The sequence below is a fragment of the Acinetobacter sp. SwsAc6 genome, assembly GCF_013391565.1.
Taxonomy (GTDB): Bacteria; Pseudomonadota; Gammaproteobacteria; order Pseudomonadales; family Moraxellaceae; genus Acinetobacter; species Acinetobacter cumulans.
Genome location: NZ_JACAXE010000006.1, coordinates 107,434 through 165,104, shown reverse-complemented (window position 1 = coordinate 165,104; position 57,671 = coordinate 107,434). Strand labels below are relative to the sequence as shown.

General features: G+C 39.8%; 48 protein-coding genes and 2 tRNA genes (1 of these 50 running past the window's edge). 24 read left to right on the top strand and 26 right to left on the bottom strand.

Annotation, left to right across the window (positions count from 1 at the left end):
- The 5 genes from HYG93_RS06565 to gltP all read left to right on the top strand — a co-directional run.
- Positions 1-249, top strand: the final stretch of a protein-coding gene (locus HYG93_RS06565) for a TolC family protein (RefSeq protein WP_256733393.1). 1,170 nt of this gene lie to the left of the window's left edge; only the last 249 of its 1,419 coding nucleotides appear in the window; its start codon lies off the left edge, out of view; its stop codon occupies positions 247-249.
- 18 nt (positions 250-267) lie between these two features.
- The gene (locus HYG93_RS06560; RefSeq protein ID WP_120364518.1) at positions 268-1,458 is read left to right on the top strand and encodes an HlyD family secretion protein; all 1,191 of its coding nucleotides are present in this window, start codon (positions 268-270) and stop codon (positions 1,456-1,458) included.
- 2 nt (positions 1,459-1,460) lie between these two features.
- Entirely contained in the window at positions 1,461-2,591 is a 1,131-nt protein-coding gene (locus HYG93_RS06555) for an ABC transporter permease (protein ID WP_178962086.1), read from the top strand.
- Positions 2,588-3,688, top strand: a complete 1,101-nt coding sequence (locus HYG93_RS06550; protein WP_178962085.1) for an ABC transporter permease — start codon at positions 2,588-2,590, stop codon at positions 3,686-3,688. The genes HYG93_RS06555 and HYG93_RS06550 overlap by 4 nt, the downstream gene beginning before the upstream one ends.
- 244 nt (positions 3,689-3,932) lie before the next feature.
- Positions 3,933-5,228 carry a glutamate/aspartate:proton symporter GltP gene (gltP, locus tag HYG93_RS06545; protein ID WP_120367256.1) on the top strand — a complete coding sequence of 432 codons (1,296 nt, stop codon included), beginning with the start codon at positions 3,933-3,935 and terminating at the stop codon, positions 5,226-5,228.
- A 246-nt stretch (positions 5,229-5,474) separates the two neighbouring features.
- Here the strand turns inward: gltP and HYG93_RS06540 are convergent, their stop codons facing one another.
- The 5 genes from HYG93_RS06540 to HYG93_RS06520 all read right to left on the bottom strand — a co-directional run bounded on the left by HYG93_RS06540 (position 5,475) and on the right by HYG93_RS06520 (position 12,422).
- Complete coding sequence (locus HYG93_RS06540; RefSeq protein ID WP_120367257.1) at positions 5,475-5,909, bottom strand: DUF3887 domain-containing protein; 435 nt, start codon at positions 5,907-5,909, stop codon at positions 5,475-5,477.
- 110 nt (positions 5,910-6,019) lie between these two features.
- Positions 6,020-8,998, bottom strand: a complete 2,979-nt coding sequence (gyrA, locus tag HYG93_RS06535) for a DNA gyrase subunit A (RefSeq protein ID WP_106985683.1) — start codon at positions 8,996-8,998, stop codon at positions 6,020-6,022.
- 565 nt (positions 8,999-9,563) lie between these two features.
- Positions 9,564-10,496, bottom strand: a complete 933-nt coding sequence (locus HYG93_RS06530) for an FAD-binding protein (RefSeq protein WP_178962084.1) — start codon at positions 10,494-10,496, stop codon at positions 9,564-9,566.
- 17 nt (positions 10,497-10,513) lie between these two features.
- Positions 10,514-11,266, bottom strand: a complete 753-nt coding sequence (locus HYG93_RS06525; RefSeq protein WP_106985685.1) for an electron transfer flavoprotein subunit beta/FixA family protein — start codon at positions 11,264-11,266, stop codon at positions 10,514-10,516.
- Positions 11,267-11,816: 550 nt separating this feature from the next.
- Positions 11,817-12,422 carry a LysE family translocator gene (locus HYG93_RS06520; RefSeq protein ID WP_120364511.1) on the bottom strand — a complete coding sequence of 202 codons (606 nt, stop codon included), beginning with the start codon at positions 12,420-12,422 and terminating at the stop codon, positions 11,817-11,819.
- 112 nt (positions 12,423-12,534) lie between these two features.
- Here HYG93_RS06520 and HYG93_RS06515 point away from each other — a divergent pair, with 112 nt between their 5' ends.
- Complete coding sequence (locus HYG93_RS06515) at positions 12,535-13,029, top strand: Lrp/AsnC family transcriptional regulator (RefSeq protein ID WP_106985687.1); 495 nt, start codon at positions 12,535-12,537, stop codon at positions 13,027-13,029.
- A 110-nt stretch (positions 13,030-13,139) separates the two neighbouring features.
- Here HYG93_RS06515 and HYG93_RS06510 read toward each other — a convergent pair whose 3' ends face one another.
- Positions 13,140-13,520 carry a hypothetical protein gene (locus HYG93_RS06510; protein WP_120364510.1) on the bottom strand — a complete coding sequence of 127 codons (381 nt, stop codon included), beginning with the start codon at positions 13,518-13,520 and terminating at the stop codon, positions 13,140-13,142.
- A gap of 480 nt (positions 13,521-14,000) precedes the next feature.
- Here HYG93_RS06510 and HYG93_RS06505 point away from each other — a divergent pair, with 480 nt between their 5' ends.
- On the top strand, positions 14,001-15,677 hold the full coding sequence (locus HYG93_RS06505; RefSeq protein ID WP_117007476.1) for an amidase: 1,677 nt from the start codon (positions 14,001-14,003) through the stop codon (positions 15,675-15,677).
- Positions 15,678-15,750: 73 nt separating this feature from the next.
- On the opposite strand, the gene xerA is transcribed toward HYG93_RS06505, so the two are convergent.
- From xerA to HYG93_RS06475, 6 genes are all read right to left on the bottom strand, one after another.
- Positions 15,751-16,677 carry a site-specific tyrosine recombinase/integron integrase gene (gene xerA / locus HYG93_RS06500; protein ID WP_117007475.1) on the bottom strand — a complete coding sequence of 309 codons (927 nt, stop codon included), beginning with the start codon at positions 16,675-16,677 and terminating at the stop codon, positions 15,751-15,753.
- A gap of 3 nt (positions 16,678-16,680) precedes the next feature.
- Complete coding sequence (locus HYG93_RS06495; RefSeq protein WP_178962083.1) at positions 16,681-17,301, bottom strand: alpha/beta fold hydrolase; 621 nt, start codon at positions 17,299-17,301, stop codon at positions 16,681-16,683.
- 117 nt (positions 17,302-17,418) lie between these two features.
- Entirely contained in the window at positions 17,419-18,264 is an 846-nt protein-coding gene (dapF, locus tag HYG93_RS06490) for a diaminopimelate epimerase (protein ID WP_121531160.1), read from the bottom strand.
- Between the two features lie 13 nt (positions 18,265-18,277).
- A complete protein-coding gene (gene lysA / locus HYG93_RS06485) occupies positions 18,278-19,522 on the bottom strand; it encodes a diaminopimelate decarboxylase (protein WP_120364505.1) in 1,245 nt (414 codons plus the stop codon).
- Between the two features lie 65 nt (positions 19,523-19,587).
- Positions 19,588-19,773, bottom strand: a complete 186-nt coding sequence (locus tag HYG93_RS06480; protein WP_117007538.1) for a lipoprotein — start codon at positions 19,771-19,773, stop codon at positions 19,588-19,590.
- Positions 19,774-20,133: 360 nt separating this feature from the next.
- Positions 20,134-21,537 carry an amino acid permease gene (locus HYG93_RS06475; protein ID WP_117006518.1) on the bottom strand — a complete coding sequence of 468 codons (1,404 nt, stop codon included), beginning with the start codon at positions 21,535-21,537 and terminating at the stop codon, positions 20,134-20,136.
- A 316-nt stretch (positions 21,538-21,853) separates the two neighbouring features.
- On the opposite strand from HYG93_RS06475, the gene HYG93_RS06470 reads away from it, so the two are divergent.
- On the top strand, positions 21,854-23,209 hold the full coding sequence (locus HYG93_RS06470) for a sodium:alanine symporter family protein (protein WP_106986439.1): 1,356 nt from the start codon (positions 21,854-21,856) through the stop codon (positions 23,207-23,209).
- Positions 23,210-23,297: 88 nt separating this feature from the next.
- On the opposite strand, the gene HYG93_RS06465 is transcribed toward HYG93_RS06470, so the two are convergent.
- Complete coding sequence (locus HYG93_RS06465) at positions 23,298-23,732, bottom strand: hypothetical protein (RefSeq protein ID WP_106986414.1); 435 nt, start codon at positions 23,730-23,732, stop codon at positions 23,298-23,300.
- A gap of 185 nt (positions 23,733-23,917) precedes the next feature.
- On the opposite strand from HYG93_RS06465, the gene radA reads away from it, so the two are divergent.
- The 3 genes from radA to HYG93_RS06450 all read left to right on the top strand — a co-directional run bounded on the left by radA (position 23,918) and on the right by HYG93_RS06450 (position 27,075).
- Positions 23,918-25,309, top strand: a complete 1,392-nt coding sequence (gene radA / locus HYG93_RS06460) for a DNA repair protein RadA (RefSeq protein WP_106986415.1) — start codon at positions 23,918-23,920, stop codon at positions 25,307-25,309.
- A gap of 122 nt (positions 25,310-25,431) precedes the next feature.
- Positions 25,432-26,436: a Tim44 domain-containing protein gene (locus tag HYG93_RS06455; RefSeq protein WP_178962082.1), complete on the top strand. Its 1,005-nt coding sequence runs from the start codon at positions 25,432-25,434 to the stop codon at positions 26,434-26,436.
- A 108-nt stretch (positions 26,437-26,544) separates the two neighbouring features.
- Complete coding sequence (locus tag HYG93_RS06450) at positions 26,545-27,075, top strand: tetratricopeptide repeat protein (RefSeq protein ID WP_106986417.1); 531 nt, start codon at positions 26,545-26,547, stop codon at positions 27,073-27,075.
- A gap of 46 nt (positions 27,076-27,121) precedes the next feature.
- Here the strand turns inward: HYG93_RS06450 and HYG93_RS06445 are convergent, their stop codons facing one another.
- Positions 27,122-27,628: a peptidase C39 gene (locus HYG93_RS06445; protein ID WP_106986418.1), complete on the bottom strand. Its 507-nt coding sequence runs from the start codon at positions 27,626-27,628 to the stop codon at positions 27,122-27,124.
- A 64-nt stretch (positions 27,629-27,692) separates the two neighbouring features.
- Positions 27,693-28,727 (bottom strand): DUF4917 family protein, encoded by a 1,035-nt coding sequence (locus HYG93_RS06440; RefSeq protein ID WP_227865869.1) that lies wholly within the window; start codon positions 28,725-28,727, stop codon positions 27,693-27,695.
- A 223-nt stretch (positions 28,728-28,950) separates the two neighbouring features.
- Here HYG93_RS06440 and ahcY point away from each other — a divergent pair, with 223 nt between their 5' ends.
- From ahcY to HYG93_RS19335, 8 genes are all read left to right on the top strand, one after another.
- Positions 28,951-30,333, top strand: a complete 1,383-nt coding sequence (gene ahcY / locus HYG93_RS06435; protein ID WP_106986419.1) for an adenosylhomocysteinase — start codon at positions 28,951-28,953, stop codon at positions 30,331-30,333.
- A 192-nt stretch (positions 30,334-30,525) separates the two neighbouring features.
- Positions 30,526-31,362: a methylenetetrahydrofolate reductase [NAD(P)H] gene (metF, locus tag HYG93_RS06430; protein WP_121531150.1), complete on the top strand. Its 837-nt coding sequence runs from the start codon at positions 30,526-30,528 to the stop codon at positions 31,360-31,362.
- Positions 31,363-31,468: 106 nt separating this feature from the next.
- Complete coding sequence (locus HYG93_RS06425) at positions 31,469-32,194, top strand: 16S rRNA (uracil(1498)-N(3))-methyltransferase (RefSeq protein WP_120364499.1); 726 nt, start codon at positions 31,469-31,471, stop codon at positions 32,192-32,194.
- Between the two features lie 158 nt (positions 32,195-32,352).
- Entirely contained in the window at positions 32,353-35,217 is a 2,865-nt protein-coding gene (locus HYG93_RS06420) for a bifunctional diguanylate cyclase/phosphodiesterase (RefSeq protein WP_178962081.1), read from the top strand.
- A gap of 143 nt (positions 35,218-35,360) precedes the next feature.
- Positions 35,361-37,640, top strand: coding sequence for an NADP-dependent malic enzyme (locus HYG93_RS06415; protein WP_106986423.1), 2,280 nt, complete (start codon positions 35,361-35,363; stop codon positions 37,638-37,640).
- Between the two features lie 81 nt (positions 37,641-37,721).
- Entirely contained in the window at positions 37,722-38,957 is a 1,236-nt protein-coding gene (locus HYG93_RS06410) for a multifunctional CCA addition/repair protein (RefSeq protein WP_117006512.1), read from the top strand.
- A 175-nt stretch (positions 38,958-39,132) separates the two neighbouring features.
- A complete protein-coding gene (locus HYG93_RS19340) occupies positions 39,133-39,396 on the top strand; it encodes a hypothetical protein (RefSeq protein ID WP_252149947.1) in 264 nt (87 codons plus the stop codon).
- 23 nt (positions 39,397-39,419) lie between these two features.
- Positions 39,420-39,572 (top strand): hypothetical protein, encoded by a 153-nt coding sequence (locus tag HYG93_RS19335; protein WP_252149946.1) that lies wholly within the window; start codon positions 39,420-39,422, stop codon positions 39,570-39,572.
- Between the two features lie 38 nt (positions 39,573-39,610).
- Here HYG93_RS19335 and epmA read toward each other — a convergent pair whose 3' ends face one another.
- The 5 genes from epmA to HYG93_RS06380 all read right to left on the bottom strand — a co-directional run bounded on the left by epmA (position 39,611) and on the right by HYG93_RS06380 (position 43,390).
- Positions 39,611-40,588 carry an EF-P lysine aminoacylase EpmA gene (gene epmA, locus HYG93_RS06400; protein ID WP_178962080.1) on the bottom strand — a complete coding sequence of 326 codons (978 nt, stop codon included), beginning with the start codon at positions 40,586-40,588 and terminating at the stop codon, positions 39,611-39,613.
- A complete protein-coding gene (locus HYG93_RS06395; RefSeq protein ID WP_106986427.1) occupies positions 40,585-41,652 on the bottom strand; it encodes a 4-phosphoerythronate dehydrogenase in 1,068 nt (355 codons plus the stop codon). Before HYG93_RS06395 ends, epmA begins: the two co-directional genes overlap by 4 nt.
- 185 nt (positions 41,653-41,837) lie before the next feature.
- A complete protein-coding gene (locus HYG93_RS06390) occupies positions 41,838-42,590 on the bottom strand; it encodes a class II aldolase/adducin family protein (protein WP_106986428.1) in 753 nt (250 codons plus the stop codon).
- Positions 42,591-42,889: 299 nt separating this feature from the next.
- Positions 42,890-42,980, bottom strand: a tRNA-Ser gene (locus HYG93_RS06385).
- 319 nt (positions 42,981-43,299) lie between these two features.
- A tRNA-Ser gene (locus HYG93_RS06380) sits at positions 43,300-43,390 on the bottom strand.
- A gap of 271 nt (positions 43,391-43,661) precedes the next feature.
- On the opposite strand from HYG93_RS06380, the gene greB reads away from it, so the two are divergent.
- Complete coding sequence (greB, locus tag HYG93_RS06375) at positions 43,662-44,141, top strand: transcription elongation factor GreB (RefSeq protein WP_117006510.1); 480 nt, start codon at positions 43,662-43,664, stop codon at positions 44,139-44,141.
- A 68-nt stretch (positions 44,142-44,209) separates the two neighbouring features.
- On the opposite strand, the gene HYG93_RS06370 is transcribed toward greB, so the two are convergent.
- Positions 44,210-45,127, bottom strand: a complete 918-nt coding sequence (locus HYG93_RS06370) for a LysR family transcriptional regulator (protein WP_106986430.1) — start codon at positions 45,125-45,127, stop codon at positions 44,210-44,212.
- Between the two features lie 1,166 nt (positions 45,128-46,293).
- Here HYG93_RS06370 and HYG93_RS06365 point away from each other — a divergent pair.
- Positions 46,294-47,406 (top strand): transglycosylase SLT domain-containing protein, encoded by a 1,113-nt coding sequence (locus tag HYG93_RS06365; RefSeq protein ID WP_106986431.1) that lies wholly within the window; start codon positions 46,294-46,296, stop codon positions 47,404-47,406.
- 97 nt (positions 47,407-47,503) lie between these two features.
- Here HYG93_RS06365 and HYG93_RS06360 read toward each other — a convergent pair whose 3' ends face one another.
- Entirely contained in the window at positions 47,504-47,887 is a 384-nt protein-coding gene (locus HYG93_RS06360; protein WP_106986432.1) for an SCP2 sterol-binding domain-containing protein, read from the bottom strand.
- Positions 47,888-48,110: 223 nt separating this feature from the next.
- A complete protein-coding gene (ttcA, locus tag HYG93_RS06355) occupies positions 48,111-49,040 on the bottom strand; it encodes a tRNA 2-thiocytidine(32) synthetase TtcA (protein WP_106986433.1) in 930 nt (309 codons plus the stop codon).
- A 501-nt stretch (positions 49,041-49,541) separates the two neighbouring features.
- Here ttcA and HYG93_RS06350 point away from each other — a divergent pair.
- Complete coding sequence (locus tag HYG93_RS06350; protein ID WP_106986434.1) at positions 49,542-50,417, top strand: lytic transglycosylase domain-containing protein; 876 nt, start codon at positions 49,542-49,544, stop codon at positions 50,415-50,417.
- Positions 50,418-50,551: 134 nt separating this feature from the next.
- Positions 50,552-51,457, top strand: a complete 906-nt coding sequence (htpX, locus tag HYG93_RS06345) for a protease HtpX (protein WP_106986435.1) — start codon at positions 50,552-50,554, stop codon at positions 51,455-51,457.
- Positions 51,458-51,539: 82 nt separating this feature from the next.
- Here the strand turns inward: htpX and HYG93_RS06340 are convergent, their stop codons facing one another.
- Both HYG93_RS06340 and mgtE read right to left on the bottom strand, forming a co-directional pair.
- On the bottom strand, positions 51,540-52,136 hold the full coding sequence (locus HYG93_RS06340; protein WP_106986436.1) for a DUF4112 domain-containing protein: 597 nt from the start codon (positions 52,134-52,136) through the stop codon (positions 51,540-51,542).
- Positions 52,137-52,197: 61 nt separating this feature from the next.
- Positions 52,198-53,538, bottom strand: a complete 1,341-nt coding sequence (gene mgtE / locus HYG93_RS06335) for a magnesium transporter (protein WP_256733392.1) — start codon at positions 53,536-53,538, stop codon at positions 52,198-52,200.
- Positions 53,539-54,085: 547 nt separating this feature from the next.
- On the opposite strand from mgtE, the gene HYG93_RS06330 reads away from it, so the two are divergent.
- On the top strand, positions 54,086-57,187 hold the full coding sequence (locus tag HYG93_RS06330) for a multidrug efflux RND transporter permease subunit (protein WP_178962076.1): 3,102 nt from the start codon (positions 54,086-54,088) through the stop codon (positions 57,185-57,187).
- A 90-nt stretch (positions 57,188-57,277) separates the two neighbouring features.
- Here the strand turns inward: HYG93_RS06330 and HYG93_RS19220 are convergent.
- Positions 57,278-57,671 (bottom strand): hypothetical protein (locus HYG93_RS19220; RefSeq protein ID WP_218646783.1); only part of this gene is annotated, 394 nt, incomplete at its 5' end.

Here is a 57,671-nt window from a genome sequence, read left to right as displayed (position 1 = left end):
GCGCTGCTACAACAAAATATAAAGGCAGCTCAAGAGAACCTACGCATACAGCAATTATCATTCAAAGAAGATATGGGTACTGCGACCCAAGTGATTGATGCACAAAATACACTGAACGGCTTAAAAGCCGAAACAGCATTGAATGCTTTTAAATATGTCATGTCATTGGCAACATTATTACAAAGCCACGGCTCGATACAGCAGTTTCAAAGCTTTATCAATCAACCCAATACACACTACATTCGTTAAATTCACATGGGGAATCGTATGAATCAGGATCCAAATTCAAAAGAGACCACAGAAGAGCTCCCAAGCCCTGAAACGAATGCTAAAAGTGATGTAACAGCAAACAGCACGCTCGATCATTCAGATTCAACTCAAAATCGTCATTCCGTAGCTCAATCTGCACCCACGTCAGCTGAAAATCAGAAACAAGAGCAGACAGAACCTACAAATATGCAAAAAAAACCCGTTTCGAGCATCGTGAAGCTGATTGCAATTGTGCTACTGATTTGTGTATTAGGACTGATTGCTTTTGGACTCTGGAAAAGTTATCAACCCAAAGAGGTAGAACTACAAGGTCGAGTTGAGGCAGAAACCATTCATATCGCGACTAAAGTGCCGAGCCGAATTGAAGAAATTTATGTGCATGAAGGGCAAAAAGTACATAAAAACCAAGAATTGGTACGACTATATAGCCCAGAAGTTGATGCTAAAAAACAACAAGCACTTGCCAGCTTACAATCTGCTTTAGCTTTACAGTCCACCACAGATCGCGGCTCACAAGACGAGAATATTGCCAGCTTATACGCCAATTGGCAGTCGTTAAAAGCTCAACAAGAATTAGCACAAACCACCTATACCCGCGGTGCTCACTTGTTTCAAGAGGGTGTTATCTCTCGTCAACGTCGTGATGAAATGCAGGCAGCCGCGCGCTCTTCTGCACAAATGACTGAGGCCGCTTATCAGCAATATGCCCGTGCACAACGTGGCAGTACGCCCCAACAGAAATCTACTGCCGACGCACAAGTCGACATTGCCAATGCTGCAGTTGCTGAAGCCAATGCGCTTGAAGCTGAAACTAAATTGCTCTCACCAGTAAATGGAACCATTTCCAAAACCTATGCCAAACCGTCTGAGTTAGTGGCAATCGGTGTGCCTGTGGCCAGTATTATTTTAGATGATGACATTTCAATTAGTTTAAATGTTCGTGAAGATCAATACCGTTCGGTCTATCAGGCTCAAACCATGCAAGGCTATGTTCCTGCCTTAGATAAAACAGCAAACTTTAAAGTAAAAAATATTGATGCCGAAGGTGAATTCGCCACCATCAAAACGACGCGTCAAACAGGCGGTTATGATATTCGAAGCTTTAAAGTGCATTTAGTGCCTGAGCAGGCAATGCCCGAGTTAAAAGTGGGGATGAGTGTCTTATTTAAAGTTAAAGAGGCACCATAAGTATGTGGGCAGGGATCAGCCGTGAATGTCGCTACTTATTAAAACACAAATGGGATTTGTGTTTGGTCAGCCTTGCCCCCCTGTTTGTCATTGTTCTATTTAGCTGTATGTTTGCCCAAGGTAAACCGTCTCATTTACCCATTGCAATATTAGACCAAGACCACGGTGCCTTAAGTCAAAACATTGAACGCTATTTGGCACTCAATGAAACACTACACATTCAAACAGTCAGTGAAAACCAAGCTGAAATAGAACGTCTACTGAACCAAAATAATATTTGGGGCTATGTGTTGATCCCTTCGGGTGCAGAACAGCGCTTTGTACAAGCCAAAGATGCTGAAATTAGCATTATGTATAACCAAAGCTATTTTAGCGTAGGCAATACTATTTCTTCTGCCATGCTGGTAAGTACCTTACAAGCACTCGCTAACTTTGCAGGACAAAATTATTTAGAACAAAAAATTCCTTATTTGGAAGCTCCTACACCAAATGTCAAAATATCTGCACTTTACAATCCAGGCTTAAATTATGAGTTCTATTTAGAACCTTATATGATTCCGGCAATATTGCATTTGTTGCTCTGTTGCTGTGTGGCCTTTGCTGTTGGGCAAGAGTTTAAGTTTAATCGCGCTCAAGATTGGTTAAAACCGCAAGGTTTGTTTTACGCCCTCCTCTCTAAGAATTTAACCTATGTCGCAATTTTTAGTGTGTGGACTTGGCTCTGGATGTTTTGGCTGATTGATGTACGAGGTTGGTTTATTGCTGGCCATTTGTGGTTGATTCTGCTGGCTCAAATTGTATTTTATAGTGCCTATGCCTTTTTAAGCAGTGCCTTGGTCTTAGCCACAGGTAATTTAAGTAAAACCTTCGGCGTGATTGCCGTTTATGGTGGCTCATCCTTAAGCTTTGCGGGCGTGACTTTACCTTTAAATAATGCCCCTCTATTTACCAAGTTTTGGGCACATATTATTCCCTACACCCCTTATGCCAAATTACAAACTGAACAATGGGTGATTGGTAGCCCTTTAAGCTCCTCAGTACAGCCCTTATTGGTATTGTTGGTCTATGCGCTCGTATATGGTGCGCTGGCCTATCTATTTTTAAAGAAACAAGCACGAGGGCTTAAACCATGAATAGCCTGCTGTATTATTTCTGCAAAACCTTTAAAGATATTTTTGCCAATTCATCTATTTTAACTACACTGATTTTATCAGTTGTGCTCTATAGCTTTTTTTATCCAACGGCTTATCAGGCACAGCAAGCTCAATCCATTCCCATTGTAATTGTAGATGAAGAGCAAAGTGCCATGACGTCAGCGATTATTGGTCAAGTTGCTCAAAGTCCAAATGTTGAAATTAAAGCCGTGACTGCAAATTTTTTAGATGCCGAGAACATGGTTCGGCATCAGCAGGCTGATGGTATTTTATTATTACCAGAAAACCTCAGCCAAAGTATACGACGTGGCGAAGAAGGTGGGATTGGACTGTATTTAAGTGCGGTTAATTTTTTAAAAACCAAACAAATTGGCCTTGGTTTAGCCAGTTCAATTGAAAACTCATTGAAGGAATACACAGAAAAATTTGGCAATATTTCGCATTTCTCCCCCGCTCTTTCTGTTCATCAAGTGCCTTTGTTTAATACCTTATCTGGTTACGGTAGTTATATTTTTCCAGCAGTTGCACCTTTAATTATTCATCAAACGATATTACTGGGGTTGTGCATGCTCATTGCAGGTTATCGTGAACAAGGCTGGACTGCTCAACCTAAAGAACTCGTTGCCATTTTCCTTGCAATACTATGCATTGGCTGTTTGGGATGTTTTTATTTATTTGGTTTTACCTTCTGGCTTTACGACTACCCACGCGGGGGAAACTTTTGGGGTATGTTACTAGCCGTGCCGATCTATATAGGATGCATTATTTCTTTAAGCTTACTCTTAGCTTCATTTTTAGATATGCCTGAACGCGCTGGACACCTTATAGTATTTACATCTATTCCGCTCTTTCTATTAACAGGTACAGCTTGGCCATTGGCCGCGATGCCTGAATGGATGCAATCTTTCTCAATGCTCCTACCATCTACCCAAGGGATACAAATGTTCATCCAACTCAACCAAATGGGTGTAGAAACTAGTCTTGTCGTACCTAAATTAATCTATTTAGCATGTTTTATGGCCATTTGCTTCACCATTGCTTATTTCAGACTCACCGCTAGAGCTAAATTGCATTGATTCTTCGTTTTCATCTACTTTATAAATAAAATATAACTTAAAAATCGATTTCATAACTAAAACTGTCCCAAATATAACCAAATAGAATAGCAATGATTAAATTTTGTTGGCCGATTCACCACAATCGATTCACAATAAAGTTCTCCCAATCCGCTTTTTCTCGCCATGAATACTCTGTTTTTTAATACGGGTATGAGGACCTTTTGCGGATTTTATTTCTAGATAACTTTTTTCAGAGCTGAGTATGAAAAAAATTAAGATGAGCCTTGCGTGGCAAATCGTTATTGCGCTGATTTTAGGTATACTTGTAGGCTCATTCCTTCACTATTCTCCTGAATATCGTGATGCCCTAGTGAGTAATGTTTTAACTCCATTGGGCTCAATTTTCATTAACCTCATCAAAATGATTGTGATTCCACTTGTGGTATCAATGTTAATTTTGGGTATTGCAAATACGAGTCAAGGGGCAAGCCTTGGTAAGCTTGGTTTCAGAACGATTTTGTATTTTGAAATTATTACCACAGTTGCAATTTTAGTGGGTTTAGTTGCTGCAAACATTTTCCAACCAGGTGCAGGCATTGACATGTCTAGCCTCACCCAAGTGGATATTTCTAAATACCAAGAAACGACCCATGCAGTTAGTGAGCAATCACATGGTATCGTGCAAACTGTATTATCGCTGATTCCACCAAACTTCTTCGCAGCTCTCACTAGCGGTCAAATGCTACCGATTATTTTCTTCTCGGTGATGTTTGGTATTGGTTTAGGTGCTTTAGATCAAGAAACAAAACAACCTTTACTTAATGTATTGAATGCCGTTTCTGAAACCATGTTCAAAGTAACGCACATGATTATGAAGTTTGCACCGCTGGGTGTATTCGGTCTGATCGCTGCAACTGTTGCGAACTTTGGTTTTAGTTCTTTATTGCCTTTAGTAAAATTAGCATTATTGGTTTATGGTGCAATTTTATTCTTTGCTTTTGTTGTTTTAGGATTGGTTGCCAAAATTTGTGGTTTCAGCATCTGGACCATTATTAAAATCTTGAAAGACGAGCTCATTCTTGCATATTCAACAGCAAGTTCTGAAACTGTATTACCTCGTATCATGGAAAAAATGGAAGCTTACGGTGCGCCAAAACCGATTACTAGCTTCGTGATTCCAATTGGTTATTCATTTAACCTAGATGGTTCAACACTTTATCAAAGTATTGCCGCAATTTTTATTGCGCAGCTCTACGGTATCGATCTTTCAATTGGCCAACAAATCATTCTAGTACTTACACTCATGATCACTTCTAAAGGTATTGCAGGTGTTCCTGGCGTATCTTTCGTGGTACTTCTTGCAACATTGGGTAGTGTAGGTATTCCTTTGGAAGGCTTAGCATTTATTGCAGGTATTGACCGTATTTTAGATATGGCACGCACTGCATTAAACGTAATTGGTAACGCACTTGCGGTACTGGTTATTAGTAAATGGGAAGGCCAATTTGACACTGAAAAACAAAAAAATTATCACGAGACGATGAGTCAACGCGGATAATACTTTTTTCAAGTCAAATCAAAATGGACGTTTCGGCGTCCATTTTTTATGGCTTCAATTCCAAGGTTAATGTTGCTTTGGCCAATACACTACGGGTTAAACTCATTAAATAGATATATGACGCATTACAAACTATTTAGCCCATACAATTAACCTTCGACTTACTTTAGGTTGCCACAAAAGCCCGTATATAAAAAAGAACGCTTATGCGCCCTTTTTAATCAGATCTAATTAAATATACTCAGATTATTTAGTTGATTCACCAAATACTGACAGATTCAAATTACGAATTTTGCTACTTCCAGCGGGTTTATCAAAACTCACATCGTACTGTACGAGGTTTTTATTACTGTAACCATATTCATAGGTCACCGTGTATAAAGATGGCTTGTCTGTTGATGTTTCAATGTGCTTAGAAACAATATTTTTACGTGTGTAGTCTTGCTTTGGAATTGTACGCGTAAACTTACGTAGCTCTTTTTCATTTTGCATAAACTTGGCTTTCAGTTCAGGCTCGAAGTAAGGATATAGTTTTTCAAGGTTGCCTTCGCGCAATTGATCATATACCGCTTGCGCAACTTGAGCTTGTTCCGCACTTGGATCAGCGATGGGGGTTTTTCCAATTTGACCACAACCCGACATTACAACTGCACAACCGAGTAAAACTATTTTTGCCTTCATATCCACGCTTTTCCACATTTCAGGTCTGTAGTATATACATCATTATGACCATATTATTTAAGTTTAGAAATAAAAAAGGACGCCGTAGCGCCCTCTTTTAAGATCATGACTTAGTCTTCTTCAGGCTCATTTAAATCGTCTGATTCAGTTTCAGTTTGATCCATAATAGTTGAGTCATCTACCAATTGTTCTGCATCAATCGCTGAAACTTCTTCTAAAATTTCATCTTCTTCTACAGCTTCAATAGCTTCAACACCCACCAATGTTTCGTTGTCACCCAAACGGATTAAGCGAACACCTTGTGCGTTACGACCTGTTTGTGCAACTTCAGAGGCACGTGTACGAACCAATGTGCCACCATCAGAAATCAACATCAATTCTTTCGATGCATCAATCGCAACAGCACCCACTAACTCACCATTACGGTCAGAAGTTTTAATGGCAATAACACCCTTACCACCACGTTTCTTGGTTGGGAAGTCATCTACAGGAGTACGTTTACCATAACCATTTGCAGAGGCACAAAGCACTTCGCCAGTTTCTGGTACAACCACAAGCGATACAATACGGCTCAAGAAGTTAGCATCTGAATCTTCATCATCAGAATCTACATCTGCTTCTTCTGCTTCTTCAGATTGTGCAGCGCCAATTGTTACACGCATACCGCGTACACCTTTGGCTGAACGGCCCATGGCACGAACATCAGTTTCAGCAAAACGAATCGCCTTACCTTCATTCGAGAACAACATAATTTGCTGTTCGCCATCCGTAATCGCTACACCAATTAAGGTATCGCCTTCGACCAACTCAAGCGCACGTAAACCATTTGAACGTACATTTGAGAACTGGTCTAATTCAACACGTTTAATCGTACCAAATTCAGTTGCCATAAATACGTAGAAGTTTTTACGCAAGTTTTCAGCAAGTTCTGCAAATTCAGCAACAATTTCATCGTCCAAATCAGTTGTAGAAAGCTCTACACCTAATTCTTTCAATTGAACACGCAATGCATCCGTTAGGTCATCACCATCTGCAATCTCTGCAAAAGCAGCTTCTAGTGCATCATAGTGATTCGCAATAATTTCATTTTGCTGCAATTGTGCTTTATTTGCTTTCACAAACGTGCGGAAATCAGCTAAACGCTCTTTGAATTTCTTCGGCGCATCAATCACAGGAAGAATCGCTGTAATTGTCTCATTGTCATCCAGTGGCAATAAATTCACCATTGGACGGCCTTTGGCACCGCGAGATGCTTGAGGCACTTCAAACACACGTAAACGGTAAACCTTACCTACGTTCGTGAAGCAAAGCACTGTTGCATGGCTTGATGTCACAATCAGATGCTGAATGTAGTCATCTTCTTTCATTGAAGTTGCAGACTTACCACGACCACCACGACGCTGTGCAGCATAATCAGATAATGGCTGTGTTTTTGCATAACCTGATTGAGAAACAGTCAGTACCATTTGCTCTTCAGGAATTAAATCTTCACGAGAGAAGTCAATACGTGACTCTACAATCTCAGTACGACGCGCATCGCCATACTGTTGCAAAATCAGCGCAAGCTCTTCTTTAATCACATTCATCAATAAGTTGAAATCATTTAAAATTGCAGTGTATTCAGCAATTTGAGAAAGAATTTCAGAATATTCAGCTTGTAATTTATCTTGCTCTAGACCAGTTAAACGATGTAAACGAAGCTCTAGAATCGCACCCACTTGCGTTGGAGATAAGCGATAAATATCGCCAGTCAACCCAAATGGACGGCTTGGATCTTCACCTTCAATTTCGTCTGGACGTACAGATACTGCACCTGCTTTTTCAAGCAATGCAACAACACCGCCACCTGCCCATTCACCCGCTTGCAAGCGCTCACGTGCTTCTGCAGGGTTCGCAGAGGTTTTAATGGTTTCAATAATTGCGTCAATGTTAGCAAGCGCAACAGTTAAACCTTCTAAGATATGACCACGTTCACGCGCTTTGCGTAGTTCGTACATGGTACGACGTGTAACCACTTCTTGGCGGTGACGAATAAAGGCTGCAATAATATCTTTTAGATTCATCAACTTTGGCTGGCCATTGTCTAGGCAAACCATGTTGATGCTAAATGAGTTCTCAAGCTGTGTGTTTTGGAATAGGTTATTCACCACAACTTCAGCGTTTTCACCACGCTTTAAGTCAATGGCGATACGCATACCGTCTTTGTCTGACTCATCACGAAGCTCAGAAATACCTTCCAGTTTTTTCTCTTTAACCAACTCAGCAATACGTTCAATCGTTTTCGCTTTGTTGACCTGATAAGGAATTTCTGTAAATACGATGGTATTACGACTCGTTTTTGCATCTTCTTCAATGTGGTATTTACCACGAATATGTAAACGGCCTTTACCTGTACGATAAGCATCAACAATACCTGATTTACCGTAGATGATGCCACCCGTAGGGAAATCTGGACCAGAGATATGCTCCATCAAACCTTCAATTGAGATTTGTGGGTCGTTGGCATAAGCCAAACATGCATTAATCACTTCCGTCATATTGTGTGGCGCCATATTGGTCGCCATACCTACTGCAATACCCGCTACACCATTAATGAGTAGATTAGGTACACGAGTAGGCATTACTTGAGGAATACGTTCAGAACCGTCGTAGTTATCTTCCCATTCAACGGTATCTTTTTCTAAGTCAGCCAAAAGCTCATGCGTTAATTTACGCATACGAACTTCGGTATAACGCATTGCAGCGGCACTGTCACCATCGACAGAACCAAAGTTACCTTGGCCATCGACCAATTGGTAGCGCAGACTAAAGTCTTGTGCCATACGAACAATTGTTTCGTATACAGCATAATCACCATGCGGGTGATATTTACCGATCACGTCACCAACAACACGGGCAGACTTTTTGTATGCTTTGTTGTAATCATTGCCCAATTCGTGCATTGCGAACAGCACACGACGATGAACTGGTTTTAGACCATCACGTACATCAGGCAATGCACGAGATACAATCACGCTCATCGCATAATCGAGATATGAACTTTTCAGCTCATCCTCAATGGCAATCGGTCTAATTTCCGATACGCTCATGCATACTCCTTGTTATACAAGCAGAATTCTGCCCGCATTTATATATCGTAAAATCAGCTAAAAATTGGTTCAAAAAAACCGAACCAATATTAAAAATTCAGTCGGCCATTATAGCACAAATAGCATCGTTTTTGCGTCAAAGATTACGATCTATAACTATGATTTTTTGTGTGTATTTTCAGCATTTTCACAAATATTTAACAGCTGTATTTTAATCACTTCATCCATCTATAATTATTCTGTAATCGCCTCTTCAACGGCTTATTCTTTTTAAATCTTCTACATGCATTTAGCGTGAACTAGATCACCTTAAGGCTAGCATACGCCGAAGTAACATCATTAAGCTATGCGCTCTATTTGGACGCTATACCAGATTACTTTTACTAGGCATGACAAAGTTTATTTTGGGGTAATTAAATACCCTCAGCATGCGTATTTTCTCATCTACGTAGCTTTTAAAAACACTTCCATATCTACACCATAAAAACTTACACAAAATCTAAATCCAATAAAAAACGCCCTTATGCATGATGCATAAGAGCGTTTTTTGAACTAAGTTCAGAAATTAGATTTTAGATACTAATTCTGGAACTACAGTGTTCAAATCACCTACTAACCAGTAGTCAGCTACTGCGTTAATTGGCGCTTCTTCATCTTTGTTGATCGCAACAATCACTTTAGATTCTTTCATACCTGCCAAGTGCTGAATCGCACCAGAGATACCTACAGCGATATACAATTCAGGCGCAACGATTTTACCTGTTTGACCTACTTGCATGTCGTTTGGTACGAAACCAGCGTCAACCGCAGCACGTGAAGCACCTTGAGCAGCGCCTAGCTTGTCAGCTAATGGGTCAAGTACAGCGTGATAGTTTTCACCTGAACCAACACCGCGACCACCAGATACAACAATGCGAGCAGCTGTTAATTCTGGACGTTCTGATTTCACGATTTCTTCAGAAACGAACTTAGAGATACCAGCGTCGCCAGTTGAAGCAGCAGCTTCAACAGCAGCAGAACCACCTTCAGCAGCAACAGCATCAAATGCAGTACCACGAACAGTTGCAACTACAACTGATTCACCAGATTCTACAGTTGCAATCGCGTTGCCTGCATAGATAGGACGTTTGAAAGTTTTAGGACCTTCAACAGCAATGATGTCAGTGATCATGCTTACGTCAAGAAGCGCAGCCGCACGTGGAAGTACGTTTTTGCCCGTTGTCGTAGAAGCAGCAAGGATGTGAGAATAACCCGCACCGATTGAAGCAACTAATTTAGCAACGTTTTCAGCCAATTGATTAGCATAAGCCGCGTCATCAGCAAGTAATACTTTGCTTACACCCGCAACTTTAGTTGCTTGGTCTGCAACTGCTTGCGCGCCAGAACCAGCTACCAATACAGTGATATCACCACCGATTTTTTGCGCCGCAGCAACAACGTTTAAAGTTGCACCGTTAAGTGCTTTGTTGTCGTGCTCAGCGATAACTAAAATACTCATGATTTTATCCTTCTGTATTAGATCACTTTCGCTTCGTTTTTCAATTTTTCTACAAGCTCATCTACAGATTTCACTTGTACGCCAGCTTTACGTTCAGCAGGAGCTTCAACTTTAACAGTTTTAAGCTTAGTTGCTGGAGAAACGCCATAATCAGCTGGTGACTTAGTATCAAGCGGTTTTTTACGCGCTTTCATGATGTTTGGAAGAGCCGCATAACGTGGTTCATTCAAACGTAAGTCAGTTGTGATGATTGCTGGAAGAGAAAGCTCAACAGTTTGTAAACCACCGTCGATTTCACGAGTCACTTGTACTTTGTCGCCTTCAACTTTAACTTCTGAAGCAAAAGTACCTTGACCTGCGCCAAGTAAAGCACCCAACATTTGACCAACTTGGTTAGAGTCGTCATCAATTGCTTGTTTACCAAGAAGAATCAATTGAGGTTGTTCAGCGTCTACTACGCCTTTAAGGATTTTTGCAACTTCAAGCGCACCTAGTTGGCTATCATCAGCTTCAACTAGAATACCGCGGTCAGCACCAAGAGCCATAGAAGAACGAATTTGTTCTTGAGCTTCTTTAGGACCAATAGAAACAACAACGATTTCTGAAACAGTTCCTTTTTCTTTTAAACGAACCGCTTCTTCCACTGCGATTTCACAGAATGGGTTGATAGACATTTTAACGTTAGTAAGGTCAACCCCACTATTGTCCGGTTTAACGCGAACTTTAACGTTGGCATCAACCACACGTTTTACAGCAACAAGAGCCTTCATGTAATCCTCGGCTGTTTTAGCAAATGTAAATGTTATGAAAAGTTATAATAACTCTTCACTTAAAATTTTTTAGGTGCCCTATCTTGCAATGTGTATGGCATTTCGGTCAAGTCACAATTATCGAAAGACCTGTAAAAATGCGTAAATTTCCTTGAACTAATGGTTCACATTTTTATATCGCACTTGAATTGGACTGTTTTTCATAAAGTTTTTGTTATTTTTTTAACCATTGATTTATATTATGTTTTTACCTGATTTACATCATCAAAAGTTTTGATCGATCTGTTTTTAGATGTTTATCCACTCAATATGGCTCGCTTAAATGCGCAGATTGCTTGTAATCGGGATTATGTCATTTAAGACAGAATAGTTTTTCATCTTATTTTTTATACAATTTAACAATAAATCAGATGTCCTATTTTTTAGCTTCCATTCTTGTGGCTGTGACTCAAAACCCAAAATACACCATGATTCAAATCATAAAAAAAAGCCCGTTTAGATAAAACGAGCTTCTTTAAAGTACTTAACTGGTTCTAGTGCTTATGTATTTTTAATTTGAAATTAGCCAAATTGCTGCCAATCCCAATAGACCGCCAGATGTACCATCAATCCATTTTTGTTTGCGTTCATCAATATGGGTTTTTGCGCTAATTTTTGCAAAAACCAAACTCAAGGCGCAGTACACGATAAAGATCAACCCAATAAATACCAATGAAAGTAATAGGCCTTGAGCAACTGTATTGCCTGCTTTATCTATAAACTGAGGCAGAATTGCAAAATAAATCAACATGCCTTTGGGATTAAGCAATGCCGTAAAAAAGCCCTTCTTAATCGGTGAACTAGTGCTTTTATTTTCAATATGGATCGCATTTTTACTAAAGACCGACTTTAACAAGGTCACAGCCAGATAAATTAAGTAAGCAATCCCCAGCCAACGAATAGTTTCAAACAAAATTGGGAACGATACAATAATAGCTGCTAAGCCTAATGCGACCAAAATGGAATGCACCAAATAGCCCGAGCAAATCCCTAGAGTTGCCATCATGCCTGCTTTTGCATCCTTACCCATCACTTGAGACAGAACAAATAGCATATCTGGCCCTGGTGTAAAAATTAGCGGTGTAACCGTTAAAGCAAAGAGTACTAATACAGACATTTTCCTTTTCCTATCGCTGTACTGATGGAAAAAATAGTATCTTCGAATTGCGCTAAAATATGATTTCAAATATTCTAATAAATTACTTATTTTTAGAATTATATTCTATTTTATGAAAATTTCTTCCAAGTCTATTCTAGTAAAGCTGGATCGTATTGATAAAAATATCATTCACTCGCTTCAAAGTAATGGTCGCATGCAAAACAATGAATTGGCCAAAGCCATTGGGCTTTCACCTTCATCTTGCTTAAGACGTGTAAAGTTATTAGAAGAAGCTGGCGTAATTCAAAGCTATACCACAGTGGTAGACCCACAGCGGATTGGTTTTCAATTGTTATTATTTTCTCGAATTTGGTTGGTTGGCCAAGATGCCGAAACAATCGATTTATTTATCGAAGCAATGAAAGAGCTACCCCAAGTCATGGAGTGCTATATTATTTTAGGTGAGTGCGATGCCATGCTAAAAGTCGTGGTGCCAGACTTAGAAAGTTACCGTAAGTTTCAATCAACGCATTTGACCAAAAAAAATGGCATTACCAGCGTAAAAACGGATGTTCCAAGTCAAATCGTGAAACAGAGCTACCAATTACCTTTAGAAGATTTATAAGTCTTAAAAGATTTATCCGTCTGCCCATGTCTTATTTACGTGAGTCATCATTCAACATAAAAGAGATCAACAATCAGGATGAATTGATGATCTCTCTTTCGCTTGTCTCATTACTCTTTATCTGCAGACTGATTGTCTAAAAAGTCTCGATGAATATGGCTTAAATTAATAAGCTCGTGGTCTTTTAAATTAAAAATCTGCCAAACAGCAATTGCATCTTCTTTTAGGTCTACAGCAACAGTCGGTTTGGTATAAATTTGCCATTGTAGATCTGAAATCCAAACATAATATTGTTGGCTTGCCTCATGATAAGCCAAAACTTTACCTTCAGCATTAATGCCTTGTACCTTCGCACCTTCGGGCAATGCCGCTTCTATTTTAGGCAAGCTAATTTCAACAAAATGTTTAATTTGTCGTAAACCATAGCCGATAAAGATATCTTTCTGCGCTGGGCTAAGCTGGTTATATTTTTCTTGAAGATTGGAAATCATTGTTTCTGCCTAGTTTTTAAATCAAATTCTTTATATTGCATGGGTGCTTAAGAAATGCATTTTCTATATGATTTTCATTGAGTTCGCCATACGATTGCGACGATGTTTTATCCATCTCTATTCATCTAGCAGTTATACGCTATTTTTATACTTGAAAAAGTGACTATTTATTATTCTACATTAGTACAAAAGATCAATTTAAGTCATTTTAAAGTAGAAAACAAACATAACAAATTGAATTTAAATACATAAATAATTATATACAGCGCTTAAAAATTTAATATAGAAACGAAAAATTCAAAAATTGCTGTGAATCTTCTATTTTTATGTCACTTTTAAAGCATTAAATTCTCGATAAATGCTGATACTTTTTATTCTAAAATTTTAAATCAAACACTAAAAACAAGAATAATCAAAACCATACATGGCACAAGCATTGCATTAGAAAGTCTACAAACATACATTTCTGGGGTAGGCTTCATGTTGGGTTTTAAAAAAACAATTTTACTAATCTCTCTTTCAGGTTTTCTAACCGCATGTAATGACTCAAAAGATAGCAATTCAGCTTCTGAAACAATCCAGCCAGTACCCTTTAATCCTGTTGAAGCCAGTATTGCTGATGTGCATCAATCGATTCAAACCAAAGGTGCAACGTGCGTTCAAATCGTGCAAAGCTATTTGGATCGTATTCAGGCCTATGACAAACAAGGACCAACATTAAACAGCATCATTTCTGTTAATCCTACAGCACTGAAAGATGCCAAAGACTTAGATGATTACTATGCCAGTACAGGTAAACTGAAAGGTGCTTTACACTGTGTGACAGTATTGCCTAAAGACAACATTGATGCCATCAACATGGCCAATACAGCTGGTTCTAAAGCACTGATTGATAATTTCCCACAAGACGATGCATACATTATTAAAAATATTAAAGATCATGGTGGCATTATTTTAGGTAAAGCCAATTTAGATGAGTTTGCCTTTGGGTTTGGTGGTAGCTCTAGCCATAAAAATGGTGGACAGACCAAAAATGCTTACGATCTGAGCAAAGGCCCAGGGGGTTCATCCGCAGGTACAGGTGCTGCCATTAATGCAAGCTTAGCCCTGATTGGTATTGGAACAGATACAGGTGGCTCAATTCGTATTCCATCATCATTACAAGGCCTTGTTGGTTTGCGTCCTTCACTACGTCTAGTTAGTCAAGATGGCATCATTCCTCTTGCACCAACACAAGATACGGCTGGCCCGATGTGTCGTAAAGCCGTCGACTGTGCCATTTTAATGGATAGCATGACGGGTTTTGATCATTCAGCATCTTCAAATCAACGCAATGATTTTGACCGTTTAGCACCATTATTAAGCACTGAAAGCGAATATAAAACCTTGTTTTCAGTACCAACAAGCTACGTGCCTACAGCAGATAATAACTTACAAGGAAAACGTATTGGCTTAGTCCGTGCACTATATGCTCAGCCGAATAATGCGGGCGTATTCACTGAGGACGGCCAATTAATTAATCAAGCAATGGATCAAGCAGTTGCCAAATTAACCGCAGCGGGTGCCATTGTTGAGGAAGTAACAATAGATGATTTATCTACGATTCTTAGCACTTATTCAAGTTTGTCTTCTTATGAGTTTAAAATTTCACTTACTGACTATTTAAAAACCACACGAAGTATTTTTCAGTCTTATACCGATTTGCAAAACAGTGGCTTAATGATTTCAAGTTTTAATAACTATGACCGTGACAGTACGGCGCAATCATTTATTGAGGGTTATCACCTGAACACCGTCGTACGTGCACCACATGTCCGTGGTAGTTTAAATAAAGCCTTAGATCATACCGATGCAACGGGACAACTTACAGGGACCAGCTATGATGCGCTTGCTTATCCAACCATGCATGCTTTGGCGCCAAATTTAGGCCGTAGCCCATCGGCGGGGACCAATAATCGCCTGAGCCCATTTAGTGGCTTCCCTGCACTTTCAATGCCTGCAGCACAAGTGGTTGCGAGTACCAGCCAATATCCAATGAACGTCAATATTGAATTTATTGCACGTGAATTTGATGAGCCTACACTATTTAAAATAGCAACAGCATTTGAACAAATTAACCCAGTACGCCAAACACCCGTACATACGCCTGCTTTATAAATATTGGGCGGACTCATCTGCCTTATAACAAGCACAAAATAAAAAGAAGGCCATGCCTTCTTTTTATTTTGTCTTACTTTTTCAATTGTGCTCTGGGGTGCGCCTGATCATAAACTTGTGCCAAATGATCAAAATCCACATGGGTATAAATTTGAGTTGTGGTTAAATTACTATGCCCCAACATTTCTTGTACGGCGCGTAAATCTCGACTATTCGACAGCATATGACTGGCAAAACAATGTCTTAACAAATGCGGATGGAGATCAATATTCACCCCTGCACGTTGCGCTTGTAGCTTCACGCGATTTTCAATTTGACGCGCACCAAGTGGGTTTCCCTTTTGGGTAATAAAAACATTTGCTTCTGGGACAAAGTCCCCATGCCACAGCGGATAAATTTGTAGCCACTGCATAACGGCATCTTTGGCTTTCACTCCAAAAGGAACTACACGCGTTTTATTGCCCTTACCTGTAATGCGCAGTAACTGTCGATTAAAATCAACATCCTTAATTCTTAAAGACTGTACTTCTGCTAAGCGTAATCCACTGGAATATAAAAGCTCTAAAATCGCTTTATCTCTGAGCCACATCTGCTGTTGTGCTTCTGAAGCTGGTGCAGGCTGATCTAAAATTTGATTGACCGTTTCTATATCGACTAAACCGGGCAATGGACGAGACTGTCGTTTGAGCTGAAAATCATCTGCTGGGTTAAAGGCCATATATTGCCCCTGCTCAGCCCACTTCATAAACTGGCGTACAGCCGATAATATGCGTTGTAAACTACTCGAACTCAGTTGTTGATGTTCAACTTTAGAACCTAAAAACTCACGTAAATCTGCACTTTCAATATCATTTAAGTTGAGGTTTCGCGTCGCACAAAATGCCAAAAAATCACTGACATCGCGTTCATAAGCGTGCAAAGTATGTTCCGATTGATTTTGGATTTTTCGTTCCTTTAACCACATAGATAGCAATACTTGTGGCTCAAATCCTTCTAACATTCTTCAGCACTCCCACTGAGCTAAATAATGAGCAATAAACGTCGCGGTTTGATCTGGATATTTTTCTGCAAACAGATGATCACCACCTTCTACAATGTGAAGTTCCGCTTTGGCAAAGGCGGACTGTAAATAAGTGCCCACCGCGATAGGGCTCACGGGGTCCTGATCTCCCCACAGCAATAAGACAGGCTGTAAAATGGTCTGTAATTGCGGGCTGTAATCAATACTTGCTGTACAGAACCAATCTGGATAGTTTAAATATTGTTGTTGATAAGCACTACGCCAATCTTGCGCCTGAAAAGGCGCTAAGTTCACTCCACCAGAGGTTGCCAGTAAAACTAAGCCTTTCACCAAGTGCGGTTTTTGCAATGCTGCTTGCACTGCAAAAATACCCCCCATTGACTGCGCAATAACAATGCATTCCTGCTCAATTTGTTCTAATACGTATTGAGTCAAACTTGCAAAATCATAGACATCTGCATGCGAAGGTTGCATGCCGAATGAAGGGTATGCAATCACTTTTTGAGATGTAAAATTACCAAATGTGCGCTTAGCCAGCCGTTGCTGGACAGGTTGCCAAAAAGCTGTGCTACCCGATGCGCCTGGTAAAAAGATCAGTTGCATAGTTTTTAATTGATGAAAAATATCTGATTAGAAACAGCATAGCTGATTTTTACCCATAAAAAAGCACCTTCATTTGAAAGTGCTTTTTTCGTTTTCCATATTTAGCCTGGTTTTGGCTTAAGCTTGGAAATATCGCAAATCTAAACGGCCTTCGTAAACGGTCGCAGTCGGACCTGTCATCCAAACTACATCGCCTTCTTTCCATTCAATTTGTAGCTTACCGCCAGCCAATTCAATTTCGACTTTGCTTGAAAGTAAACCACGGCGCATACCCGATACAGCAGCTGCACATGCACCTGTACCACAAGCTAAAGTTTCACCTACACCACGTTCAAACACACGCAAACGCGCATGCTTTTCATCAATGATTTGCATAAAACCAGCATTTACACGTTGTGGGAAACGCTCATGAGATTCAACTTGTGGACCAATACGTGGCACATCAGCTGTAATCACATCAGGAACTATGGTCACCGCATGCGGATTACCCATATTCACCACATCAATTGTCAACTTTTCATCGTTGGCTAATGCAATGTCATACAAGTTTTCAGGCTCGTCTGCCAAAAATGGAATTTCTTGTGGCAAGAATTTTGGATAGCCCATGTTCACACGAACCCAACCATTTTCGCCTAATTCAGGTTCAACAATACCCGCCTTAGTTTGCACTTTAATTTTGGTTTTTGTGGTCAATTGGCGCTCGTGTACAAAACGTGCAAAACAACGTACCCCATTACCGCATTGCTCTACTTCAGAACCATCTGCGTTAAAGATACGGTATTTAAAATCTGCATTTGGTACATCTGGTGGTTCTACAATCAACAATTGATCAAAACCAATACCAAAGTGACGATCCGCTAAACGCTGAATCGTTAGTGCATCTAGATAAACACGTTGGCTAATTAAATCTAAAACCAGAAAGTCATTGCCCAAGCCATGCATTTTGGTAAATTCTACTAACATCTCGAATCACTCCTTAAGGCAAAAGACGTTCACGTTCCCATAACGATTCTATTGTTTCGCGTTCACGAACTAAGTGTGATTGCGCACCATCGACCATCACTTCAGCTGCACGACCACGGCTATTGTAGTTCGAACTCATCACAAAACCGTATGCGCCTGCGCCCAATACTGCGAGCACATCATTTTCTTGAATGGCTAATTCGCGCTCTTTACCTAAGAAATCGCCAGTTTCACAAATTGCACCCACCACATCCCAAGTTTTTGTTTCAGCTTGAGGATTTGGTGTAACTGCTTGAATGTCCATCCATGCTTCATAAAGCGCAGGACGGATTAAGTCATTCATTGCAGCGTCAATAATGGCAAAATTGCGGTGATTGGTTGGTTTAAGCAAATCAACTTTGGTTAATAATGTACCTGCATTGGCAGAAATACTACGACCCGGTTCCATATAGACTTTCATACCAAGCTTTTCTAAAGCAGGTTTCATGGCATTGGCATATTCTTCTACAGAAGGTGGCGTTTCATCTTTATACGTCACGCCCAAGCCACCGCCAATATCGATATGCTGAAGATGAATACCTAAAGTTTTTAAATGATCAATCATGATCATGATGCGGTCTAAAGCATCAACAAATGGCTGCGTTTCAGTTAACTGCGAGCCAATATGACAATCAATACCCACAACATCTAAATTCGGTAATGAAGCAGCATATTGATAAGTTTCATATACGCTGTCTGATGGAATGCCAAATTTATTTTCTTTTAAGCCCGTCGAGATATATGGATGTGTTTTAGCATCAACATCTGGATTCACGCGTAATGAAATCGGCGCTTTTTTGCCAAGTTTCGCTGCGACATTTTGAATACGATCCAACTCTGCATAAGATTCAACATTAAAACATGCAATGCCAACTTCAAGTGCTTTTTGAATATCTGCTTCAGTTTTACCTAAACCAGAAAATACAATTTTAGATGCATCGCCACCCGCTTTGAGTACACGAGCCAATTCGCCACCGGTCACAATATCAAAACCTGCACCAAGCTTGGCCAATACATTCAAAACCGCAATGTTGGAGTTAGACTTCACCGCAAAACAAATTTGATGGTCGATAAAGCTAAATGCACGATCCATATCTAAATAATGCTTTTCAAAAGCCGCTTTAGAATAGACATATAGTGGTGTGCCGTATTGCACTGCGAGCGCTTGTAATGAACATTGCTCAGCATGCAAAACCCCATTGATGCGGGTGAAACTCATGAAAGTATCCTTGCTTAAATCAAATCAGATGTAGTTTTTGAAGCTCTGGCTTCGGTCTCTGCAGACTACTGAGCTGGTGCCTGTTGCTCATGCACGTCCTCAGCTTTTTTTTCTGTATTCTGATCTGAATACAGTAAATATTTTGCACGTTTGTCAGCGTTCGCATCGCCTGGCAAATGTAATGCGCCCGACTGGCCACAAGCAGTCAAAAGTAAACTGCCCAAGAAAAGCATCACCACCTTGCAACTCATAACACGGTTCATACGCGTACCTAAAAATATTTTTTCCGAGTATAACGTGATCAACACACGGATAAAAGAAAAGCCCACGATTTCTCAATAAGCTGATCCTGACTCTGATTCAAAATTAGGCAACTTTGATTTGCTTTGGCACAAGTTCTTCTTTAATTTTACTGTGCATTGTAAGCAATAGCACTGCAATTAAAATAGAGCTTAACGCGTAGCGTCTTTAAATCTTAAAAATAATCATCAGACTCGCATCACAATTCGATCTTTTATTCTTCAGTCTTTTTCAGGTTCGATACGTATGACTTTGTCAATTATAGTCATAAAAAAACTGCCCAATGTGGACAGTTTTTTTAACACAGATACTTATTTTTGCTTTTTCTTATAAAAACCAAAATAACCAATGACCAAAATGACAAACCAGATTGGGCTCACCATCAAGGCTTTCATGGTGTCTGCTTCCATTGACAATACATAAATCATGCCGATAAAGAAGGCGATAACCAACCAACACGTATACAAACCACCAGGCAATTTAAATGTTGATTTGGCATGAAGCTCTGGACGTGTTTTGTAGTACACAATATAGCTCCAGATAATCATCAGCCACACACAAATAAACAAGACTGTTGAAAGTGTAGTTGCCAATGTAAAGGCTTCAACCGTATTCGGAACAAAGTACTGAAGTGCAGCACCCAATAACAAACAAACTGCAGAGAAATACAATGCATTTGCAGGTACAGCGCGTTTATTCAATTTACCAAAAGCTTTTGGCCCTTGCTCTTCACGAGACAAACCAAACAACATACGCGAAGTTGAAAATACGCCACTGTTCATCGATGACATCACCGATGACAAGACCACCAAGTTCATAATAATGGCAGCTGCAGCAATACCCGCTTGGCTAAATAAATTTACGAAAGGCGAAATGCTTGGATCAATCTTGTTCCAAGGTGTTACAGACATCACGATCACCAAAGCCAATACATAGAAAATAATAATACGGATTGGAATCGAGTTAACCGCTTTAGGTAAATTATGCTCAGGATCTTTGGTTTCAGCAGCAGTCGTACCCACCAATTCAACCCCCACAAATGCAAAAATAGCAATTTGGAAGCCTGCTAAGAACCCTGTGACCCCTGTTGGGAATAATCCACCATGTGACCATAAGTGCGTAAATGAAGCAATTTCACCAGCTGTTGAAGTAAATCCGGTAAAAATCATCCACAAACCGACGCCAATCAGCACCACAATGGCTAAAATTTTGATGAGTGCAAACCAAAACTCTAACTCACCAAATAGCTTAACGGTGACTAAGTTTAGTCCCATAATAAACACAATGGCGGCAATACTAATGAGCACCCCTTCTTCAGGCGAAAATGGGTTACCTCCATTAAAAAACTGCAAATAGTAAATAATTGCAGAAAGATCGGCGATACCTATCGTAATCCAACACAGCCAGTAGGTCCAACCGACAAAATAACCCGCCCACGGGCCAATCAAATCCGTTGCAAAGTCAATAAATGACTTGTACTGCAAGTTAGATAACAAAAGTTCACCTAATGCTCGCATGACCAAAAAGACCATGAAACCAATGATCATATAGATCACCAGTATAGATGGACCTGCCAAACTAATTGTTTTACCAGAGCCCATGAATAAGCCCGTACCAATCGCGCCACCAATTGCAATTAATTGGAGATGTCGGTTAGACAGACTACGTTGCAGATCGCCATTTTCAGCTGGCGAACTATTATTTTGGTGATTCATTCTTGATTCAATTTTGCTGTCCAATCGGCACAAATTAACTTAATTGATTAAAAAAATACAAAATTATTTTCGCTTGATCTGTATTTTCGGATTAATTGCTGTATTTAATTTATTTTTCTTATATACAAAGTATAAATATTACACTAAATATAAGTAGTGACATCAACGCATACATCAATATAAAAACTTGAAAACATGAGTAATAAAAAAACCTCCTTGCCTCAAAAAGGAATTAAACACTGGAAGTTTCGACTAACTGGCATAGCACTTGCTTAATGCAAGCTTAAATAACCTAGATGGGATGGATAAGAAAAATATGCAAAACTTACAAAATTTTATGGAGACCCTAAGCGGATTAGTCTGGGGTCCTTACATGCTCGTATTGATTGTCGGTACAGGTGTGTTCCTCACATTCCGCTTATTATTTTGGCAATTCCGTATGTTGCCATTGGCTTTCAAACAAGTCTTTGGTAAACATCCCAAAAAACATGAAGGTGATATTAGTCAATTTGCCTCGCTCATGACGGCCCTTTCAGCCACGATTGGTACGGGTAATATTGCAGGTGTTGCTACAGCCTGCGTACTTGGTGGCCCTGGTGCTGTATTTTGGATGTGGATGACCGCGCTATTTGGTATGGCCACTAAATACGGCGAAGGCGTATTGGCAGTTAAATTTCGTATAAAAAATGAAAAAGGTGAAATGTCTGGTGGCCCGATGTATTACATCGAGCGTGGACTAGGCGCTAAATGGAAATGGCTGGCAGTACTTTTTGCGCTGTTTGGTACCTTGGCATCCTTTGGTATTGGCAGTTCCGTGCAATCTAACACTGTGGCATTAGCGGTTGAAAAGAGCTTAGGCATTAGTACACTTACCACAGCGATTATCATTACTGCTTTCTCTGCCTTGGTCATTTTAGGTGGTATTAAATCAATTTCAAAAGCGTCTTCGGTGATTGTTCCTGTCATGGCGATAGGCTATGTGTTAGGCGGTCTCATCATTATTGTGAACAACCTAGAGCTGGTTGTCCCTGCACTAAAATTGATCTTTACTTATGCATTTACAGGTGAAGCGGCCGCAGGTGGCGCAATCGGTGCTGCAATTCGCTATGGTGTTGCACGCGGTGTATTCTCAAATGAAGCAGGTATGGGTTCTGCGCCCATTGCGGCAGCAGCAGCACAAACTGATCATCCTGCACGCCAAGGTCTTGTATCTATGACAGGTACATTCCTCGATACAATTGTTGTGTGCTCAATCACTGGTATTGTTTTAGTCATGGGCTTTATTATGGCTGGCAATTCGTTTGGCGATCAAACCGGTGCTGTCCTCACGATTAGTGTATTTGACAAACTCCTACCAGGTTTTGGTGGCTGGGTGGTGACCTTTGGTATTATTTTCTTCGCCTATTCAACGATTTTAGGTTGGAGCTACTATGGCGAAAAATGCTGTACTTATTTATTGGGTGATAAATCCATCTTAATTTATCGTCTTATTTATATCGCATCTGTCTTTGTAGGCTGTGTCGTGACCCTTGATTTGGTTTGGTTATTTGCAGATACCTTTAATGGACTTATGGCTGCACCAAACTGTCTCGCACTGTTACTCCTTTCGGGCATTATTGTGAAAGAATCCAAAGACTTTATTGAACGTCGTAAAAACGGTGAACTGTACTAAAACAAAGTCTACCACTCAAAAAGCCACACATTTGTGTGGCTTTTTTAATGTGTCTATGAGCATCCAAATAAATACTCAATGGTAAACCTTAACTTAAACGACCACGTGCCGTAGAATCTTGGTCTTCATCTTCAAACTGATTTTCTAAGTCAGCTGACTCTTGACGATCAGCTTCAATTTCTAAAGCCACTTCCAGCGATAATACAAAAAAGAAGACATCTTCAATTTTCATATTACCCTCTTCATCTTCAAGATGCTGTTGCACCAATTGATATTGTGGATCTTGCTCATCAAATGGAAGCTCTAAATAAACATCTCCTAAATAGCCATCAATGAGACTTTCATCCTCAATGCCCATACATGGTGTATATGCAATTCCATGTTCATCTAACCATGCCAAAACAACATTACGCGCATTGTCTTCTAAATCTTTATCTTCAATGTAATTTTCAAAATGTAAAAAAAGCACATCACGTTTTTTTTCACGCGCAATCGCATCGATATGTTGTATTAGCATTGGCATTGCAGTGATCCATTTTGAGTAATTTAAGCATCTATTATAGAGCCTGAAATGCAATTCATGCTAATGAGCAAGCACTTATGCGACACAGATTGACTGGAAACAGCCAATTTTCATTCGAATCCATAGCGTTCCAACTTATTCATGGTTATGCTCTTGCACAATGACAACAGCTTTCGACTTGGGTTATGGCAAAAGCAAAAAGTGTTTATCGTTGCGAACAATGTGGTGCAGACCATCCTAAATGGTCAGGCCAATGTAGCGATTGTGGGGAATGGAATTGTTTAAATGAAGTCAGCATTGCACCTGCTGTCAGCCATCGCGCACAGCCGAAAATGGGCGGTGGTTATGCAGGCCAAGCTGCCAGTATTACCACACTCAATAAGATTTCAGTGTCCAATGAAACACGTCTGGCAACTGGCATAGGCGAATTTGACCGTGTATTGGGTGGCGGTTTAGTCACAGGTTCAGTGGTACTGATTGGTGGTGACCCTGGTATTGGTAAATCTACCATTTTATTACAAACCGCCACGCACATGGCATCTGCCAATAGCCCAGCACTCTATGTCACAGGTGAGGAATCACTTTCTCAAGTTGCGCTACGTGCTAATCGACTCGATTTGCCCACGGATCAATTAAAGGTTATGGCCGAAACCTGTGTTGAGCGTATTTGCGAAGTACTGGCACATGAACGTCCTGCTGTAGCCATTTTAGACTCAATTCAAACGCTGTATACCGAAACCTTACAATCTGCACCTGGCGGTGTTTCACAAATTCGTGAGTCGGCAGCTTTACTCACACGCTTTGCCAAAAATAGTGGCACGGCGTTGTTTATTGTGGGTCACGTGACCAAAGAAGGCTCATTAGCAGGCCCTCGCGTATTAGAACACATGGTCGATTGTGTATTGTATTTTGAAGGACAAGCAGACTCTCGCTTTCGTATGATTCGTGCGGTTAAAAACCGTTTTGGAGCGGTCAATGAACTGGGCGTGTTTGGCATGACCGATAAAGGCCTACGCGAAGTATCTAACCCTTCTGCTATTTTTTTAAGTCGTTATGACGAAGCCATTCCAGGCTCGATTGTGATGATTAGCCGTGAAGGTACACGCCCACTATTAGTGGAGGTTCAGGCCTTAGTGGATGATGCGCATGGGCAACCACGTCGCGTGGCTTTGGGCTTAGAACAAAACCGCTTAAATATGCTCCTTGCTGTTATGCACCGACATGGTGGCGTACAAACCTCAGGCCAAGATGTCTATGTAAACATCGTGGGTGGCTTAAAAATTACCGAAACAGGTTCTGATTTAGCAGTCCTACTTGCCTGTGCATCCAGTATTCGCGGTAAGGCCTTACCACAACAGCTAGCTGTTTTTGGTGAAGTCGGGTTATCTGGTGAAATTCGCCCTGTGCCCAATGGTCAAGAGCGCTTAAAAGAAGCGATTAAACATGGATTTAAATACATTATTGTGCCTCGGGGCAATGCGCCACAAAAATCGATTGCAGGCGTACAAATCATTTCTGTCGCCCGTTTACACGAAGCTTTAACAGAGGCGATGAACTTAAGTGAAGAGCTCAGCTAATCCAAGTGATGTTTGCTTGTATATTTTTTAATTAAAAATACGATTTAGATATTGAAATTCAGCGCAAATGACTGCATAAATAAGAAGAATCTATTTCTTTTTATTTTTTATAGGAAAACTCAATGGAAGTTCGACAGCGTGGTTTGATTGCGGGTTTATTAACGGCTGCTTTATTAGTAGCGCCTTTAACAGCTGAAGCGAAACGTGCTGGTGGTGGTAAAAGCCATGGTATGTCTCGTCAAGCAGCACCAACTCAGTCTTACCAACAGCCTCGTCAAGCTACTCCAGCTCAACAGCCAGTTGCTCCTGCAACTGCGCCTGCTAAATCTGGTTCAGGCGTTGGCGGTATGGTTGCTGCTGGTGTAGCTGGTGCTGCAATTGGTGCGGTAGCAGCCAATGCATTAGCAGATGACAAGAACACTCATGCAACTTCGGAAGCTCAGCAGCAAGCTGCTGCACCAGCTGAAGAAGAAAAAGGTGGTCTTCCAAGCTGGATTTGGATCTTACTAGCTGCTGCTGTTGCCTTCTTCATTTTCCGTAAGATGGGCGCAAAAAAAAAACTAGCTACTAACAACCCATACGCACCTAACAATGGTGGTGCTGGTAATACAGCACCATTTGGTCAAGCACCTAATGCGCCTCGTGGCGGTGATAACACCAATATTTTTGGTCAATCAGTGGGCGGTTCAACACCATCTGCACCTGTAAATAACGCACCTTTTGCAGGTGGCGCATACACGAATTCTGGTAGTCAGTTGCCTGATGGTACTGAGCCTGCAGCATTCTTACGTATTGCACGCCAACGCTTTAACCATATTCAGTCTATGAATACGGCGAGCAATATTTCAGAAATTCAGCGTTATTTAACTCCTGATCTTTACCAGTCAATGTATCAAGATATTATGGCTAACCAAGATCAAGACGTTGCTGAGTTTTCTAACTTAAATGCAATGGTGACTGATTCTGCAACTGAAAATGGCCAATACGTTGTAAGCGTTCGCTTTACAGGTACTGTGAGCGAAGACTTAAACAGCCTTCCACAACCATTTGCAGAAATTTGGCATTTTGTTAAACCTGCTGGTTCTACACAAGATTGGTTGGTTGCTGGCATTCAACAAGAAAGCTAAGCATCACTTCTAAAAAAGCGATCTTCGGATCGCTTTTTTTTATGGCTAAAATTCGCTTTTCTGAGCCAATCACTTTAATCTAGGCAGGTTTATTTTTGAGGTTGCCTTATGTCGCAGCGTATTACTCCCCCTATTGCTTTAATTAATCGTGCATCTGCTGGTAATGCTGAAGCTCAATTTGAGCTAGCCGAAGCCTATATGCACAGCGAACATGAAGACGATATTGATCTGGCTGAAGAATGGGCACTCAGAGCAGCACAATTGGGCTTAACTGAAGCAATGTATTGGCTGGGTGAAGGCTATACAGTTTATGCTAAAGAATTACGCGAAGAAGACCCAGAAGAGTCTAAAAAATACTTTGAATATGGTTTTAATTGGTTAACTCAGGCCAGCAAAGATAAACATGCTGCCGCTATTTTTGAGTTAGCAGGCTATTACCGCCGTGGTGATGCCACTGAAAAAGACGTGAGCAAGTCTATTGAACTGGTTGAACAAGCAGCCAAATTAGGCGATGTACAAGCCATGCGCGATTTATCTTTTATCTATGCAAATGGCTTAGGTATTGATGCCAATGAAGAACAAGCTGATTTTTGGGATCAACAAGCACAGCTTGCTGAAAGCAAAAATACTGAGCAATAAGCAATACAGCCCATCATAATGGGCTGTAATTTTTTGCACTCTTACATTAAGCATCAACAACAATGGCTTGTCTAAAAATACCTTCCACTGCACGTTGTTGTTCAAATAACGCTGCTGGCATTGCTTCAAAACTGTCAAAAAAACTAATCTCATTGGCATCAACTGCATACACCAACGAGTGATTGCCCTCACCTTCTAAAGTGTCGTAATACACAATCACATATTGCTTTTGCTCAAAAGCTTGCTGGATTTCTGCATAGCTAAGTGCAGGTAAAATTGGCAATTGAATTTGTTGTGCTGTGTTCAATTCCTTTAGATCTTCTTCACTTGGCTCTAAGTCTTCATCAGTATGAAATTGAATCTGATAGCCAAACTTTTTTAAGCCAATGGCAAGACCCAATGAACTTGTTCCATACTCTGCATCATAGCCGCACACATTGACCAGCTGATCTATTTCAGCATCTAGGCCTAAGTGCTGCAGCAGCATCCATACGGCATAGATACCGCCATTGGCTTCTAAATTGGCAAGTGCTTCTGGGATTTCCAAAGACATGAAAGGAACTCAAAATTTATCTAAAATTAATATTAATATTAATATTAATACAAATACTTTAATTTTAGGGATTATTCCAACAACCTGAACTTTGACTATCAAAAAATTCTACTTCTATTTTAGGAGCTATTACTTTAATTAATGTATTAATCCGATGACATTCTTTCTGCTCTTTAGAATAAGTCGAGATAGCAACTTTACCTACAGTACCTTGTTTAAAAATTTGCTGGATTAAATGGGACTCTTGTTCACCTAAGCCCCATCCATAAATAACTAAATTTTTATTTTCAGCCACTAAGCTTGGTAAAACTTCATAAAATATTGTGCTCAAATATGGACTACTTTTTATTGACTCTAATTTTTTAATCCCTGTGCCTTCAGCTATAAATAATGGAATTTTGTCTTCACACCACTGCGATGTAATAACATCCAATAAACTTTTAGACTCATCTCTTTGTAGTTTATTCTCAGCATTTTTAGCATCTCTAAAGATACATAAATTACCATGTTGGTAAAAGGTCAACGTGACGTCTTTTTGATGCCGTCCGTATGGTTGTTTAAACTTTTCCCAATCATGATCAAACTGGCCGTATCCAATAAAGCAATCTTTAAAAATATGACCATCATTGTTGATGCTACTCCCATTACCATACATACGTATCCAATACAGAATCAAATCATAATTAAGTGAAACAATCGTAGAAAACTGCTTTGTAAATTTATAAAGATCAGATAAATGATCAAATATTTGTGCATGTTCGCAATGAACTTCTTTAACAACTTCGATTAGAGCATTTTTAATATTCTCATAAGCTGAATCAATTTTTGTATCGTGTATACCTAAATGATTATTTACCAACTTTGCATGCCAAACTAATCTCAAAACTAACTCGAAATCATCTGTATCAAACTCCTTAAAAAGTTTGGATATATCTGCATTAAAAAGTTCTAATTTTTCAGCTTCTTCTTTTAAAGAATCAAAACGAAATTTTTGATGCAGAGCAACACTAGCCCCATTGCCAATTATTAAACTCCCATTTTTATAATCATCCTTAATTTCACCCCATTCTTTGATAGGGTAATTAAAGCTATCCATCATAGTACAATCTCGAAATTTACTTATATGACAGATATTAACCAATTGAAGATTGGAACTCACTCTATTTCCAAGTACAATACTTCGCTAGTCGAGGGATGCTGCGACTTTCTTATAGGCACTAAATATAAGATCGCTAGGCTCGACGATTCGGTTGAACATTCGTTTCAATCAACAACGGCATCCGCGAACATAATGATCAATTGTTTTTATTAAGGAGATCGTGATGAACGCGGTTAATGCTTCATTTACAGATTACAAAGTTGCCGACATTTCACTAGCTGACTACGGCCGTAAAGAAATCAAACTTGCTGAAGCAGAAATGCCAGCGCTAATGGGTCTTCGTAAACGCTATGCTGCAGCTAAACCGCTTGCTGGCGCGAAAATCCTTGGCTGTATCCACATGACAATTCAAACTGCAGTTTTAATTGAAACTCTAGTTGAATTAGGCGCAGAAGTTCGCTGGACTTCATGCAACATCTTCTCTACGCAAGACCACGCTGCTGCTGCAATCGCGGCTGCTGGTATTCCAGTTTTTGCTTGGAAAGGCGAAACTGAAGAAGAATACGTTTGGTGCTTAGAACAGCAAATCAACGTAAACGGCACACCTTGGGATGCCAACATGATTCTGGACGATGGCGGTGACTTAACTGCACTTGTTCACGAAAAATATCCTGAAGTGATTGCTAAAATCCACGGTATTACTGAAGAAACTACAACAGGTGTTCAACGTCTTTACGAAATGCACCGCGACGGTACTTTAAAAGTTCCTGCAATCAACGTAAACGACTCTGTAACTAAGTCTAAAAACGACAACAAATACGGCTGCCGTCACTCTCTAAATGATGCAATCAAACGCGGTACAGATATGCTTTTATCTGGCCGTCGTGCGCTTGTAATCGGTTATGGCGACGTAGGTAAAGGTTCTGCTCAATCACTTCGTCAAGAAGGCATGATTGTACGTGTAACTGAAGTTGACCCAATCTGCGCAATGCAAGCATGCATGGACGGTTACGAAGTTGTTGCTCCGTACAAAAACGGCGTTCAAACTGGCAAAAAAGAAGATATCAACCTTGATCTTCTTCAAAACACTGACTTGATCGTAACGACTACTGGTAACTACCACGTATGTGACGCAGCAATGCTTGATTCATTAAAAGCTGGTGCTGTTGTTTGTAACATCGGTCACTTCGATACTGAAATCGACACAAACTACCTACGCGGTTACAAGTGGGTTGAAGTTAAGCCACAAGTTCACCAAGTGTATCGTACAGAAAACGAAAACGATTACTTAATCCTTCTTTCTGAAGGCCGTTTGGTGAACCTTGGTAACGCAACTGGTCACCCATCACGTATTATGGATGGTTCTTTTGCTAACCAAGTATTGGGTCAAATGCACCTATTCGCTGAAAAATTTGCTGATCTTCCAGAAGATCAAAAACAAGCTGCAATCCGTGTAGAACTTATTCCTAAGAAATTAGACGAAGAAGTTGCTGCGGCAATGGTTGCTGGTTTCGGCGGCGTATTGACAACTTTGACTCAAGAACAAGCTGATTACCTAGGTGTTCAAGTTGAAGGCCCGTTCAAAGCTGAGGCTTATAAATATTAATTGCCCCTCACCCCATCCCTCTCCCAAAGGGAGAGGGTGACAGCTTCGTTAAATTGAATTCAGGACTAAAATCCTATCAATTTAATAAGCTGGGTGTTTAACCCTGCAAAATTCAGTAATGAATACTCCTCTCCCTTTGGGAGAGGTCAGGGAGAGGGTAAACAAACAGTATTTATAAAAAAGGATTTGAACATGTCAAAACAGATTCCTATTTCCTTTGAGTTTTTCCCAACCAAAACTGATGCTGGTGCGGAAAAACTTAAAGTTGTTCATCAAGAACTTCAGTTACTCAATCCTGAATTTTTCTCTGTAACCTATGGTGCAGGCGGTTCTACGCGTGAACGTACACTGTCTACCCTTGCCGATTTTAATGGCAAAGGTACACCTGTTGCTCCTCACCTTTCTTGTATTGGTGACAGCAAAGAACGTATTGCAGAACTTCTAGATTTGTACAAATCACAAGGCATTGACCGTATTGTTGCGCTTCGTGGTGACTTACCTTCAGGCCAAGTTGGCTTAGGCGAATTGCCTTATGCAACTGATCTTGTACGTTTCATTCGCGAACATTCAGGTGATCATTTCAAAATTGAAGTGGCAGCGTACCCAGAAATGCACCCGCAGGCAGACAGCTTTGATTTAGACATCAAACGTTTCTGCGAAAAAGCCAATGCTGGTGCAAATGCAGCATTGACACAGTTCTTCTTTAATCCAGATGCATACTTCTACTTCGTAGAACGCATTCAAAAAGAAGGCGTGAACATTCCTGTAGCACCAGGCATTATGCCTATTACCAATGCAAGCAACTTAATTCGCTTTGCTGATGGTACAGGTGCAGAAATCCCACGTTGGATTCGTAAGCAATTGGCAACTTATGGCGACGATACCGATTCTATCAAAGCCTTTGGTCATGAAGTGATTGTAAAACTTTGCGAACGCCTAATTGCAGGTGGTGCACCAAGCCTGCACTTCTACACCATGAACACCACTGATCCAACTCGCCAGCTTGTGCAAGACTTAGGTCTGGCTTAAGCATTTTAGACTTCTGAGCCTTACAAAATTTCCTATTTCTTTACTGAGATAGTTATAAGCCGTAATTCAGAAGTCTTTTTATTTCACCTTTTGAGAGTAAAGCCAAATGCCTCGTTTTTTTATTGAAGCAGACCTAAATGTTGATACCACTGTCGAACTGACTGAAACAGTATTTCATCACTGGGTTAAAGTGCTACGCGCGCAAACAGGTGAAACTGCCACATTCTTTAATGGCCAAGGTGGCGAATACGAAGTGACATTAACGGATGTTGCTAAAAAATCAGCATCTGTTGCTGTAACAGCTTTTAATCCTGCCAACCGTACCCCTGCTTTTACAGCCTTACTTGGCCAAGTCATGAGTAAAGGCGATCGCATGGATTATGCGATTCAAAAAGCGGTTGAACTCGGTGTTTCTGAAATTCAATTGCTCACTTCTGAACGCTGTGAAATGCGTTTGAAGTATGACCGCGACCAAAAAAAATTAGATCATTGGCAAGGTATTGCGATTGCAGCTTGTGAACAATGCGGTTTGAATGTGGTTCCAAAAATCCTTGCACCCATTAGTTTAGACAAATGGCTTGCTTCTAAATTACCAGACACTAAACTCGTACTTGCTCCAAACAAGGACCAGACAGACGTCTTAGCCAATGCAACGCCAAATATCGCATTGCTCATTGGCCCAGAGGGTGGTTTAAGTGAAGCAGAAATTGAAAGTGCTAACCAAGCTGGCTTTATCAATTGGTGCATAGGTGAACGCGTTTTACGTACAGAAACCGCCCCAGTTGTTGCACTTTCTATACTTAATTATCGAATAATCAATAATTTCATCTGATTTTTTATATTTATGTATACATATTGATTGATTTTTGTGCTTCTAGCAATTACCCTTATTTAGATAAAATGTATGGCCTTGAAAGGATTTCGAGCTGTTTACAGCTAGGCCAATAAAAATTGACTTAATTATTACATTGAAATAAGGCATTGATATTCATGATAGAAGATCAATATGAATATATTCGGGAGCATAATCATGCCGCCCAAATTGCAAATACAATTCGTTTAAGCCGTTATTTTCTAACCAGTATTCTCGTTGTTTGTCTCTATATTTTCTGTATTTACAAATTTTTTAGTTCAACGCCTGCACCTTATTTTTCTACATGGTTTTTTACAACAGAAATTATCGTTTGCCTGTTTTGGCTTGTAAGTACAGCGCATTTTAAACCTGGGCTTTATAATTTAAATCACGCCCATCGCTGGCTACAAATTCAGTGTTTTACCGTGGGTTGCTTGGTGGCTATAGGAATTTATATCCTTTACAACTACCTCCCAACCATCAATCCAGATTTTGAAGAAATTCATGCGCTAACACTTTCAGCATTATTATTGATCGTGACTCAAAGCTTTAGCCTGACCTACTTAACCCAAAAGTTAAATTATTTTTGTCTCACTTTTTTGCCTTCCATCATTCCATTTTTATTTTCACAATATTTTATTCAACACGACACCAACCCCCTTTTTAGTCTGGCTCTGAATTTTGCACTTATTGTTATTTTATTATGTGCAACAACGTCATATCGAATTAACCTGCGCCTGAGTACCACGTATGCACGCAATCAACTCTTAATGAAAGATGCTGCACAACAAGTCACGTGGACAGATGATTTATGCAAACAGCTTCAAGATGAAATAAACCACTCTAAAGATATTGAGCTACAACTACAGCTGAACAACCAACTGCTCGAGCAAAAAGTACGTGAACGTACCTATGATATTGAGCAAATGAACAAAGACCTAGAAAATCAACAAGAAAACTTAGTATTAGCACACGAAATTGCAGGCCTAAGACCTTGGGATTGGAACATTAAAGATCGCAAAATTCGGATCACCAACCACTTATATGAAAAACAAGTCCGTGATTCAAAACAGCACCTTGAACAATTACAACACCAAATTCATCCTGATGATGCAGAACAATTAAAACTAACCTTAAAACTGCATTTACGCGGTGAAAGTGAACGTTACGAAGCCAACTACCGTATTCAAAACTCAGAGGGCAAGTGGATTTGGGTACATGACATTGGTCGTGTGGTTGAACGTGATCCAAATACAAAAAAAGCCATCCGCATGGTAGGCATTCGTCGTGATATTCAAAAAGAAAAAATGTCACAAGAGCGAATTAAATTAGCCACCAGTGTATTACAACAAGCTGCTGAAGGCATTTTTATACTCGACGAAGAGCTCTGTTATATCGACGTCAATCCTTATTATGAAAAGTTAACAGGCTTTAGTAGCAACCAAATTTTAGGTAAACACCTATTTGACATCACAGCGAATTACAAGTCACAACAACGTAGTGCCCACTACAGTGTGATTAAACAACTCATGAATATGAATGAGTTTGATGGCGAATTAAATGAAAAATTCCTCTCTGGCAAAGAACTTACCTTGTGGATGCACATTAATGCCATCACTGATGAAGACCATAAAGTCACGCACTATATTGGTATTGTGTCTGACTTAACTGAACGTAAACTCCAAGAGCAACGTTTATCTTATTTAGAAAATTATGACACGCTGACAGATTTACCTAATCGTTTTTACTACAACTATCAATTACATAAACTTTTGGTAACACAGCGTGACTCACAATTTGCCATTATTCGCCTCAATATCGATCGCTTCCGCCCACTCAACGAATATTTAAACCATAACGGTGGTGATGAATTACTACGCCAAGTTGCTCAGCGTTTGCGTTTGACCAACCCAGAAGCACTATTCATGGCGCATTTAAATGGTGATGACTTTGCCATTGTGTATGAAGTGTCCCACTTATGCCCTTCGGTACACGATCAATGTGCACGTATTAACAAAGCATTTGGCTTGCCATTTAATATTGCCAAACAAGATCATTTAATTACCATCTCTATGGGCGTTGCTTTCTACCCAGAGCATGGACGCCAATTGGATTATTTAAACAATTGTGCCGAGCAAGCCCTCACCGAAGCTAAAACACTAGGTGGCAACACGATTCGTTATTATTCGAAAGAAAATACAGCCCTTTTAGAGCAAGGTATATTCCTCGAACGTGACTTACGCAAAGCCATTCAAAACAACGAATTAATGGTTTATTACCAGCCTAAAATCAACTTTAGAGATAAAAATGTATGTGGTTTTGAAGCACTAGTACGTTGGAATCATGCTGAAAAGGGAATTATTCCACCTAATCTTTTTATTCCACTTGCAGAGCAAACTAGCCTAATATCAGACATTGGTCGTATCGTAATACAACAAACTGCCAAACAAATCCGCCAATGGAAAGACATGGGCTTTAATAATATTTGCGTCTCAGTGAATATTGTTGCACAGCAACTCAGACGCGGACAATTGCTCGAAGTTTTAGACGATGCAATGAGCCTCAACCAAATTGAAGGCCAAGATTTAGAACTCGAAATTACCGAATCTTCACTGTTAGAAAATTCCGAGGATGTTAAAAATCAACTGAACGAAATTAAGCTACGTAATATTAATATTTCACTCGATGATTTTGGAACTGGTTATTCTTCACTCTCCTATCTTGCTGATTTTCCAATTGATATATTAAAAATTGACCGCAGTTTCGTATCTAAAATTGGGCAAAACAAACAAGCCGCCATTGTGAGTGCCATGATTGCAATGGGCAAAGCCATGGGAATGACCGTCGTTGCTGAAGGGATTGAAACCGAACAGCAACTTCAATACTTACAAGACCTCGATTGTGATATTGCACAAGGTTACCTATTTTCTAAGCCGCTACCAGAACAAGAAGCAACCGAATATTTAGAACAAAATACCTGTGCCTCACTTATAGCTACTTAATATAAGACAAAAAAATGTGACAGTTCAGGATTCAAAAAATGACACGCTGAGTCTGTCCCAACTGTCTAACAAGTGATATATTCAGTTGATTAATAGCTATTAAACTCCCGTTTTCTGGGCAACTTAAAACAATCGAGATACAGATGGACGATCAATCTTTAAAACAGCAGGCATTGTATTATCATGAGTTTCCAACGCCAGGTAAAATTAGCGTAACACCAAGCAAACAGCTTGTTAACCAACATGATTTAGCGCTTGCTTACTCTCCGGGTGTCGCTGCACCATGTTTAGAAATTGAAAAAGACCCATCTAAAGCTGCACTGTATACTGCACGTGGTAACTTGGTTGCCGTAGTAACGAATGGTACTGCCGTTCTTGGCTTAGGTAATATTGGTCCTTTGGCTTCTAAACCAGTGATGGAAGGTAAAGGCGTATTATTCAAAAAATTCGCAGGTGTTGACGTATTTGACATCGAAATTGCTGAAAATGATCCAGACAAAATTGTTGATATTGTTGCAGCATTAGAACCAACTTTTGGTGGTATTAACCTTGAAGACATCAAGGCACCAGAATGTTTCTATATTGAGCAAAAACTCCGTGAACGCATGAATATTCCTGTATTCCATGACGATCAACACGGTACATCAATTATTGTTGGTTCAGCGTTGTTAAATGCCCTACAACTGAATGGCAAAAAAATTGAAGAACTGAAAATTGTAGCATCTGGTGCAGGTGCTGCTGCTCTATCTTGTCTTAACTTGCTTTGTGCCTTAGGTGCAAAAAAAGAAAATATCATTGTGGCTGACTCACGTGGTTTATTAACTACGCAACGTCAAGGCCTTGATGATTCTAAAAAAGCATACGTACAAGATATTGAAGGTACACAACTTGCCGATGTTATGGCGGGTGCAGATATGTTCCTTGGCCTTTCTGCTGCTGGTATCTTGACTCAAGATATGGTTAAAGAGATGGCGGACAACCCGATCATCTTCGCTTTGGCTAACCCAGATCCAGAAATTTTACCTGAACATGCCCACGCTGCACGTCCAGATGTGATTATGGCTACAGGTCGCTCGGACTATCCAAACCAAGTAAACAACGCCCTTTGCTTCCCATATATTTTCCGTGGTGCATTGGATGTTGGCGCAACCACCATTAACGAAGAAATGAAAATTGCATGTGTACACGCGATTGCGCGTATGGCACATGTAGAAGCAGATGCTGCATCTTATGGTGAAAAATCTGCATCATTTGGTCGTGATTACCTTATTCCACGCCCATTAGATCAACGTTTGATTTTGGAAATTGCACCAGCAATTGCACAAGCTGCAATGGACTCAGGTGTTGCAACTCGCCCAATTCAAGACTTTGCTCACTACCGTCAACGTTTGTCTGAGTTTGTTTATAACTCAGCATTCATGATGAAACCTATTTTTGCGCAAGCAAAAACAGATCCGAAGCGCATTGCATACGCTGAAGGTGAAGACCTTCGTGTACTTCGTGCAGTTCAAATTGCAGTTGATGAAGGTATGGCTAAACCAATCTTGGTGGGTCGCCCTGCTGTGATTGAAGCAAATATTAAAAAGCTTGGTTTACGCCTTGAAAATGGTTTCAACATTGAAATCGTAGATCAAGAGAAAAACCCGCACTATGAACAATTTGCTGATGACTATTATGAGCTTATGGCACGTAAAGGCGTAACACCTGAATACGCGCAACGTGAGTCTCGTCGTCGTTCTACGCTCATTGCAGCAATGCTGGTTCGTCATGGTTTAGCAGACGGTATGCTTTGTGGTACCTATTCAAGCTATGACATTCACCTTGACTTCGTAAAAAATGTGATTGGTTTAAAAGAAGGTCGTAGCACATTCTTCACCCTCAATGCATTGATGCTTGAAGATCGTAATTTATTTATTGCCGACACCTACGTAAATACTAATCCAACGGCTGAACAGCTGGCTGAGATGACCATTTTAGCTGCTGAAGAAGTACGTCGTTTTGGTATCACACCACGTGTTGCTTTACTTTCGCACTCAAGCTTTGGTTCAGATCAAAATGATCCAAGTGCACAAAAAATGCGTAAAGTATTCGAAATTTTAACTGAAATTGCACCTGAACTAGAAGTTGAAGGCGAAATGCATGCCGATGCGGCATTAGACGAAAATATTCGTCATTTTGCATTCCCGAATTCACGCTTCAAAGGTTCTGCAAATTTATTGATTATGCCGAACTTAGATGCAGCCAACATCTCGTTTAACTTGTTGAAATCAACATCAGGTAACAATGTCACCATTGGCCCGATCTTGCTTGGTGCAGCGAAGCCTGTTCATATTTTGACACCAACAGCGACAACACGTCGTTTAGTGAATATGACAGCACTTACAGTTGCTGAAATTCAAGAAAACGAAAAAAATGCACTGTGATTTAGTTCACTGAATCCACAGTTCTGACTTGAGAAAACCTCTATTCTGTAGCATGATGACTGCAAGAATAGAGGTTTTTTCATGCAAGTTTATTTAGTGGGCGGTGCAGTTCGAGATCAATTGCTTGGACACCCCTATCACGAAAAAGATTATGTAGTGGTCGGCGCGACGCCGGAACACATGCTTGCCCAAGGCTATCAACCTGTGGGTAAAGATTTCCCCGTTTTCCTTCATCCAGAGACCAAAGATGAGTACGCCTTAGCGCGTACAGAACGTAAATCCGGACATGGCTATCATGGCTTCGAGTTTTATACCGATGTCAGCGTAACATTGGAGCAGGATTTAATTCGTCGTGACCTGACGATCAATGCAATTGCAAAAGATCAGGATGGAAATATCTACGACCCATACGGCGGTCAACGTGATTTACAATTGCGCCTATTGCGCCATGTATCCGATGCATTTGCGGAAGATCCGCTACGTGTATTACGTATTGCGCGTTTTGCAGCCCGTTATAAAGCACTCGGTTTTCGTGTAGCAGATGAAACACTTGAGTTAATGCGTCAATTGGTCACTTCTGGTGAGTTAAATGCGTTAACGTCTGAACGTGTATGGAAGGAAACATCTCGTGCACTAATGGAAAATCATGCCGATGAATACTTTGAAGTACTCAGAAGTTGCGGTGCATTAAAAGTCTTATTCCCTGAATTGGATGCACTCTACGGTATTCCTCAGCGCCCCGAGTACCACCCTGAAATTGACTGTGGCATTCATACCATGATGTCATTATATCAAGCTTGCCGTGCTGGCTATTCCCTTGATGTACGATTTGCAGTATTGGTTCATGACCTTGGTAAAGCACTCACACCTGCAGAAGAATGGCCACGCCATATTATGCATGAAGAACGTGGTGTTAAACCTGTATCTGATGTTTGTGATCGTTTAAAAGTTCCAACAAATACCAAGCAGTTAGCAATTGCTGTATGTAAGGAGCATTTAAAGTGCCACCAAGCACTTACCCTAAAACCTGGTACTTTATGGCGCCTATTACAACGTTTAGATGTATTACGTCGCCCAGAACGTGTTGAAGCCTTTGTACAAGCTTGTGAATGTGATTCTAGAGGCCGTTTAGGCTTAGAAGACCGTGACTACCCTCAATCACGCTATGTTTTGGATGCTATGCAAGTGGTGCGTAATATTAAAGCACAGGATTTGCCACCTGAAATTCAAGGGCCAGATATTGGAGAAATGCTGATTGAGCGCCGAATTGCAGCACTTGGCGTTTTAAAAGCTAAATACACTGCTCTTGCTGATTAAGCACATTCTGAAATAAAAAAGCTTCTTTGGGAGCTTTTTTATTTTTGGCGAAACAGTAATAAAGATGTAAAAATAATAATAACAGCGTTAATGTTCATCTTTTTTGCAACAATCTTTACCATCAATCTACCAATAAAACATTTATGCTCTAACTAAACAATGGAGCAGTCGCTACATGCATGCCTATATTCGCCCACTTCAATTAGATACTGATCTCAAAGATATTCATCGTCTTACCTACCAACTCGGTTATCAAATTGAGCTTGAACGCATTCAAAAACATTGGCAACTCATTCATTTAGATCCGCATTATCAAACATTGGTTATCGAATCTAATGCACAAGTCATTGGCTATGCAGGATTGATCAAACAATACAGCTGGGAATTTGAGGAGGTTTTTTTCGAATTCAAGCTTTTGTCATTGATGAGCAGTATATAAGTCTTGGCTTAGGTAGAACACTGATGCAGACTATTGAGAAAATAGCGATCGAACAAGGTTTAAAACGTATTTTACTTAATAGTGGCAATCGTCCCGAACGGTATCCAGCCCATGTTTTTTATAAAAGTTTAGAATTTGAAGCCTATAGTTTGGGCTTTACGAAATACTTAAAATGATCGGCTGATTTAATCATCAGCCGATCATTGAATAGATCTTATGAAATATCAGCGGTGAAAGTAATGACTTTTTCCAATTTCATTTGATTTTGCACCACCATTAGCAAGCGATCAATGCCTAAAGCGATCCCTGAACATTCGGGCATAGTGGGTAAGGCAGCTAGCAAATACTCATCAATCGGCATGATATGCAAACCAAGCTTTTCACGTTCCGCATTATCCGCCTCAAAACGACTACGAAGCACATCTGCATCAATCAGTTCATCATAGGCATTGGCCAATTCTAAACCTTCGATATACAGTTCAAAGCGTGCCGCCACCAACTCACCGTCTTCATCAATACGCGTTTTTGCTAGTGATGCCATTTCAGGTGGAAAGTCCGTTAAAAATACGGGGGTATCAAACCCTAAACTCGGTTCTACCATGTGTGAAAACAATAAATCGATATAGGCTAAACGGTCGTCGCCTAAATCTAAATTTAAGCCCACACGGCGACAAGCATCTTTCAGCTCTTGTAGCGTTGCCTTAAGTGGGTTCAAATCCAAACGATCCATAAATGCGTGTTTATAACTATAAATGGTGGGTCTAACTTCACCAAAGCGATGTGCTAAAACAACATTTAATAAGTCGGTAACTTCTAACATTAAATCTTTCAGTGAAAATACAGGTCGATACCATTCCAACATGGTAAATTCACTATTATGTTTACGACCATGCTCATCATCACGGAATACTTTGCAAATTTGATAAATGGGTCCGCTACCATGAGCCAATAAACGCTTCATAGCAAACTCAGGCGAAGTTTGTAAATAATGCGTGGCCTTTTTACCTAAAACATGACGCTGGGCTTGTACTGAAGCTAAATGCACATCCGTTACCCCTGCTTGAGATAAGACTGGCGTTTCCACTTCCAATACATCACGTGATGCAAAAAACTGACGTAACTGTGCATACATTTTTGCACGCGCACGCATCGCTTCTAAATCACAAGTCGGTTGATAATGTACATGACTCATGCTTTAGGCCCTCCATGCGCAGCCCATTCACGACGAAGCGGATAGGTTTTACGTAAATAGTCAAAAGCTTTTTGATCTACCTTACCATCCGCCAGACAGGCACGCAGATTTGCATCATCACGAGCAATATCATAAATTTCTGTCAGATGATTTTTTAGCGCTTCTTTTAGTGTCTGATTAACGAATAGTGCTTCGCAAGTGGGTAATTGCGTTTCAAATTGTTTGCTTGCAACATAATGAAAGGTTTTGCAAAAAGCCTCATAGATCATTTGTGTGCCACGTGCTTTGCCTTCTAAGCTATAACCCGCAATATGTGGTGTAACCAAAGTGATTAAGTTAAGCAATTCTTCTGAAATTTCTGGCTCATGTTCAAATACATCAAGCACGACTTGACGCTGATTTTTTTGAATATCTGTAATTAAATCCGCTTCTGCAACCACTGGCCCACGTGCAGAGTTAATCAAAATTGCATCTTTTTTCATTTGCGACAATGCAGATGCATCGATTAAGTGATAAGTCGAATGCTGAACATTTTTGGTCAACGGCACATGTGTTGAAATCGCATCGGCAGTTTTTAATAGTTCTGCAAATTCTACTTGCTTGACATGATCGCGTTGCACAAAAGGATCGTAGCCAATCACATTCCAACCCAATAGCTGTGCCATTGTCGCCAAACGTGAACCGACATTACCCAAACCAACAACACCCAAAGTAAAAGCATCGCCAGCGTCTAATAATTCAGGTTTTAATTTTAATAAAGCAGTAATGACATATTCTGCAACAGCTTGCGCATTACAACCTGCCGCATTTGACCATGTCATGCCTTGTTGCTCAATTGCAGCGATATCTAAATGATCTGTTCCAATCGTTGCACTACCCACAAATTTTAATGATGATCCAGCAATAAGCGTTGTATTTACTTTCGTTACAGAACGAACCAAAAGTGCATCCGCATCTTGCACATCAGTTGCCGTTAAAGTGCGACCTGCTTTTTGTTGTATTTCACCAAATTCTGCAAAGAAATATTCGGTATATGCCAGATTTTCATCTGCAACAATTTTCATAATACATTCCACTACTGTAATGGCACTATGATAACGCTTTGGCTAGACGCTGACTATTCTCTCTTCCCTCACGCCCAGACCTACTAAGATAAAATAAGCCACATCTTATTCAATTCGTACTCTGCCTTAGCTTTATATAAAGCTAAAACCATGTCGATTTTTTGATTGGGCAATGCTTCGTCAAACTATTGGCAATAATCCGCTTTTTGATCTTCAATTAATGACAATGCGGCATTCCAGGCCACCCTAATAATAGGCTCTGCCTGTGGACTTTCAAATTGTTTGAGTGTGTGTTCACGCACTTCTGGACTAGGATAATGCAATGATGAACTGCTCAAGGCTTTAATCTGAATTTGGCATGCACGTTCTAAAAAGTAAATTTCATGAAAGGCTCGTGCAACCGTATCACCTGTTGCCAGCAACCCGTGATTACGTAAAATCATGCACCGATAATGGGCCATGTCTTTCACCAAACGTACCCGCTCTTCAGTCGAAAAAGCAATCCCTTCATATTCATGATAAGCAATATTTTGATAAAACTTCAGCGCATGTTGTGATAAAGGTAATAGGCCTTGTGTCTGTGCTGAAACCGCAATACCATCCGCAGTATGGGTATGTATTACACAGTTTATATCTGCCCGCGCATGATGTAAGGCGGAATGAATTACAAAACCTGCAACATTAACCATTTTACCTTCATCATAATGTGCGACGATGTTCCCTTCATGATCAATTTTGACCAAATCTGAAGCGCGCATACGATCAAAGGTAACGCCATATTTATTAATTAAAAAATATTCAGGCTGATGTGCTAAACGTAAACTAATGTGCGTATCAATTAAGTCAGTCATTTTATAATAAGCAATCAAACGATATAAGGCCGCCAGCTGACAACGTGCTTGCCATTCCTGTTCATCAATTTCTAGTGGTTTATCCATTTCTCACTCCTTATTATTTGATAACTCAGCGACTTTTTATTTGATTATTCGTATGAATTATTCTTAGCAATTTTATCATAGTGCTACCACGAATCTCTTGTTTCAGACTACAGTCTATTTCATACAGATTTATGGTTACTATGCTTTTATCGCATTTAATGTTGGACTTAAGCAAAGTACTTCAATAGTAGAATGTTTATTTGTATCAAGTCTATCTATTCTTTCGGCTCATGAATGGATATTGGCCTAAATGAGACACAAAAAAAAAGCCCTTGTTTTCACAAGGGCTTTTTTGAATTTGGCGGAAGCGGTGAGATTCGAACTCACGGAGGGGTATAAGCCCTCGTCGGTTTTCAAGACCGGTGCATTAAACCGCTCTGCCACGCTTCCATGGGCGCTATCATATAAATATTCTTTCAGAATGGCAAATATTTTTCAGATATTTCATAGTAATTTAGCACTGTTTAATTATTTTTTATTCAATTCAACGAGAGCGACATGTTTTTTAGGCATTCATGTACATTTAAATGTCTTACTCAGCATTGTGTTCTAGATCGTTAGCGTCTTTATAAAACAAAATACAAGCGTGGATTTTGCCTTAGAAATAGACGTCATCTTAGCGTGAGCATTTTAAGACGACTTTGCTATCAACAACAAATAAAATTCCAAGTATAAAAAAACCCAATCTTTCGATTGGGTTTTTTGAATTTGGCGGAAGCGGTGAGATTCGAACTCACGGAGGGGTATAAGCCCTCGTCGGTTTTCAAGACCGGTGCATTAAACCGCTCTGCCACGCTTCCATGTTGCGCATCATATAAATAAAATGAGTGCTTGGCAATTATTTTTCAACAATTTCGGTTTGAGTGCTCAAAATAAAAACAAAATACTCATTCCACAACTTTACATATCGCTTGTGAGGAAACGATCAGCAAAAACTCCGTGCTGAATCGAATAAGATCTTTCAAATCAAAGCGCTTGATATTCAGCTTCAGCGCCCTATGATAGTAGCAAGCTGATAACAGCTCATTCTTACTACGGCATCGTTTATCACACAAATTGGAGACGAATCTTTTGAATCGAAAACTACTCACAGCTGAAGGTTATCAACGACTACAAGATGAGTTAAACGATTTGGTTCGTAAGGAACGTCCTGAAATCACCAAAATTGTGTCTTGGGCTGCCAGTCTTGGCGATCGCTCAGAAAATGCTGACTACCACTACAACAAAAGAAAGCTACGTGAAATTGACCGTCGTATTCGCTTTTTAACCAAGCTGTTTGAAGTGGCACATAAAGTCGAATACAGCCCAGAACAAGATGGTAAAGCATATTTTGGGGCGTGGGTCGAACTCGAAAATGATGATGCTGAACGCATTAAATTTCGTATTGTCGGTGATGAAGAAATATATGGGCGTAAAGATTATATCTCTTTGCAATCTCCTGTAGCCAAAGCCTGCTTAGGCAAATCCATCGATGATGAAATACAAGTACAAACACCCAATGGTAAAAAAAGCTGGTATATCATTCAAATTCAATATGATGCACCAGCCTAATCTCAATTCAAGATTACCATTAAACCCCAAACACTGTGTATGTATTTGTAGGTAAAGCTAAGCTGACTTTATACATAGTAAATGGTGCGCTTCTTAGAAAATTTATCCAGCTGTTTTAAAAAGCCTTCAAAATAATCTTTTTCTTTCTCTTCAGTTCGATAGCCAGCATATAAGGTGCGACGCAAACCCGTTGCTGACACACAATCTAAACGGCGTGAAGTCACCCAGCCTTTTTGTTCATATTCATTTACCACCCAATCAGGTAAAGCAGCAATACCTCTACCACTTGCGACCAATTGAATTAACATTTGCGTTAAATCTGTAGTACGGATTTGCTTCGGCAAAATATTTGCAGGTATAAACAAGCGCGACATAATATCCAAACGATGCTTATCGACGGGGTAAGTTACCAATGTTTCATCTGCAAGCTCTTGTACCGTAATATCTTTCGCTCTAACTAAGGGATGCGTATTCGACAAAACTAAACGTGATTCATATTCAAAGATAGGAAAATATTCAATGCCTTTTAGTGCAATAGGATCCGCAGTAATTAATAAGTCAAACTCCCCTGTTTGTAACAGTTCATGTGGATTCGCTTCAAAACCTGAGGCAAAGTCTAAATCGACATCTGGATACTGCTGGCGATATTGATTAAGCAAAGGCATGAGCCAATCAAAACAACTATGACATTCTGAAGAAAAAGTAATTCGACCCGTTTGCCCATGCACAATACGCGTAATATCCGATTGGGCAATTTGCACTTGAGGTAAAATTTCATCGGCTAACTTTAATAAACGTTGCCCTACATTGGAAAAACTTACCGGGCGACTGCGACGGTTAACTACCTCAACACCAAACCAATGGTCAAGCTCTTTAAGTTGATGCGAAATCGCAGAAGGTGTGAGACACAAATCATTGGCTGCTGATACCAAAGAACCATGCTCTCTTAAAGCGATCAGCGTTTTTAAATGACGAAGTTCAATCATGGGAGATCTAGATGTAATAATCAATGCAAACACTATAAGTGAATATTTTTCATCTTTCAATTTTAATCATTAGATTCCTTCACAAACAAAGTTTTCTTCCTTTCAAATACAGTCCTCCTATATGTGGAATTCCGTCCAAATCCAGATTCTCAACGACAGACTTGCTCTGCAAATCAAATAGCATCAAGAATGCTTTAAATGGCTAGCCTTAATACAGCGACATTTATGGATCAGGGATCTATCAAATATAGGCATCAAATTTTTAATAGCTAAAATCGTAAATATGACTAAAAAGTGTCAATGAAAAATGGGACATGATTGGCTGTTATTTCCTGCAAAAGCACAGCAATTTTTACTTATCAAGCTGAACACTAAAATTTGCATAAATTTCATACATTAGATCAACTCTTTTCTTCATATATACATCCTGAATTTTATTTAAAAATCTCAGTTTTTAAAGCTCTCATGATGGCCTAATCTTATCGGTAGTTATCGCTTAAGCTCGTTGTACTGTTAATGGCTTATTTACAACTATCGTTTTCACCTATAAAACAAGTTAATTTTGTCTATTTTACAATCAAGCATACAACAATATCTCGTTGTTATTTATTGCATATTTAGTGCATTTTTTTTAAAAGTAGCCCAATACTCCAAAGTTTAAATTGAACCATCAAATACACTGTAATATACGTAAAATCTGAGTTTATTTAACGCATAAAATAAGTCCATTTAAGATACAAAACAGCCTCGTTTCAGGTCATTTTTTGAAGAATGACATTTTCAATTTAATAAGATTTTTTGACATATTTACTTTCATTTTCAAGTATCAAAATTTACACAATTCGCTCACTTTTAACACAACACTTGTACCACCATATTTTGCAATTTTTTTTATTTATTTATTTCAATAACTTATATTGTTAATTTTTAAATATTTTCGTACAAAATTTGACAAGCATTTTTTTGCTCTTTATTATGCGCACATCTTTTAAGCGAATTTGTTTTTTCATCAGTGTAGAAATTCTACATATTTCCCATTTTTTCCTAGTCATTCTGAATGACGTTCATGACTGCCCAACCCTTATTGAATTTATCAAACTTGAGAAAGTATGAGGCATTTTTTGTCTTCACTTTTTAGGGCATAAATTACTTGTAGCGGAGACAACATGCACAGTAGTTCAACTTCTGGGTCGAGGCTTTGCCTTAACTCTTTAAACTCTCTCCCTTTAAAAGCATTTGTATTTAGTACTGTCTTAATTCCGTTTCACAGTATTAATGCAAGTAAGACAACCCATCAATATGATTCGGTTGTAAATAGCAACAAACTAATTGTCGTATCAGTTGCAGATGTAAGCACTGCCTTTAAAGATGGCCAGCACTTACATGGCTTTGGTTATGACCTTGCGCGCAACTATGCAGAAAGCATCAATGTAAAACTTGATTTTAAAATTGTTCCAGACAATGCAACCGCTTTAAAAATGGTATCTAAAGGTCAAGCCAACTTCGCCATGACCACCAGTAGCATTCAATCGATTGAAGCTAAGCATTTAACTTCATTTTCTGCGAGCTGTGGCGATACCGTTTCACTGCAAAAAAATGGCTTAAATAGCAACCTGAATTGGGTTTTTAAAGACGCCAGTGATCCACTTAGCCAAACTGCAAGTGGTTTTATTTGCCGTGCAAAGCAAAATGGTTCTATTGGGCAATTAGCATCTTTTTATAATCGTAATGTTTTAAAGCAAGATGCGCTCAACACGATCCAACGGGATCTGAGCAAACGTATGCCTATATATAAGGCAAGCTTTAAGAAAACTGCACAGCAATATAATCTTGACTGGCATTTATTGGCAGCTATTGGTTATCAAGAGTCATATTTAAAACCGGACTCTGTATCACCTACTGGCGTACGCGGGCTGATGATGCTGACCAACAGCACAGCGAAAGCAATGGGTGTAAGTAATCGCACAGATCCAGCGCAAAGCATCCAAGGCGGTGCGAAGTACTATGATCAAATGCTGGCACGATATGCACATATCCCAATGCCTGACCGTAACTGGTATGCATTGGTTGCATATAACATGGGGCCAGGTGCAGTTTCGCAATTGCAAAGCAAAATTAAAGCTCAGGGTAAAAATCCAAACAAATGGGTGAACCTCTACACTTATTTAGACCGTAACAAAGCCAGCAATGGTCGTTATCGTCAAGCTGTACAATATGTCACACGTATCCGTGCCTATTTAGAGCATATTAAGACCACACCGCAATTGGTGAATATCTAAAGCTAGTTTTATACGCCTCGCTCAAAGATCGAAAAAAAAAAGCTTACCCAAGGGTAAGCTTTTTTGATTTGAAGTGATTCACTTCATCTCATGAGTCTTAAGCCGTTTGCTCAAGTACTTTTTTGAATAAGTCTTTTTGTTCTTGGCTAGGCTTTGCAGTTTGCAGTGCCATCAATTGTGACATGTCACCTTGAACTTTTATTTTGCCTGTCATGAATGCTTGCATAGCTGCAGCCATATCAAACTCAAGGAATACTTTACGTAAAGTTTCAGCATCCATGTTTAGCGTTGTTTTTGCGTTTGCAGATAAGCCTTTTTTAATTGCGCCACCGTCTAAAGACAATTCAGTATTGCCAGAAGCGTCTGCAACAACCAAATTAATCGCAAGATTTGCCAGAGCTGGTGGTAAGTTTAAGTCACCTGCTTGAGCAGTTAGAGTTTCTACAGTCGAAAACCAATCGTCAGTTAAAAAAGCTGGCATGTTCTATCCTCAATCTCTTTGTTCGTGTGTGCAGCCTATCCAGACAGCATTTTAAAAGAAGCATTTTTTGCTTGTCGCTTGTTATAGCATGATCACCTGCAAAATAGCTAAAGAATTTTGCACGCACCGTTCAATTTTAATCAAAACCATACAACAATGAATAAAATCAAATACATAAAAAAAGCACCTGAGTTTCAGATGCTTTTTTGAATGCCTTTAGAACTTAGTCCGCAACAAAACCTAAATTCACCATGTTAATGCGTTTGCTTTCGCCTTCTGGTGCTTCTTCAGTTGAGCATGCACCCTCTTTGAAGTCAAACTCACGTTCACTATCTAGCGCTTCGAAATCAAATAATTCTCGGTCAGCCAATTGTGATGGTGATACATTTTGCAATGCACCAAAAATGCTGTGCAAACGTTTTGGATATTCTTTATCCCAGCTACGAAGCATATCGTTCAATATGGCACGCTGTAAGTTTTCTTGCGAGCCACATAAGTTACATGGAATGATTGGAAACTTGCGCATTTCAGCATATTTGATAATGTCTTTTTCTTCCACATAAGCCAGTGGACGAATCAAGATATTCTTTTTATCCGAAGATAAAAGTTTTGGTGGCATCGCTTTTAAGCTACCGCCATGGAACAAGTTCAAAAAGAAAGTCGCCAAGATATCATCACGATGATGACCTAAAGCCACTTTAGTTGCACCAATTTCTTGCGCAAAACCATACAAAGAACCACGACGTAAACGAGAACACACAGCACAATAAGTTTTACCTTCAGGGGTAAGTTTTTTTGTGATGCTATAAGTGTCTTTTTCCAAGATATAGTACGGAATGTTATTTTCTTCTAAATAACGTGGCAGTACTTCTTCAGGGAAACCTGGCTGTTTTTGGTCAAGGTTAACTGCAACCACATCAAAGTTGATTGGCGCAATGCGTTTAAACTGAAGCAAGATATCCAGCAAGGTATAACTGTCTTTACCACCAGAAATACACACCATAACCTTGTCACCATCTTCGATCATTTTAAAATCGCGGATCGCATGACCGACTTGGCGACGGAGCTTTTTCAGCAAACGATAGTAAGCTGAGCTGGTAGGCAGTTCAGGCTTGAAATTAAATCCTTGTTCGGACTCAACTGGCGAGTACATAGACGAGATTAACCCATAAATAAAATAACCGCGCAATTTTAGCTGATTCGCTCTCTCACCGCATTAAAAGAATGTAAATTCCATAAATTGTCAAAATACAGTCATAATCAAGTAATCGAAGCGCGGTAAATTTGAACGCTTGCGTCTGTTTTTTAGCCAAGATGCTTATCTTTTGGACTTTTCCACAGTTTTCCACAAAAGCTGTGGATAACTTTGTGGATTCTAAAAGGCTTGACAGCTTGATCCACCCTTATTTTAAGGCTTTCATTTAGATTGATCATTTTTTGATCAATTTAATATTCCTTAAATATCAATACCTTAAATGTGTCAAGTTATGCTCATTAAAAAAAAATAAATATTTTTTTTGATTATTGAATCAGCAAAATGACTTGCTTTTTACAAACTAGCCGATAAATAAACAGATCAAAGCTTTTCATCGCTTTTATTTTTGCTACACTCTATTTGTACTGTTTGGGGACAGAAGTTTTTTCGACGACGACAATGAAAAATAAATCAAAAAATTTTGCATTTTGCATTTTGGGATCAGTACTGTCTTTCGGCATGGTTGAAATAAGCCATGCAGGAAAAATTTATATTTATAAAGATAAACAAGGCAGCACCCTACTCACCAACCGTCAAAGTGCAGATAAATCACTCACAAAAGTGAAAGTGACCTATTATCCAGACAGTAATATCCACACTTATAATAACTGGGGATCAAACGAATCTTCAGTTTTGCCCAGCTATAGCCGTAACAAAAATGCCTTCGACCACATTATTAAACAGGCCGCTCAACAACACGGTGTTTCTGAAGGTTTAATTAAAGCCGTCATGCATACTGAATCTGGCTTTAATGTGAATGCCCGTTCCCCAGTCGGTGCCCAAGGTCTAATGCAACTGATGCCAGCAACAGCTCGACGCTTTAATGTGTCAAATGCTTATGATCCATTTCAAAACATTATGGCAGGTGCACGTTACTTGGCATGGTTAACCAAGCGCTTTAATGGCAACACGTCTTTAGTTTTAGCTGGTTATAATGCAGGAGAAGGCAATGTGCAAAAGTACGGCGGTGTGCCACCTTTTCGTGAAACACAAGACTATGTACGCCGTGTGACCAGTCGCTATAACAACTTATATGCAAACGGCGCAAGTACAATCAGCGATTACAATACCAGTACGGCATCAAATTCAGGTGCAGGCAAAATCATTGCTAGCTCAGCCAATTATGAGCAAAATGAAACATCGACTGAACTTAAAGCCAGTAATAAATATCAGCGTCATGTAATTCAAAATGCGAGCAATAGCTTTACTGATGCACCAGGCTCCTATACCACGGCCAATGCGACTGCCTCTGCACATATCTATTTTAAAGATTAAAAAGACAGCATTTTTCTTTTTTCTGAGAGATTTACTAATTATTTCTTGAAATTATTAGACTTTCACCTCATATTGAACTTAATGATTATGATTTGTAGATCAGATTATTTTTCCATAATACGAGGATTTTCTCAATGATGCGGATTGGTTTGTTCTTGCTAACCAACCTCGCGGTACTGATTGTAGCTGGCATTATTTTGTCACTCTTCGGTGTCGGCAGTTACCACGGCGCAGGCGGCTTACAGCTTGGCAACCTAATGGTAATCTGTTTTGTGTTTGGTATGGTTGGTTCTTTAATTTCTCTATTCATGTCTAAATGGATGGCGAAAAAAACCACTGGTACTGAAATTATCGACCCGAACGCACCGCGTAGCCAAGCTGAAGCGTGGCTTTTACAAGAAGTTGCTCAACTTGCGCAACGTGCTGGCATTAAAATGCCTGAAGTTGGTATTTTCCCCTCTTATCAATCTAACGCTTTCGCAACAGGTTGGAACAAAAACGACGCACTTGTCGCTGTTTCAACGGGTTTGCTAGAACGTATGAACAAAGACGAACTTCGCGCTGTATTGGCACATGAAATTGGCCACGTAGCCAATGGCGACATGGTGACCTTGGCTTTGGTTCAAGGTGTAGTCAACGCCTTTGTGATGTTCTTTGCACGTGTTGCAGGCGATTTTATTGACCGTAATGTCTTTGGTCGCGAAGAAGGTGAAGCACCTGGTATCGCTTATTTTGTGATTACGATTGTGCTGGATATCGTGTTTGGTATTCTTGCTTCATCTATCGTGATGTGGTTCTCGCGTTATCGTGAATACCGCGCTGACGAAGCGGGTGCTCGCCTAGCAGGCAAACAAGCCATGATTTCTGCATTGTTACGTTTACAAGCAGAATCTGAAATGCCAGATGCGATGCCTAAAGAAATGAAAGCTTTTGCGATTTCTGCAGGACGTGAAGAAGGTTTTAGTTTAGCTGCTTTGTTCCAAACTCACCCAACGATCGAACAACGTGTTGCCGCATTACAGCAATTAGATTGCCCATAATGTTAGCTTAAGTATTCGATGAAAAAAGCCTCCTTCGCGGAGGCTTTTTTAATGTCTGTATTGTTGTTTAAATACATCACATTTAAAAATGCTGTATCCATTGCCACAACCAAACACCACCCATCCACATCGCAAATAAAAATAATACAATGAACAACAGCCCCAACAAGTCTGGAATATGAATCCAGATCCACGCCACAATTGGATTACGCCAAAAAGCTGAATGTTGCTGTTTCTGTTCTAATTGTTCGTGCAAGAAAGGATGCACCACATGTGTATCACTACGAATTTGATATTCTTCACGAATATGCGTATGTACCACATCTAAGGCCTTGCGACTTGGACGAATAAAAACATCAAATACCGTTCCTACAATAGGAATAAAGCCCACAACAGCATCTAACATTGCCATTTTCATCACAGGGTTTAGTTTTTGCTGTGGTACACCAATTTGCTTGGCTTTCATAATGGCATAACAGGTCAAAACAAAACCTGCGATGTCTCCTGCAATTGGAATGGTACTTAAAGCAGCATCCGCACCTACGCCTTGCTTGGTAAATGGAATCCTTATGACAGAGTCCATCATGTTGGCAAATTTAGCCAAGTCACGTTCTAAGCGAATCACCTCTTGCTCTGACAATTTTTTTTCAAGATTTTTAATCTGTTTATTTTCGGTCATTGTATTGTCCAAATGCGATTAAATCAGGCAAAACATAAGTTATAAATCCATAGTAACTTACTTAAAGTAATAGCTGAGAGGCAATAAATAAATACACCAATACACCAGAGGCGTCACAAATAGAAGTCACTAAGGGTGCAGATGCACTGGCTGGGTCTAGCCCCATGCGGTTTAATATAAATGGCAGACTCATACCAATCAAACAACCCAACATCACAATTGCCATCATACTGAGTGCCAACACCAAAGCGACCATTTCATCACCACGGTAATAGCCCAATGCAGAGACGGCAATTGCCATCGTGGCGCCAAGACATAATGCCACCAAACTTTCACGGCCAATCAGATAAAACCAGTCTTTAAAATGCACATCCCCTGTTGCCAAGGCACGCACCATTAAAGTTGCAGATTGTGATCCTGCATTTCCGCCACTGCCAACCAATAAAGGTAAGAAGAACACCAATACTAAATTTGTGGCAATAATATCTTCAAAGTGTGCAATTCCAAATCCCGATAGCAAACTGCCAAATACTAAAAACACCAGCCAAAATACCCGCTTTTGATAGAGCTGAAAGATTGGCGCTGTTTTTAAACTCAGTTTGCTATTGGCATTGACCGCACCCGCTTTTAAAAAATCTTCAGTGGCTTCTTCACTGACCACATCCAAAGCATCGTCATAGGTCACAATACCCAGTAATTGCATTTGATCATTCACAATTGGCAAAGCAATAAAATCATAATAACTAAGCTTTTTAGCAACGCTTTCTTGGTCATCATCCACATGTGCATAAATTACTTCTTTATGCATTACATCGGCAATGATGTCCTCAGGATTGGCTAAAATCATTTCTCGTAATGAAATCACGCCTTTCAGTTGTTTGTGTTCATTCACGATATAAATTTGGTACAAGGTATCTGGATTAGACGTATCTTGTCTGAGTTGTTCTATCGCCTGCTGAATAGTAATTTCCGCAGGCAAAGTCGCGACATCCAAACTCATAATCGCGCCAGCGGATTCTTCCTGATATGCTGCTAAGGAACGAATTTGTAGTCGCTTATTTAAACTGAGTCGGGTATATAATTGCTTTTGTACGATGGGCGATAATGCCTTGACCAAATCTGCACTATCGTCTGAATGCATTTGCTCAATTATTTCAACCAAATCTGCAATATTCAGTTGCTCAGCTAATTTAACGCGCTCGGCTGGGCTATAAAATGAAAATACATCAGCCTTATTTCCCAATAAATGCAATAACTGCACCTGAGTGCTTGGCTTAAATTGCTGTAGTACCAGTGCAATATCGGCTGCATTTAAATATTGTAATAAATGATTAGCCTGTTCATATTGTTGGGACTGGATTGCGATTTTTATTTGCTCAACTAAGTTTTCTCTTTCAACCATCATCGCCTCCACTTATTTATGCATTCATGTCATCTTCATTTTTTATAAATTTTTACTACATTCTTTATACTCATTATGCCCTCAAGTCGGCTTATAAAAGCCCAAAAGTACAATAAATAAATATTCTCAATGGGTTTAAAACGCTTGTACTGATTGGAGATAGAACCTCAAACTGCAGAGCACTCTACACACGCAAAAACCATAAGACCCAGCCAAAGTAAAAATATTTTTAAATTATGCGCAATTTAATCACTAAGCATAATGAAGTGCTTTATTTAGAGATAATCTATATTTTCCTTAAATCCAATCATGGCTTCAGTTTACATTTGTAACATATAGGCACGCTTGCAAAGGCATGCAGTCAATCAAGTTGTATTTATTTTTTAGACTTGTTGCATGAGCTACATTTTTTATTCATGTTTTTAGTATATAAGTACAAAGTAATTTCTGTGTTTATGCTCAGTCTATTTTGGCTGATTTAAAGCGTTGGCGCTCGTAGCTTAACCTATAAATGGAACTTTTCAGCGCAATGGAAAGTAATTAAATTATGCTCTCTAAATATTTTATCCAGCGCCCTATTTTTGCTTTTGTACTGGCCATTTTTGTGATGGTTGCTGGTGTATTTGCATTATTAAATTTACCTGTAGAGCGTTATCCAGATATCGCGCCACCGCGTATTTCCATTAGCGCAACCTATTCAGGTGCAGATGCGCAAACTGTAGAAGAAAGCGTCACCCAAATATTAGAGCAGCAAATTACAGGGCTGGATCATTTACTGTATTTTAGCTCCAGCAGTGATGCCAATGGCCGTAGCCGCATTAATATTAGTTTTGAAAATGGTACTGATCCAGATACAGCGCAAGTTCAAGTACAAAACTCTATTAATAGTGTATTAAGTCGCTTACCAGATGATGTCCAACGCCAAGGGGTTAGAGTCCTCAAGTCTTTAGGTGATACCTATATGGTGATTGGCCTATATGATGAGCAACATAAAAGCAGCAATATTGAACTGTCTGATTATTTATTGACGCATTTAGAGAGCGAATTAGGACGCGTTGAAGGCGTTGGTGAAGTTGACGTATTTGGTTCAAAGTTTGCCATGCGGATATGGTTAAATCCAAATCAACTCAAAAAATACAACCTCATCCCAAGTGATATTCAAAAAGCAGTTGAAGCACAGAATACGCAAGTGGCTGCTGGTGGTATTGGTGAACTTCCTAGCGCACAAGAACAATATTTAAATGCCAAAGTCAGTTCGGGCTCTCGTTTAAAAACGCCTGAAGAATTTCAAAATATTATTTTAAAAGCCAATGTTGATGGTAGTTTTGTCTATTTAAAAGATGTTGCACGAGTAGAGTTAGGTGCAGAAAATTACCAATCTTACAACAGCATTAATGGTTATCCTTCTGCAGGTATGGCTATTTCTTTAGCCTCTGGTGCTAATGCCATTCAAACTGCAAAACGTATTCAAGACACCGTCGACCGTTTGTCTAAGTCTTTACCAAATGGCTATAAACTGGTTTATCCAAGCGACAACACACCATTTGTCCGTGAATCCATTAAAGAAGTGGTCAAAACATTATTTGAAGCCATTCTTTTGGTTATTGTCGTCATGTTCCTGTTTTTGCAAAGCTGGCGTGCAACTTTAATTCCTGCCATTACTGTTCCTGTCGTACTTTTAGGCACAATGGGTGTACTCCTGCTTTTAGGTTTGAGTATTAATACCCTCACCTTATTTGCACTTGTACTGGCCATTGGCCTACTGGTGGACGATGCCATTGTGGTGGTTGAAAATGTTGAACGGCTGATGCACGAACAACATTTAGATGCCAAACAAGCGTCTTTAGCTTCTATGCATGAAATTAGTGGCGCACTGGTGGGTATTACCTTGGTGCTCACTGCTGTATTTATTCCAATGGCATTTTTTGGTGGTTCTACTGGGGTCATTTATCGTCAGTTTGCACTGACCTTAATTACTGCCATGTCGATCTCACTTGCAGTCGCGTTAGTACTTACACCTGCATTGTGTGCACTTATTTTAAAACCAACGACACAACCATTTACTTGGGCGACGCGATTTAACCGCTTGCTTGAAGCTATAAAACATCAATATGTAAAACTTAGCCATACCATTATTGATTTTAAATGGGTGAGCTTTGTAATCATTGCTGCACTTATTCTTGTGTTTGCACTGTTTTATCGTGCCTTACCAACCAGCTTCTTACCCAATGAAGACCAAGGTCGTTTAAGTGTACAAATTACCTTACAAGACAATGCACCAATGTCACAGACCATGAAAGTGGGTGAATCGGTTCGTGATTATTTCTTAGAACATGAAAAAAATAATGTTGATCTGGTTATGCTCCGCTATGGCAGCAACCGTACGGGTACAGGTCAACACATGGCCCAAGGCTTTATTAAGCTCAAGCCGTGGGATGAACGTAGTGGGCAAAAAAATAATGCCAATGCTATACGTGAGCGTGCGAATGCTTATTTCCGTAGTCATGCCAATGCCAAAATTAACATTACTGCACCGCCAGTTGTCATTGGCTTAGGAGATACCGACAGCCTAAGTTTTTGGATTCGTGATATTAATGGTCAAGGTCGTCAATTTTTAAATCAGCAATTCACGCAATTAAAGCAAGATTCTGCGCAATACTCAGGTTTTGAAAATCTTGATAAAAAAGCTGCGCCAGACAAAGCCAAATTAGAGGTTAATATCGACCCTAAAGCGGCCATGTCTTCTGGCCTCGCGATGGCTGACATCAACAGTACATTATCAGCTGCATTGGGTGGTAAATATATCAATGACTTTATTGATAGAGGCCGAATTAAACGCGTCATGATACAAAGTGATGCGCCCTTCCGAGCTACACCAGAAGATTTGCAATACTGGTCTGTACGCAACAATCAAAATGAAATGGTACCCTTTGCGAGCTTCTCTACCATTAATTGGTCTGGTGGTCCAGAATTGGTCAACCGCTTTAATGGTTATAGTGCACTTGAAGTTAATGCAGACAAAACTGCAGCAGTTAGCTCAGGCCAAGCAATGCAACAAGTCGCAAGCTTGGTAGATCAAGCCAAAGATATTGATTTGGCTTGGAGCGGACTGTCTTTTGAGGAACAAAAAACCAGTAATCAAGCACTGTTTTTATATGCTGTTTCTATCGGATTTATTTTTCTATGTTTAGCGGCTTTATATGAAAGTTGGTCCATTCCTGCTGCGGTCATGATTGCGATTCCTTTAGGGATTGGAGGCTGTGTGATCTTTTCATTCTTGGGTGGTTTCCCAAATGATATTTATTTCCAAATCGCACTGCTCACAACCATTGGCTTATCGTGTAAAAATGCCATCTTAATTATTGAGTTTGCTGCAATGGCACAGCGCGAAGGCAAACATGTGATTGATGCAGCTATAGAAGCAGCTTCATTACGTTTTCGGCCAATCCTAATGACATCATTGGCCTTTGGTGCAGGTGTTATTCCACTGATATTTGCACAAGGTGCTGGCGCAGTCAGCCGTCAAGAAATCGGCCTGGGTGTATTTGGTGGAGTGATTTTTGGTACGGTCTTGGTTCTCATTTTTATTCCTTTTGCCTTCGTGATGATCCGCACATGGTTTAAACCCAAAGCCAGCCCAACAAAATAAAGTTTCTAACATAAAAAAAGACGCAAAATGCGTCTTTTTTTATGTGCTACCGATCAACCTAAAATTTAGACAATATGATCTTCAATTACATCATTTGGGCTGTACTGTAGATGTCGTATTCTGCGCTACTTCAACAACCTGCTCAATAACAGGCTTTACCGTTGTTCCTATCTCTGCAGTCACTACATCCGCTGATGGATTTTCAACATACGCCTCATCCAAACGACGCTCAAGTTGATGTTCAGCATTTGCTTCTTGTACTTTTGCTGTAGGAGTTACCAGCGCACCTTGTTCAGGTTCCTGTGTATTAACGGCTGATGTTTCTACCACTGTCTGTACAGTCGGTTGCATAGATGTTGTTGCAGGTGTTGCAGGTGTTGCAGGTGTTGCAGGTGTTGCAGGTGTTGCAGGTGTTGCAGGTGTTGCAGGTGTTGCAGGTGTTGCAGGTGTTGCAGGTGTTGCAGGTGTTGCAGGTGTTGCAGGT

What these genes read in the sequence shown, in the direction of transcription:
- HYG93_RS06525 (WP_106985685.1), bottom strand. Translation starts at nt 11,266, where the DNA reads ATGAAGGCTCTTGTTGCTGTAAAACGTGTGGTTGATGCCAACGTTAAA.
- HYG93_RS19335 (WP_252149946.1), top strand. Translation starts at nt 39,420, where the DNA reads ATGCAGACTATTGAGAAAATAGCGATCGAACAAGGTTTAAAACGTATT.
- ttcA (WP_106986433.1), bottom strand. Translation starts at nt 49,040, where the DNA reads ATGTACTCGCCAGTTGAGTCCGAACAAGGATTTAATTTCAAGCCTGAA.
- HYG93_RS06510 (WP_120364510.1), bottom strand. Translation starts at nt 13,520, where the DNA reads ATGATTTCCAATCTTCAAGAAAAATATAACCAGCTTAGCCCAGCGCAG.
- HYG93_RS06415 (WP_106986423.1), top strand. Translation starts at nt 35,361, where the DNA reads ATGGACGATCAATCTTTAAAACAGCAGGCATTGTATTATCATGAGTTT.
- HYG93_RS06360 (WP_106986432.1), bottom strand. Translation starts at nt 47,887, where the DNA reads ATGCCAGCTTTTTTAACTGACGATTGGTTTTCGACTGTAGAAACTCTA.
- xerA (WP_117007475.1), bottom strand. Translation starts at nt 16,677, where the DNA reads ATGTTAGAAGGATTTGAGCCACAAGTATTGCTATCTATGTGGTTAAAG.
- HYG93_RS06370 (WP_106986430.1), bottom strand. Translation starts at nt 45,127, where the DNA reads ATGATTGAACTTCGTCATTTAAAAACGCTGATCGCTTTAAGAGAGCAT.
- HYG93_RS06450 (WP_106986417.1), top strand. Translation starts at nt 26,545, where the DNA reads ATGTCGCAGCGTATTACTCCCCCTATTGCTTTAATTAATCGTGCATCT.
- HYG93_RS06425 (WP_120364499.1), top strand. Translation starts at nt 31,469, where the DNA reads ATGCCTCGTTTTTTTATTGAAGCAGACCTAAATGTTGATACCACTGTC.
- HYG93_RS19340 (WP_252149947.1), top strand. Translation starts at nt 39,133, where the DNA reads ATGCATGCCTATATTCGCCCACTTCAATTAGATACTGATCTCAAAGAT.
- htpX (WP_106986435.1), top strand. Translation starts at nt 50,552, where the DNA reads ATGATGCGGATTGGTTTGTTCTTGCTAACCAACCTCGCGGTACTGATT.
- HYG93_RS06505 (WP_117007476.1), top strand. Translation starts at nt 14,001, where the DNA reads ATGTTGGGTTTTAAAAAAACAATTTTACTAATCTCTCTTTCAGGTTTT.
- HYG93_RS06350 (WP_106986434.1), top strand. Translation starts at nt 49,542, where the DNA reads ATGAAAAATAAATCAAAAAATTTTGCATTTTGCATTTTGGGATCAGTA.
- HYG93_RS06395 (WP_106986427.1), bottom strand. Translation starts at nt 41,652, where the DNA reads ATGAAAATTGTTGCAGATGAAAATCTGGCATATACCGAATATTTCTTT.
- HYG93_RS06520 (WP_120364511.1), bottom strand. Translation starts at nt 12,422, where the DNA reads ATGTCTGTATTAGTACTCTTTGCTTTAACGGTTACACCGCTAATTTTT.
- HYG93_RS06555 (WP_178962086.1), top strand. Translation starts at nt 1,461, where the DNA reads ATGTGGGCAGGGATCAGCCGTGAATGTCGCTACTTATTAAAACACAAA.
- HYG93_RS06340 (WP_106986436.1), bottom strand. Translation starts at nt 52,136, where the DNA reads ATGACCGAAAATAAACAGATTAAAAATCTTGAAAAAAAATTGTCAGAG.
- gyrA (WP_106985683.1), bottom strand. Translation starts at nt 8,998, where the DNA reads ATGAGCGTATCGGAAATTAGACCGATTGCCATTGAGGATGAGCTGAAA.
- HYG93_RS06330 (WP_178962076.1), top strand. Translation starts at nt 54,086, where the DNA reads ATGCTCTCTAAATATTTTATCCAGCGCCCTATTTTTGCTTTTGTACTG.
- HYG93_RS06420 (WP_178962081.1), top strand. Translation starts at nt 32,353, where the DNA reads ATGATAGAAGATCAATATGAATATATTCGGGAGCATAATCATGCCGCC.
- mgtE (WP_256733392.1), bottom strand. Translation starts at nt 53,538, where the DNA reads ATGGTTGAAAGAGAAAACTTAGTTGAGCAAATAAAAATCGCAATCCAG.
- lysA (WP_120364505.1), bottom strand. Translation starts at nt 19,522, where the DNA reads ATGAGTTTCACCCGCATCAATGGGGTTTTGCATGCTGAGCAATGTTCA.
- HYG93_RS06410 (WP_117006512.1), top strand. Translation starts at nt 37,722, where the DNA reads ATGCAAGTTTATTTAGTGGGCGGTGCAGTTCGAGATCAATTGCTTGGA.
- HYG93_RS06440 (WP_227865869.1), bottom strand. Translation starts at nt 28,727, where the DNA reads ATGATGGATAGCTTTAATTACCCTATCAAAGAATGGGGTGAAATTAAG.
- HYG93_RS06480 (WP_117007538.1), bottom strand. Translation starts at nt 19,773, where the DNA reads ATGAGTTGCAAGGTGGTGATGCTTTTCTTGGGCAGTTTACTTTTGACT.
- epmA (WP_178962080.1), bottom strand. Translation starts at nt 40,588, where the DNA reads ATGAGTCATGTACATTATCAACCGACTTGTGATTTAGAAGCGATGCGT.
- HYG93_RS06560 (WP_120364518.1), top strand. Translation starts at nt 268, where the DNA reads ATGAATCAGGATCCAAATTCAAAAGAGACCACAGAAGAGCTCCCAAGC.
- HYG93_RS06540 (WP_120367257.1), bottom strand. Translation starts at nt 5,909, where the DNA reads ATGAAGGCAAAAATAGTTTTACTCGGTTGTGCAGTTGTAATGTCGGGT.
- HYG93_RS06365 (WP_106986431.1), top strand. Translation starts at nt 46,294, where the DNA reads ATGCACAGTAGTTCAACTTCTGGGTCGAGGCTTTGCCTTAACTCTTTA.
- ahcY (WP_106986419.1), top strand. Translation starts at nt 28,951, where the DNA reads ATGAACGCGGTTAATGCTTCATTTACAGATTACAAAGTTGCCGACATT.
- gltP (WP_120367256.1), top strand. Translation starts at nt 3,933, where the DNA reads ATGAAAAAAATTAAGATGAGCCTTGCGTGGCAAATCGTTATTGCGCTG.
- radA (WP_106986415.1), top strand. Translation starts at nt 23,918, where the DNA reads ATGGCAAAAGCAAAAAGTGTTTATCGTTGCGAACAATGTGGTGCAGAC.
- HYG93_RS06390 (WP_106986428.1), bottom strand. Translation starts at nt 42,590, where the DNA reads ATGGATAAACCACTAGAAATTGATGAACAGGAATGGCAAGCACGTTGT.
- HYG93_RS06515 (WP_106985687.1), top strand. Translation starts at nt 12,535, where the DNA reads ATGAAAATTTCTTCCAAGTCTATTCTAGTAAAGCTGGATCGTATTGAT.
- dapF (WP_121531160.1), bottom strand. Translation starts at nt 18,264, where the DNA reads ATGTTAGTAGAATTTACCAAAATGCATGGCTTGGGCAATGACTTTCTG.
- HYG93_RS06495 (WP_178962083.1), bottom strand. Translation starts at nt 17,301, where the DNA reads ATGCAACTGATCTTTTTACCAGGCGCATCGGGTAGCACAGCTTTTTGG.
- metF (WP_121531150.1), top strand. Translation starts at nt 30,526, where the DNA reads ATGTCAAAACAGATTCCTATTTCCTTTGAGTTTTTCCCAACCAAAACT.
- HYG93_RS06455 (WP_178962082.1), top strand. Translation starts at nt 25,432, where the DNA reads ATGGAAGTTCGACAGCGTGGTTTGATTGCGGGTTTATTAACGGCTGCT.
- HYG93_RS06470 (WP_106986439.1), top strand. Translation starts at nt 21,854, where the DNA reads ATGCAAAACTTACAAAATTTTATGGAGACCCTAAGCGGATTAGTCTGG.
- HYG93_RS06475 (WP_117006518.1), bottom strand. Translation starts at nt 21,537, where the DNA reads ATGAATCACCAAAATAATAGTTCGCCAGCTGAAAATGGCGATCTGCAA.
- HYG93_RS06465 (WP_106986414.1), bottom strand. Translation starts at nt 23,732, where the DNA reads ATGCCAATGCTAATACAACATATCGATGCGATTGCGCGTGAAAAAAAA.
- HYG93_RS06445 (WP_106986418.1), bottom strand. Translation starts at nt 27,628, where the DNA reads ATGTCTTTGGAAATCCCAGAAGCACTTGCCAATTTAGAAGCCAATGGC.
- HYG93_RS06550 (WP_178962085.1), top strand. Translation starts at nt 2,588, where the DNA reads ATGAATAGCCTGCTGTATTATTTCTGCAAAACCTTTAAAGATATTTTT.
- HYG93_RS06530 (WP_178962084.1), bottom strand. Translation starts at nt 10,496, where the DNA reads ATGAGTATTTTAGTTATCGCTGAGCACGACAACAAAGCACTTAACGGT.